This window comes from Arthrobacter sp. NPDC058127, from assembly GCF_042884555.1.
Classification (GTDB): Bacteria; Actinomycetota; Actinomycetes; order Actinomycetales; family Micrococcaceae; genus Arthrobacter.
The window spans coordinates 57,672-107,958 of record NZ_JBHVTT010000019.1 but is presented as its reverse complement, the minus strand read 5'-3'; the positions used below and the strand labels follow the sequence as shown (position 1 = coordinate 107,958).

The following is a 50,287-nucleotide window of genomic DNA, read 5'->3' as shown; positions in this document are numbered from 1 at the left end:
TCCGGGCGCTCGGCTACCTCCGGGTCCAGGTTGTTCATCAACATGCGCAACGGCGCTTCGGTCTGCCAGCTCTTGGCCGTCAGCTCGGTGCCGCGCGCGGCCTTGACCGGACGAGCTCCGGTAGTGAAATCGGCGGGTGCCATGATGACTCCTTCGTCTCTGGAGGTTGCTAGGTGGAAGTTCCTTCTGTATCCAGTAGAGCCCCTCCGCAAGGGTCTTGGAATGGCTTTATGGAGGGTGCTGTCCGGAATACCAGACTCAACTGGCTAGCATTTGATGTCGTTATGAGGGCCCAAAACGACAACTACTGCGGGGCCCACGCCGCCAGGGTTCCCTTGCCGAGCGAAGCGAGGTTAGGGAGGCGGTGGGGACTAGTTGGGTGGGGAGGGTTAGGAGGGACGCCCGTGGATGCGGATCGAGAGTTCGTCCGCTGTTTTCTGGATGCGGGCGGCCAGTGCGGGCCATTCCTCAACCGGCACCCGGTCCTCGAGGAATGTCACGGCGACTGCCGCCGTCGGCCATCCCAAATGGTCGGTGACGGCGGCGGCCACCGAACCGAAGCCGGGCGTGACTTCGCCGTGTTCGGTGGCGTAGCCGCGCTGCCTGACCTGGTCCAAATGCGAGGACAAGGCCGAGTACTTCATGATGGGCGATTCCATCTCGTGCCGGGCAGTAAAGGCGGCAGCATTCGGGTACAGGGCCCTGACCTGCGATTTCGGCAGTGCGGCCAGGATCGCGCGCCCGCTGGCCGTGAGGTGGCTGGGAAGCCGGACCCCGACGTCGGTCACGAGGGACGGGCGGTTCTTGGCCCGCTCCTCCACGATGTAGAGCACATCGCGGCCGTGCAGGACGGCCAAGTGGGCGCTCTCGCCGATCGCATCCACCAGGGCGGCAAGCATGGGGCGGCCGAGCCGCGACAAAGGCTCTTGCCGCGAGTACGCCGAACTGAGTTCAAAGGCGCTGATACCCAGCCCGTAGCGCTGCTCCTCATGAAGGTGGAGGACGAAACCGTTGGCCTCCATGACGCCAAGCAGGTGGTAGACACTGGACCGGGGAAGGCCAAGCGCCGTGGCGATGTTTGACGCGGCCATCGGGCCACGCCGGGAAGCGAGCAACTTCAGGATACGCAGGGTGTTCTCGGCGGCCGGGACTTTGGAAGCGGCCCGGCCTTGGGTGGACGGCTGTATGGTCATGGCTCCTCTTCGAGTGCACGGTAATGCCCGGCCTGCCCCTCCGCCACAAAGACGGCAAGGTGGGTGTCCGGGATCCCGTACTTAAGCGTGCGCCCCATGGAGCGGATCTAAAAGCCAATCAGAACATTAAGGTGTCTGGAATACCAGACATTTGCCCACGAGGCAATCGCTCCGCGGCGCAGCGTCTGAGAACCGAGACAACGATGCGCCGTGAGACCCATCACAGGACGCTCCGAAATGGTCTGCTGGTTAACAGTCCCCCTCCCAATGACGAGAAGGTATTCGCATGCAGCAAGCCCCAACAGCCGTCAGGACGCCGGCCGCCAAAGTCGTCGAAGGCGTCGAAGGCGCGGTAACCACCGTTCTCAGCCGTGGCCTCAATGTCCGCCACATCCGCTTCATGGCCCTCGGTTCGGCCATCGGAACAGGTCTCTTCTACGGTTCTGCGTCTGCGATCCAAAAGGCCGGCCCGTCGGTTCTCTTCGCATATATGATCGGTGGCGCCGCCGTCTTCATGGTGATGCGGGCCCTCGGCGAGATGGCCGTCCGCCACCCCGTCTCCGGCTCGTTCGGCCAGTACGCCAGCCGCTACCTCGGACCGCTGGCAGGATTCATCACCGGGTGGACCTATGTCTTTGAAATGGCCATCGTGGCGATCGCGGACGTGACGGCATTCAGTATCTACATGGGCTTCTGGTTCCCGCAGGTGGACCGATGGATCTGGGTCCTCGCGATCATCCTCCTCCTTGGCGCCATGAACCTCCTGAGCGTCAAGGTCTTCGGGGAACTCGAGTTTTGGTTCTCGCTCATCAAGGTGGTGGCCATCATCGCCATGATTGCGGGCGGCGCTGCGATCATCGTGTTCGGCTTCCACTCCGGCAACGGCGGCGCGGCACCGGGGCTGGGGAACCTCGTTGACCACGGCGGCATGTTCCCGAACGGTTTCGGCGGACTCCTGGCCTCGTTCGCCGTCGTGATGTTCGCCTTCGGCGGGATCGAAACGATCGGCATCACGGCAGGCGAAGCCGCCGACCCCAAGAAGGTCATTCCGCAGGCCGTCAATACCGTCCCGGTGCGCGTACTGCTGTTCTACGTCCTGACCCTCGGTGTGCTCATGAGCCTGTTCCCCTGGAACGAAATCGGGAACAACGGCAGCCCGTTTGTGCAGATCTTCAGCGGCCTCGGCATCCCCGCCGCGCCCCACATCCTCAATGCCGTGGTCATCACCTCGGCACTGTCAGCCATCAATAGCGACATCTTCGGCGCCGGACGCATCCTCTTCGGGCTCTCCCAGCAAGGACATGCCCCGAAGAGTTTCGGCAAGATCTCAAGGCACGGCGTTCCGTGGATGACCGTGGTCCTCATGGGCGGAATCCTGCTGGTGGGCGTGGTGCTCAACGCGGTAATCCCCGAGGACGTGTTCCTGGTGATCGCTTCGATCGCCACTTTCGCGACGGTGTGGGTGTGGGTCATGATCCTCGCCTCGCATGTCGCCATGAAGCGGGAGATCAAGCGCAAGGGACTCCCGGCGTCGGAATTCGCGTCGCCGTGGTGGCCCGCGGCGTCCGTGTTGACCATCGCGTTCATGGCCCTGGTGATCGTCATCCTTGGCGTCTTCGAGGACACCCGCGTGGCCTTGTATGTAGGCGCGGTGTGGCTCGGGCTGCTGGTACTGGCCTACAAGCTGTGGGTTCGCGGGGGCGGCCGGGTGCGCGCCGACCTGGTCGACGAGACGTCCTCTATTCCCGTGGTCGCCCAGTACGCCGAGCGTCCCTGACGAGGACGACGACGGCGGCCCGCCACTAACCATCGACCGTCACCGCAGGCAAGCGCTATCATCAGGAATGGTTCCGTTCACCAACCTCCTGGCGTTCGCGCTGGCCGCACTGGTCCTCATCGCAGTCCCCGGTCCAAGCGTTCTTTTTGTGATCGGGCGTTCCCTCGCCCTCGGCCGCAAAGGCGGGCTCCTCAGCGTGCTCGGGAACGCCCTTGGCATGGTTCCGCAGATCATCGCTGTGGCTCTGGGGCTCGGTGCGGTCCTGGCGCAGTCGATCGTGCTGTTCACCATCATCAAGTTCGCCGGCGCAGCGTATTTGGTCTACCTCGGGGTGCAGGCGATCCGTCACCGTGGCGGGCGTTCGACGGCGGCCGGGCCGGCTCCGTCGCGGTCCATGTGGCGGCTGATCCGCGAGGGCTTTATCGTCGGTGCGAGCAACCCGAAGTCGATCGTGTTCTTCGTGGCCGTGCTGCCCCAATTCGTCGGATATTCGAGCGGCAGCATTCCCCTTCAGCTCGCCGAGCTGGGGGCCGTTTTCCTGGTGATCGCGCTGATATCCGACAGCATCTGGGCCCTTGCCGCGGGAACGGCACGCCATTGGTTTGCCCGCTCCCCGCGCCGGATCTCCACCTTGGGAGCAACGGGCGGGGTCATGATGATCGGGCTGGGCGGAACCCTGGCGCTCACAGGCGCCAAGTCCTAGCGGGCTGGGAGCCCGGGAGCAATCGCCGAATCAGCCGGCCGGAAGCCAATCCACGTGCGAATCCGAGTCGTAGACCCGGCAAACCCGCACGCTGTCCTGGGCAGGACCATCAACAAGTTTGGTGGTGATCTTCATGAGGATGTCGTATGACGCCAAACCGGAGGCCGCGGTTGACTCCACCGGGTTCCCGGAGAAGGCAATCGAGACAACCGTGAATGGCCGCGGAACCACTGTTCCGGTCACTATTCCGGAGTTGGCAGCGTCGCTTTGAAGCCGGGCGGTGCAGCTGTCCTTGATGCGTTGGATCCCGGCCGTGTCAAGGCCCGGTGCCACAGGGGCCGGAGCAGGGGCCGCAGGGGCAGGAGCAGGAGCGGCGGGAGCCGGTGCCGGTGCGACCGGGTTATCGGGCTTGGCACTGCTCGCCGGGGCGGAGACCGGGGCCTGGCTTGAAGGCGCAGCGCTGGGTGATGTTGCCCCGGCCGAGGCGTGAGCGGCTGTCGCTGACGCCGTGGCTTTCGGCGTCGCGGTCGGCATCTTGGTTTTACCAGGCGCAGAGGCCGCCGCGCTGATGGTAGTCGACGGCGCGGCGCCGGCAATTGAGTTTGATGATGTCTGCGTGGCGTTGAGGGTGATCGCACCTGCCAGCCCGACCGCCACCACGCCCGCAACCACGATTCCTGCTTTTGCAGCTCGCCTCATTGTTCCCCCTCCCAGACCTGACGGAACATTTGCTTTGAGCGTAGGGACTGTTCAACCGGGCTGGCGCGCGTGGCCCCTACCCGTCTTTTGCCCTGACTACTCGGGCGACCACTTGCTTGCCTTGGGACGTGATCCGAGTAGTGCGCCAAGTGACGTGAGTGGCCCATGTGGCATAACGGGTGCAAGTCACTCATGTGTCTCGTGTGGCCCGCGACTACCCTTGGCACCAGCAACTGCAAGGAAGTGGTTCTGATGTTTGATCCCACATCGAGGTACATCGTTCAGATGCGGGTGCGCCGGGTCTTCGCGCCGGCCAGAACACTACGCCGGATATTTTCCCGGGCAGCCAAGCAGGCCAAAACGACTACGTCCCCGTTCAAGGTGGGCGACTACTTGGCTGGAGACGATCCCTTCAACGGGTCCCAGGAAGGCGTGGTGGCCGTCATCAAAGGCTCAACGATTGGCTTGCGAACCGTCGTGCCAACGGGTGGCACGGTGGTCTACTACGACTACCGCCAGTTGAGGAGGCCGTGGTGAACATGGCTGCAGCAGACATTCCAGCCAACCGGTTCATGACAATCGCCGAGGTTGCCCAGGCACTGCGGGTGTCCAGGATGACCGTCTACCGCCTCGTGAACTCGCACGCAATCCACGCCGTGCGGTTCGGGCGGTCCTACCGTGTTCCGGAATCGGCCGTGGAATCCTACATCGAGCATTCCGCCGTGGACGAGGCCGGGCCTACGGTAAACGAGGAGCAGTAAGGGTATTCGGTCCAACGGATTCGCGCTCCACCGGAGGGCATTCAAGCTTTACCACCGGGCTGCCCGCCGCTTCGTCGACGCCGAGGAGCAGGCGCACGCCCGCGGCGCCGAGCTCGTAGTGCGGCAGCGCAACCGTGGATAGTGGTGGCCGCATGTGTGCGGCAATGACTTCCTGGTTGTCGAACCCGACGACGGCCATGTCTTCGGGAATGGACAACCCTCGCTGCTTCAGCCCGTCGTAGAGACCCATGGCCATACGGTCGTTGTAGCAGAAGACTGCCGTGACGTCCCGCTTGAGCAGTTCCTCGACTGCTCCGTAGCCGCCTTCCTGGTCAGGATACGCGTCGAACACGAGGTGTGGATCGAAAGCGATTCCTGCAGACTCGAGCGCTTCCCGGTAGCCCTGGAGGCGTCCGTCCTTCGCAGGGGCAGGAATCGTCGCGTTGATGAAGGCGATCCGTCGGTGCCCCTTGCGCACGAGGATTTCCGTGGCTTCCCGTCCGCCATGGACTTCATCCGGGACCACCGCCAAGGCGTCGGAGTCCGGGGAGAAGCAGTTCACCAGCACGAAGTCGGTCTCTTGCAACGCAGCGGGGATCTCGGTTGGGCGGTGGAACCAGGTGGAGTAAAGGATGCCGCGAACCTTGTGCTCGAGCATCATCGAGATGGCGTCTTTTTCCACGGGCTCGTCGCCCTCGGTATTGGCGACCAACAGAACGAATCCGTGCTTCCAAGCTTCGTCCTGGGCGCCATGGATGATTTGCCCTGCGAAGGGAGTCGTGGCGATCGCGTCAGCGACGAGGCCAATGAACCGTGAACTGCCGCTCACGAGGTTCTTCGCGAGGGCGTTTGGGCGGTATCCCAGTTCACGGATGGTTTCCAAGACGCGTTTGCGGGTCGCGGCGCCGATCCTGGCGTCTTTCTTGTTGTTGATCACGAGGGAAACCGTGGCAACGGAGACTCCAGCCCCTTCCGCTACCTCCCGCATCGTCACCGGATGACTCGTCCTCGGAGTCGTCGGTGGATGCGAGGGGTTCACCTCGGGTTCTTTCAAGCTTTTTTCAGACGTCATTGGCCCTCCTCTCACAGTCTATCCAGTGGCCGCTTTCTCACCCCTTCGTCGCCCCGCTCTCGAGGCCCTGGATCATCGCCTTGTTGAGGACGAGGAACACGAGCAGCAAAGGCGTGATGGTGATGCAGACGGCGGCGAATGTCGCGGTCCAGTCGACCTTGCCCATTGCTCCGATGTAGTTCTGCAGCCCCAGCGGGATCGTCTTGAGCCCTTCGGAAAGCACGAACGTGTTCGCGAAGATGAAGTCATTCCAGATGAAGATGCTGTTCACCAGGACCACCGTCACTACCGTGTTGGTCGAGAGCGGAAGGGTGATCAGCCCGAAGATCCGGTACGGGCCGGCGCCGTCCAACGAGGCTGCCTCATAAGTCTCCCGGGGAATGTATTCAAAGAACGATGAGAAGAGGTAGATCGACATGGGAAGGGCGAACCCCGCCAAGGGAATGATCATCGATTGGTAGGTGTCCAGCAGGTTCACGGACGAATAGTCGATGAACAGCGGCACAAGCGCGATCTGCACCGGCACGATGATGCCGATCAGGAAGAGGCCACGGACGAATTTGCTGAAGCGGAATCCGAGGACCTGCAACGCATAGGCCGCCATCATCCCCAGCAGGACGATCAGGAGGTTGGCACCCATCGTGACGATGAAACTGTTCAGGATGTTCTGGCCGAGGTTGCCTGTCTGGAACGCACGAACGTAGTTGTCGAAGCTTATGGAGCTCGGCAGCGCGAAGGGATCACCGGTGGCGAAGTCGTGCTCGTTGCGCAGGCTCGTGAGGAACAGCCAGGCGAGGGGATAGACCTGCACCACGACGATGAGGACGATCAGCGCCCTCGACAAGCTTCGGAAGACGTTTGGCTTACGCCGCCGACGTTGGGGCGCCGGCGTGCTTGGCGGGGCGGGGATCGGCCGGGTAACGGGGGCTGTTTGCGCGGTCATGCGTCAGCCTTTCGTTTGAGCATGAGCAAGATGAACCCGACGGCGACGAGGCACTCCACCACGATGAACACCGAGATGGTGCTGGCGTAGCCGAAGTCGGTGCTGGTGAACGCGGTTTTGTACATGTACGTCGTCAGGAGCTCCGAGGACTGGCCGGGACCGCCGTTGGTCATGAGGTAAGGGATATCGAATCCGCGCAGGCCGTAGGTCGTGGCCATGATGGTGGTGGTGATCCACACGGGCCGGATGTGCGGGAACCTGATTTTGGTGAACAGCTGCCATCGATTGGCGCCGTCCAGGCGTGCCGCCTCTTCAAGTTCCTGCGGGACGGCGAGCAGCGCCGCATAGATGATGAGCATGTAGAGTCCCGTGAACCGCCAGCCTTCGGGTGCTGAAACCGCCGCGAGGACAGTATTGACGTCGGAAAGCCAGGGACGTTCGAGGGCGCCGAGACCGATCCAGCCGAGGACCTGGTTGAGAAGCCCCACCGGGTCGATCGAATAGATGCGTACGAAGAGGAAGGCGATGGCTACCGTCGAGATCACCGCAGGCAGGAGATACAGGGTTTTGACGAGTTCGCGGCCCCTTCGCAGCGAGGTCAGGAGGCTGGCGACGAACAACGCGCCGCCCAACTGGAGGACGAGGCAGATGGCGAGGTAGCCGAGGGCGTTGAAGAAGGAACGCCAGAAAACGCCGTCACCAGTGAGCATGTGCACGTAGTTCGCGAAGCCCACGAACTCCATGTCACTGATGCCGTTCCAGGAGAAGAAGCTGAGGAACAGCGACTGCAGGATCGGAAACAGCACGGCGACGCCGTAGAGAAGCAGCGGCGGGAGCAGGAAGACCAGGACTGAGAGTCGTGATCGATTGGGAAGCATGGGAGGGCCTTTCGGGTGGGGGGCCTGAGCCCCCCACCGCTGCGTGTTATTTGAAGAACTTAGGAGCGTTCTGTGCGATGGTGCTATCCATCGTGCTGGTGAACTCGGCCGGCTTGACGTTGCCCTGGGCCAAGAGCACGAGCTCTTGCTGCAGCCTGCTGTTGGTGGTCGGATCAAGCTGCGTGTCCCAAGGCATCGCGAGCTTCGATCCGAGATCCTTCGCCTGGTCGATTGCCTTCTTGTACAGCGGCGTGGCGTTGGCAGGAATCGTCGTCTGGACATTCGTGGTCGGCGAGAGGGCGCCCGTGGCCGCATATTCCGAGGGGTACTTGGCAAGTGCGAACTTCAGGAAGTCGCTCACGAGCGGGTCGAAGGTCTTCGAGTTGACCGCCATGCCGATCCCGGAGGTTGCCACGTACTCATTTGCGGCCGTTGCGGAGCTCGGCGTGGCCGGAAGCGTGAAGTAGTCGACGTCGTTACGCACCGTTGGGTTCAGCTTGTCGGTCGCGAGGCTGGACAGTTCCCAGGTGCCGATGTTGTACATGGCGGCCTTGCCGGAGGTGAACAGGTTCTGGGCGTCGGAGTAACCCTGGGACGAGAAGCCGTCCTGGAAGCAACCGGCTCCTCCGAGCTGGCTTATCCAGTTGACTGTCTTCTGGCCGGTGGCGTCGCTGAACTTCGCGTCACCCTTCTTGAGCTTCTGCACGAAGTCGGGTCCGGCGTCGCGGAAGGGCTGGTAGGAGACATAGCGCTCAAGCGGCCACTGGTCCTGGCCGTCAAGGGCGAGGGGCGTGATCCCGGCCTTGCGCAGGGCGGTGCACATCGCGGGGATGTCGTCGAGTGACTTCGGCACTGATACTCCAGCCTGCTGGAAGAGAGCCTTGTTGTACCAAAAGTACTCGAGCTCGAACTGGAACGGGATCATGTAGAGGGATCCGTCGTCGAAGCGTTGGTAATTCAGTGCGTTCGTCCGGTACGTGTCGTAGACACCGAGGTCCTTGAGCAGCTTCTCGGCATCGACCATCTTGCCTTGCTTGGCGAGTTGCTGGGCGAAGGGGGTCGCGTCCGTGTCGAACAGCTCGGGAAGCTTGTTCGCGGCGGCGAGGGTTTCGTACTTCTGGATGTACGAGGGCCGGTCGGGGGTCGTGATCAGGTTGAGGGAAAAGCCGGGATGGTTCTGGGCGTATTCATCAGCGATCTTTTTCATGATGTTGATGACCGCCCCGTCAGCCGGCCGGGACAGAAGCCACGAGATTTGCCGTGGTTTGATGTCTCCAGTTGGGTTGACGTTGGAGGCGCTGCCGGCACCTCCACCGCCGCAGGCGGAGAGGGCGAGGGCTGCGGCCGCTGCTACAGCGGCCGTTCGCATGAGTTTCTTCATGGGGGGACAATCTCCTTTGATTTGAACGGAGGCCTGGCGCTGGGTATTTAGTTGTCTGTGCGCTTACGTATCTCAAGTTCAGTGAGAGTGGTGGTGCCTTCACCGGCGAAAACGCCGATCCGGCCGTCCGGTAGCCCGTAGATCCGGGCGCTTAGGGCGACCTGCCGGTCGACGACGGCGACGCAAAGGTCCCCGTCAACGACAAGTTCGAGGATGTGCTCTCCGGGGACGAGCTCGCAGGGGCGTTCCAGCTCGATCTCGAAGGGGACATCCCCCGAGACGTGCCATTGTGCGTCGCCGGTTATTTCGCGGGGCCATCGGTCAAACACCATGCGTCCGCGCTTCGGTTCCAGGCGGATGATGTAGGACTCATCCCCGTCCGCGCTTGAGCGGAGCAGCAAGCCGCATTCGGTGGTATCGGGTTCTATCTGCAGCACCGCCCGGGCGTAGAACTGCTGCGGGAGGACCTCGTCGGACACAATCGCCGTGTACCCGTCGGGAGAATGCAGCGCCGCAGGAAGATCGCTGCCGAGGCTTACCGGGATGTCGTCCCAGAAGCTGTCGACAAGTTCGTCGGCGAGGGAAAAGGCGAGGGTGCCGTCGTCGTTCTGCCGGGCCTCGAGGACGGACATCGTTCCCGCCCACTGCCAGGCGCCGTCGTCGTGGTTTTCCGCTTTGCTGGCGATCCAGCCGAAGAAGAACCGGCGGCCATCCCGCTCGGCCGTCTTCGAGGCATAGAAGGCGCGGCCGTCAACGGTGTCCCGCGCCGGCACGATCCAGGGCCCGTCGGGACTCTTCGCCATGCGGTAGCGGGTGGTGAACGACTCGGAGAATTCCGAATAGACCAGGTACCACCAGTCGCCCCAAGCGAAAACGTCGGGGCATTCGTGCGTGATGTAGCGGCGCGGATCCCAGAACGGCTCAGTGTGCTCCCAGCTCATCAAGTCCGCGGACACGCATTGGGCGATCACTCCGCGACGGCGGTCCGGACCGTCCGCGTGCCGTGCGGCCAGCAGCATCCGCCACAAACCGCTTGCCTCGTCCTTGAAGACGAACGGATCGCGCCAGTCGCCGGATTCGTAGCCGACCGGGGCGCCGAAGGTCAGTTCCGGATGCTTGACCCACGTCAGCATTCCGTCCGTGCTCGTGGCGTGCATGACGAGTTGCAGCGGGGCCCCGTCGGAGCCGAGGTGCCGGGGATTCTGTCCCGTATAGAACAGGTGGTGAATTCCGGACTCGTCGCACACCACACTGCCGGTGTAGGCATTGAAGTCTGCCTCGACCTCCCTGCCATGATGCAGCGACACTCCATGGTCCTCGAACCGCGTGAGGTCCTTGGTGGTCACGAGGTTCCAGGATGTTCCCGGCTTCGGGTCCTTCCGCACCTCGTGCAGATAGAAAAGCCAAAACTCCCCGTCTTTCTGGAACGGGATCACGTCTCCGACCCATCCATCGGTGGGTTGGAAGAAGACTGAGTAAGTCATCGGCGTTGATGTCCATTTCTGCTAAAGCGTTTGATCACTGCAAGCGTAACCGAGGTCACACTTTTGATCAAGCGTTTAAGCAGATTGTTTTAAGGGCTTATCCCAGGGGTGCAGGATCGGCTCAGCGCTGCGCGAGTCAGCGCGCGACGGCGGTCAGGAAGTTGCGCAGACCGCGCGGTTCCGTCCAAGGGACTTGGCCTGGTAGAGGGCTTTGTCGGCGGCCGCGATCATGGGGGCCACCTCAGCGTTGGCGAGGGTGCTCGGGGCGATCCCATAACTCACCGTGGGGAAGGTGACGCCGTCCGGTGGTTCTGCCGAGGCCAAACGGCGGCTGATTTCGTTGGCAATGATTTCTGAGCTCTCCAGGTCGGCCCCTGGAAGCAGGATGGTGAATTCCTCTCCGCCATACCTCCCGACAAGGTCTGTGTGGCGGACTGAAGCCTGGCACGCGGCGGCGAAGGCCTGGATGGCGGTGTCGCCCGCCGCGTGGCCATGGCTGTCGTTGAGGGCCTTGAAATGGTCAAGGTCGGCGAGGATCAAGGTGGAGATCGACCCCGCAGAGTGCAGCCTGCTGATTTCCTGGGTTGCCAGCTCCATGAAGGCGGTGCGGTTGAGGAGCCCCGTCAGGCCGTCCCGGGTGGCGCGTTCGTTGAGCCCGTTGATGAGCTGCTCGTTGCTCAGCGCAGTCATGCTGAAGGACACGGTGACCAGAAGCACGATAGTGACCACGCTGGTGGTTGCGGAGCTGAGATAGGTGCCGAAATCCGGGCCGTCGGGTCCTTCCAGAACGTAGGCGATCCCCCGGCAGAGGAAGAAGGACGCCAGTACCCCTGCGGCGAGCGCCAAGGAGCGGTGGGCGTGTGAAACGCTGGGCTTCAACCGCCAGAGTTCCACTGTTGCCAGACCCATGCCCAAGGACATCATGGCCAAATACACCAGGCCACCGGACCAAGCGTTGGTGGCTGGATTCTCCAGCGAGGCGGCCACAGCGGTGGCAGCGGGCCCGGTGAGGAGCTGCCATCGCGGCGTCGGAAGCAAGCGCAGGGAACGCGAGCCCGCCCACACGCTGAATGCCCCTGCCACCAGCAAAGCGTTGCCGAGGGGACCCGCCCAGATTTGCTGGGATGTCCCGGTGAGCAGGTACGCCATGTTGCCCGAGAGCAAGAAAACGAGGGCGAGGCACCACCAGCCGCTGTACGCGGAGCGGGTCCGGCGGAACGATCCGAAAAACAGCAGGCAGAGCGTAGACGCGACAATGCCCAGAGCTATCTTCAAGCTGACCGGATCGAGACCCATATTCGCTCCCCTCGTGCGCACCAGCCTACGACATCGAGGGGGTTAGTTAGCGGGCGGACCAGCCCCCGTCCATCGTGTAGCTGGCGCCGGTGACCATGCCGGCGTCGTCGGACGCTATCCACGCTGCCAGCGACGCGACTTCCTCGGGCTCCACGAGGCGCTTCACCGCGGACTCCGTCAGCATGACCTTCGCCAGGACCTCGGATTCAGGGATGCCGTGCAGCAGAGCCTGGTCCGCGATCTGCTTCTGAACGAGGGGCGTACGCACGTACCCCGGATTGATGCAGTTGGACGTGACCCCGCGCTGGCCGCCCTCGAGGGCCGTCACCTTGCTGAGCCCCTCTAGCCCGTGCTTGGCCGAGACATACGCGCTCTTGAACTCCGACGCCCGCAGCCCGTGGACCGAAGAAATGTTGATGATCCGGCCGAATCCGTTGGCGTACATGTGCGGGAGTGCGGCCCGGATGAGCAGGAAAGGGGCCTCGAGCATGAGGGCCAGGATGCGGCGGAAGTCTGCCGGCTCGAACTCCTCGATGGGAGCGACCTTCTGGATGCCGGCATTGTTGATGAGGATGTCGCAATCCAGGCTGAGTCCGGCGAGCGCCTCGGTGTCGAGCAAGTCGACGGCCCAGGCGGTACCGCCCAGCTTGTCGGCGAGCTCCGCGGCTCCGGCGGCATCGACGTCGGCCACTACAACCTTCGCGCCCCGCGCGGCGAGGGCCGTGGCACATGCCGCCCCGATGCCGCCCGCCCCGCCGGTGACCAGGGCCTTGCGGCCCTCCAGGCTCATGCGCGGGCACCCATGGGGAGGCCGTGGCGAACGGCGTCGGCGTTGTCAACGTCTTCCAGCGCCACCCCGCGGGTCTCCTTGAGCGTCAAGACGACGACGGCGGTAATCGCGCAGGAGATCACCAGGTAGATTGCCGTGGGCATCCAGGATCCGGTGTCCTTGAGCCATTGGGTCGCCAGGAGCGGGGCCAGCGAACCGGCGAAGATCGAGGTGACCTGCGAGCCAAGGGAGACGCCCGAGTAGCGCATCCGGGTGGGGAAGAGCTCGGTCATGATGGCCGGCTGCCCTGCGTACATGAAGGCGTGCAGGCAGAGGCCGATGGTCACGGCGGCAACGATCACCACGGGATTCCTGGTGTCGAACATGGGGAAGGCGAAGAACGGCCAGGTGGCACCGCTTATGGCACCGATCAGGTAAACCGGCTTGCGCCCCCAAGTGTCTGCCAGCCGGCCGATCTGCGGGATGACGACGAAGTGGACAACGTGTGCGATCAGCAGGGCGAGCAGCAAGGACGAGGTGTCGTACTTGTCCACGCTCTTGAGGTACACGATGGAGAAGCTCACCACAAGGTAGTACATGATGTTCTCGGCGAGCCTCAGTCCCATGGCCTGCAAGATGCCCTTGGGGTACTTGCGGATGACTTCGCCGACGCCGTAGCTGATGGCTTGTTCCTTCTCCACCTGGGCCTTCGCCTCAAGGAAGATCGGGGCCTCGGTCACGTGGGTGCGGATGTAGTAGCCCACGAAGACGATCACGGCAGAGAGCCAGAAGGCCACACGCCATCCCCAGCCGAGGAAGGCCGCGCTGCTGAGGGTGGTGGACATGATGAACAGGACCAGCGTGGCGAGGAGGTTGCCGACAGGAACGGCGGCCTGCGGCCAGCTTGACCAGAATCCGCGGGACTCCTTGGGGCTGTGTTCCGCCACCAGCAGCACCGCGCCGCCCCATTCGCCGCCCAGCGCGAAGCCCTGGATGAAGCGGAGCGCCACGAGCATGGCCGGCGCCCAGTAACCGAGGTCCGCGAAGCCGGGGAGGCAGCCCATGAGGAAGGTGGACACGCCGACAATCACGATGGTGAGCTGCAGGGTGGGTTTGCGGCCGAGCTTGTCGCCGATCTGGCCGAAGACGATCCCGCCCAGGGGCCGGGCCACGAAGCCCACCGCGTACGTCAGGAACGCCTGGATGATGCCATCAAGGTCGTTGCCCGTGGGAGGGAAGAAGTACTTGCCGAAAACCAGCGTTGCGGCGGTGGCGTAGAGGAAGAATTCGTACCATTCCACCACGGTGCCCACCATCGAGGCGGCAACGATCTTCTTGAGGCCTGCGCCTTTTCCGGTGGCGGCGCCTGCTGCGGAGCGTTGTCCTACGCTCATGTCCATCTCCTTAGTGTCCACACTGACACGTGCTGTGATCCACAACACGAAATGCTCCAATGAGTATTGCCGCACATTACGGGTGCATCAATAGCCAAAATGGCACCAAGTGTGTGCAGAATTGCAGATATGAATCCGAATCCCGACGACCTCCTGGTCCTCCTCGCGGTATCGCGCTCAGGAAAGTTCACGACGGCGGCCCAAGCCTTGGGGCTGAACCACACCACCGTTTCCCGCAGGATCGCCGCGCTTGAGAAAGCGCTCGGCGGCAGGGTCCTCGCGCGGGCGGCAGGTGGCTGGGAAGTCACGGAGCTCGGCGCCGAAGCCGTGGGCGTGGCAGAGCGGATCGAAGCGGCGGTGGGCACGCTGGGACCGGAAGACCACACGCCGGACCCCATTGCCGGTGTCGTGCGCATGACCGCAACTGACGGTTTCAGCGCATACATTGCAGCGCCCGCCGTGGCGCGCTTGCGGCGATCGCATCCGGGCCTCACCGTGGAGATCATCACCGTGACCCGCCGTGCGCTCCAGCAGCGTTCCGGCCTGGATCTGGAGGTGGTGGTGGGCGAACCCCAGGTGCACCGGGCCGAGGCCGTGCGGCTGGGCGAGTACATGCTGGGAATGTATGCCTCGCGCGAGTACTTGGCTTTCCACGGAGTACCGGGCACCGTGGAAGAGCTGACGCGGCATCAGTTGGTCTATTTCGTGGACTCCATGCTGCAAGTGGACGATCTCGACGCCCCTCGCCGGCTGGTCCCGTCCATGCGCGACGGATTGAGCTCCACTAACGTGTTCGTCCACGTGGAGGCCACCCGCGCCGGGGCCGGTATCGGCTTCCTGCCGTGCTTCATGGCGGACCGGCACCCGGACCTGGTGCGGCTGCTGCCCGCCGATTTCGCGGAGCTGCTCCCCTATTGGATGGTCCTACGGCCCGACTCGATGCGCCGCCCCGCCGTTGCCGCCGTCGTGCATGCGCTGCAAGAGGAGACGGCCGCCCACCGCGAGCTGCTGCTGGCACGCCACTAAGGTTCCGACGCTCGCTCACATACAGGCCCTCCCCGGCCCACGCTCGCTCACATACAAGCCCTCCCCGGCAGACGCTCGCTCACATATACGCCCTGGTCAGGCGGCTGGACGCGGGTCGTGCCGGATCTGGGCGCCGACGGCGAATGCCCGGACCATGGCATCGTTCCAGATATGCGCGGGAACCGCCCCGCCGAGGAGCTTCCGGGCCAGTTGAGGGTCGTCGCCGAACGGCTCGTGGCTGCCGGCCATGATCATGTTTCCGTATCGCCGGCCCTTGAGCATCGCGGGGTCGGCGATGATCATGGTGTGCGCGAAAGTGTCTGCGATCGTCGCGGCGTCTTCGCGGGCGTTCTTGAGGTCCGGCGCGTCTCCGGAATTCACCACATAGAGCCCGCCCGGGGCCAGCACTTTCGACGCGTGATCGTTGAATTCTCGGGTTGTGAGCGCCCTCGGAGTGAAAGCCCCGGCAAAGACGTCCCGGATGATGAGGTCCCGGGTGTCCGGAGTGAGGCTTTCCGTGACTTCCCTCGCTTCGCCCACCCGGATTCGCAGCAACGGAGCCTTCGGTAGATCGAACCAGCCGCGCACGTATTCGGCCAGCTTGCCGTCCAGTTCCACTACCACTTGGCGCGCGTCCGGGTAGGCGGCATGGACGTACCGGGCCAGAGAACATGCTCCGCCGCCAAGATGCAAGGCACGAAGCTTCGGCCTGGACTCGGGGGGCCATTTTGATTCAACCAGCGCCGCAATCCAGCGCATGTACTCGAAGTCCAGGAACAACGGCTCTGCAACATCGATGTGCGAGCTCATGACGCCGTTGATCTTCAGGAGCCAGCCGTTGGAATTGTCGGGGTCGGCAACGAGTTCGCAGTCGCCGGTGTCGATGTAGTAAACGCCCTCCACGGGACCGTTCGGCTTCGTGCCCGCGGGCACCTCGATGACCCCGGCGGATTGCCCGGCGCCCCTGCCCTTGCCACGCTTCGCCACTACAGCCGCCCTCTTCCGGTCATGCTTCAACCATAATTGACGCCGCTGCCTAGCGGTCAGCCCCCGACGGCGGCACGCACCATCCGGCGGTCAGCCCCCGACGGCGGCACGCACCATCCGGATCTCCGGCAGTTCGTGCCATTCGGGCGGCAAGAGCTGGCGCGTACCATCGGCCCGGAAGCCGTTCTTGCGGTAGAAAGCCTGGGCCCGGGGGTTGTCTTCAAGCACCCAAAGAAAGGCGGCAGAGTTGCCGATCACGGCGTCGACCAATGCTTGCCCCACGCCCAAACCGTGCACGCGACGCAAGGTATAGATCACCTGCAGTTGCAGCTCGCAAGGCCGGTCCTCCTCCGGGGCCTCGCGGGCGAAGGCGATGCCCACCAAGGCGCCGTCGGAATCATGGGCGAGCATCGGCTTGTACGAACCAGCCAAAGCTTCCCGCTGCCTCTCGATCCGCGTGTTGATGGTGGCCTCACGGAAGTCGAAGAACTCCTCGGGCAAGAGGTGCCCGTAGCTTTCCCGCCAGGCAGCCAAGTGCATGCGTGTCAGGGGTTCAGCGTCGTCCACCGTTGCCGGGCGGAGGGTAAATTCCATCCGCCCAGCCTAGCGTCACACCACCCGGGCTATCGCGAAGCCGTCCCATCCCTTGGATCCAACTGTTTGGATTGCCGTTGCGTCGAGGCGCGGATCCTTGCCCATCATCTCAAGCGCCCCCACGATGCCAGGAGCGTTCACCTCGTCCATGGAAGGATCCAGGATTGCTCCCTCCCAGATGACGTTGTCCATCACGATCACAGTGCCCGGCCTCCCGAGCCTGATCGCCCAGTCCAGGTAGTTGGAATCGTTCTCCTTGTCGGCATCGATGAAGACAAAGTCGAATGGACCGTCCCGCGTGGGATCTTCGGCCAGCGCCGCAAGGGTCTCCAGCGCCGGGCCGATCCGGATGTCTACTTTGTGGCCGATGCCGGCCATGTCCACGTTCGCCCGGGCGATTTCAGCGTGTTTCGGGAGGTATTCGCACGTGACCAGGCGGCCGTCGTCGGGCAGTCCCTGGGCCATCCAGATCGCGCTGAAGCCAGCCAAGGTACCGATTTCCAGCACGCGCCGCGCCCCGGACAGCTGCACCAGCATCTTGAGCAGCTTGCCGGCGTTGGGCGCCACCTCGATGGGCGGCATCCCGGCGTCGAGGGCGGACTGCACCGCGTGTTTGAGCGCGGCGTTCGGGCGGACGACGGCGGTGGACAGGTATTCCTCGACGGCCACCCAGCCGGGCTGGGCCTTGTGTTCAAACATGGCCCCAGTCTGGCACCGGGCACGGGGCGGAGGGAAGGACCGGCTACTCGCCTTGGACGATCGCCTTTTCGAGCCGCTCGACCTTGCCCGTGAGTTCCCCCGTGTAACCCGGCCGGATATCCGCCTTGATCACCAGGGAAACCCGGTTTCCATACTTGCCCACGGCCTCCGTGGCGCGCTTGACGACGTCGAACACCTCATCCCACTCCCCCTCGATCGTGGTGAACATCGAGTCCGTCTGGTTGGGGAGCCCGGACTCGCGGACGATCTTCACGGCCTCGGCAACGGCGTCGTGCACCGAGCCATCAACGGATACGGCGCCAGCAGCGGGCTGGCCGGACGGGGCAACTGAGAAGGCAAGCAACATGAATCCAGTCTTTCATGGGCAAGAATGTCACAAAAGTGATTGGAGGCCCTCCGTTGCTACTGTGAGCAGCATGGACCGGCCCTTGGAACGCAAGCCACTTAGAGCTGACGCTGCGCGTAATGTCGACAAAATCATCACGGCAGCGCGCCAGTGCTTCCGCGAACTGGGCCCTGAGGTACCCCTGCAGACGATCGCCGCCACTGCAGGTGTTGGCCCCGCTACCTTGTTCCGCAACTTCGCCGACAAGGAACAACTCGTCTTGGCCGCCCTGTCGCGGCAACTCAGGCTTCATGTGGACCCGGTCGTGGAAAATGCCCTCGCTGGCATGGATGCCGCCGTCGGGCTCATCAACGTGATCGACGCTGTAGTGCAGGTCGCCAGCGAAGACGCGAACCTGCTGGGCGCTGTCGCCGGCCGCCGCGGACTCCTGGTGGGCATCACGGGCAGCTTGATCGATTCCATGGCTGAACTACTCACCCGCGGTCAGGGCCAGGGTTCGTTGCGTCGGGACATTTCCATTGAGGACATGGTGCGCCTCGTTGCCATGCTGATCGGCGCTGTGGACACCATGGAGCCGGGTTCCCGCGCCTGGGAACGGCCGGTTGCCTTGCTGGAGGATGCCATCCGCACCGAACGCCCGTCCCGTCCGCTGCCACAGCAGACCCCCATCCCCGGGATGACTTTTCAGTAACCAGCGCACGACGGCGTTGCGCGCCGCGGCGACGGGTCGAACCGCGCGCCGCGGTTCAGCGCCAGCCGAGCAGCCGCAGGCCGGCGGCTGCCGCTGATCCGACGATCACCACCACAAGGAACGGGGCACGGAGCCACAGCGCGATCGCCCCCGCAGCCAGCGCACCGAGCCGGGCATCGAAGGCGAGGGACTGTCCGGATGCCACCGCGTTGACGACGGTCAGGGACGCCAGCAGGCCGATGGTCATGGTGCCGGCCACGCGCATCATCCGGGGACTCCGCAGTAGCTTCGCCGGCACAAAATAGCCCGAAAGTTTCGTGAGGTACGCCAGTCCGCAGGCGATGAGGATCCAGGGCCAGAGGTTCATTCGGCGTTCCTTTCGCGGCTAGTAGCGTCAGCGCTTGAATGACCGTGCGGGTAGGGATCGACGTCGGGCTCCATGCCTTCGTCGCTGCGTCCGTGGCTGAACCAGCCGATGGCGCCAGCCACGACGGCGGCCACGAGGATGGGCACGCCGGGCGGCACGAAAGGGACGGCAACGATGGTCGCCAGGGCAGCTGCTGCCGCAATCGCCCAGGGCTCACGGCCCTTGAGCCGCGGCCACAGCAGGCCCAGGAACGCCGCCACGGCGGCGCCGTCGAGCCCCCACTGTTTGGGGTCGCCCAAGGCATCGCCGGCCAAGGCGCCGACAGCCGTGAAGATGTTCCACAGCACGAAAATGCCGAGTCCGGCGGTCCAGAAGCCACGGCGCTGTTCGTCGGAATCGCTTTGTCCCGAGGCAGTGGCCGTGGATTCGTCGATGGTGATGTGGGCTTGCGGGTACTTGAGCCACCCGACGGGGCGCAGCAGCGCGTTCATCTGCATCCCGTAGATGCCATTGCGCAAGCCCAGCAGCGCGGCCGCCGTCATGGCCGCAATGCCGGAACCGCCGCCGGCCACAACGCCGATGAAGGCGAACTGTGAGCCGCCACTGAACATGAGCAGGCTGAACGCCATGGTCTGCCAGAAACTGAACCCGGAGGCCGAGGCCAATGCCCCGAACGAGATGCCGTAGAGGCCCGTTGCGATGCTGATGGAGACGCCCACCTTCACCGCCGGGGATTCGAGGAGTTTCATACGCCCCGTTTCGCTCCAGCCAAGCTCCATGCCCACAGGATCAAGGGAAGCTGCAAGGGCAGGCGCACGGTGTGAATCCGCCGCGAGGATGCGTTTCCGGCGGGAGAGTATGCACGGCGGAGCGCGTCCACGTGGCCAGCCAGGAATGCGGTGAACATCAGCGTGGTGCCGCGGGCCGCGGCCTTGCGCGTGCCGGGAACGAGGAGCCCGACGGCGGCAACCACCTCAAGGAGTCCGCTCACCGCGATCCATTCCTCCCGGGACATGACCGCCAAGGCGCCGTTCCGAGGCGCGCTTGGCTTGGCCTTGTCCTGGCCGACTTCGAGTTCGGCGTACCCGACCGCATCGTCATCGCGGCAGAGATAGTCCGGGACAACCGGAGCGAAGAAGGTCGGTTGCTGGAAGTGCTTCCTGGCGCTCACGAGCAACAGTGCACTCATGGCCGCCGCGGAGATTGTCTGGGTTGTCCGGGCGGACCACGAAAAAGGCATGTATTCATGCAACCACAGCCCTGCCCGGCGCGGTAACCGGAGGGGTAGCCGGGCAGGGCGCACGCAATTCTTCATTGTTCAGAATGCTGTACTTAGTTCAGCATGATGTATGTTCTTCTTGAGACTGTGCCTGGCACCGTCCATCGCCCCCGTCCACTGCCCCAAGAAATTCAACGAGGAGTTCCATGCGCATCGCCCGACTACAGACGCCTTCCGGCCCGAAGCACGCAGTCCTGCGCAGCGGAAGCTGGGACCACATCGAGGACCCCTTTGCCGAGGTCCTTTCCTTCACCGGAGAATCCAGTTCCGCAGACGACGCCGCATTCCTCGCCCCGGTCCGGCCTTCCGTGGTGCTCGGAATCGGGCACAACCTGGGCAACAACAACCACGTGCTGCCTATCCAGGCCTGGCACAAGTCGGTCCACAGCATCGCCGGCCCTGGTGACGACATCGTGGCCGTGCGCAACGCAGGCACTGTGAACGTGGAAGGCGAGTTGGCCGCCGTCATCGGAAAGCGGGCGGAGAACCTCACCGCCGAGAACGCCTTGAGCCACGTCCTGGGCTACACCGTGGTCAACGACGTCACCAATGTGGACCAAAACCAGGTCGACGAAAAGCTTTTCCAGGGCAAGTCCGGCACCAACTACACGCCGCTGGGACCGTGGATCGAAACGGAGATCGAGGATCCGGACAACGTCAGCACCGAAGTAGCAGTCAACGGCCAGGTCAAGGCCCGGTCCGGTTCCTTCAACCTGCCATCCTCCATCGCGGATTGCCTTGTCTACGTCACCGAGTGGCTGACCCTGGAGCCGGGAGACATCATCATGACGGGAGCTCCCAATACCTTCGTTGCTGTCCGGCCTGGCGACCGGGTGGACATCACGCTGGGCGGCATCGGAACCCTCAGCAACACGGTCATCTGACTCGCAGTTGTTGTCGTTTTGGAGCCTCTAAACGACAACAACTGCGTGGCCCACGCCGCCAGGGTTCCCTGGCCGTGGGGCCACACCGGCGAGGGCCCCGGCCTGAGCTTGCGAAGGCTGGGAGCCGGTGGGGACTTGCGAGGCGAGGGTGGCGGTGGGGACTAGTTGGGATGCCCGGGAGCCTAAAGCTGGGCGAGGACCTGCGCCGGTTTGTTGGTGGTGATCTCGTGGATGCCAAGGCCTTGGCACAAGGCAACATCGTTCTCCGAGTCAACGGTCCACACCCGGAAGCGGCGGCCTGATTCCAACCAGCGCTGGACGGTGCGGGCGTGCTTGCGGACGTAGTCGATGCCCGGCCCGGCTAGTCCAACCTCGCAGTCGTCCAGGATCCGTTCGCCCTCTTGCTGGGCTGCCTTCATCACGTTGGCTACGGCTCCCCCGGTGATGGCACCCAGGCCAAGTTCATCGCGGATTTCTTCCACGGTGACGTCGTCCACGAGTTGGCAAATGTGCTCCGCGGGAACGAACTGGAGCAGGTGCTTGACGGAATCCGGGCTGAAACTCATGAAGGAAACCTGGATGTTGTCCAGCATGGACGTCTCCGCGTTCCACCCTTCGCTGCCCAGAAGCTCGAGCACGCGGTCTTCAAGCTTGAGCTGGTACGGGCTAGGGTGCTTGAGCTCAATGGCTAGGCCGATTGCCCTGCCGGCACCGCGCAAGATGTCCAGCAACTCCGGGAGGGTCAGGAGCTGGTCCGACTTTGCGCCGTACTGGTCCGGAATCCGCGCGCCCTTCCAGGAGGAGAAATCCAGCTGCCGCAGCTCCTCGAGCGTCTTCTCGGCGACCGGACCGGTGCCGTCCGAGGTACGGTCCAAGTTTGCGTCATGAAGCAGGACAACGTGCTGGTCCCGGGTCAGGTGGACATCGCACTCGACGCCGTCGGCGCCGTCGGCGATTGCCTTCAGGTATGCGGCACGCGTGTGCTCCGCAAAGGCGGCACTGGCTCCACGGTGGGCGTAGACCATGGGCCGCGTGTTCTGCTCCGTGCTTTGGTCTGGGCGACCGGGCTCGTCATTCGTCATGGGGACACGGTAGCCCACGCCCATGACAGCGACGGGGCTACGCTGGGCACATGCAGGTGAACTCTGAACAAATCCCGGTGACGGACAGCGATAGTGACCCGACGGCGGAAGCGACCCGGCACGCAGGTGCCCGGAACAGCTCCTCGGTTGCGGCCGGCGTCGGGCAACGAAACGGTGACGCCGAAAAGGCCGCTGCCCTGCGTCGGATGAAGTCGGTGGCGCTGGCGCTCCTGATTGTCATGGCGGTGGTTTTCACCGCCGCTTTCGCCCTGCAGAAACAGTATCCATGGCTGGAATACGTGCGGGCCGCTGCCGAGGGCGGGATGGTGGGAGCGCTGGCCGACTGGTTCGCCGTCACTGCCTTGTTCAAATACCCCATGGGCCTGAAGATCCCGCACACCGCCATCATTCCGCGGCGCAAGGACCAGATCGGCGCTTCGCTTGGGGAATTCGTGGAGACCAACTTCCTGTCCGAGCAGGTGGTCCAGGAGAAGCTCGCGAGCGTGGACATCGCCCGGAAAGCCGGCACGTGGCTCGCATCCCCCGGCGGCCCGGAGCGTATTGCAAAGGAAGGTTCAGCACTGATCCGCGGAGCGTTCACGGTCCTGAACGACGACGACGTCCAGGCAGTGATCGAGGGCATGGTCCGCAAGCACCTGCTCACTCCGCCGTGGGGGCCGCCTGTGGGCCGGATGGCCGAGCGGATCTTTGCCGAGGGCCACCACCACAAGCTCGTCGATCTGCTGGTTGACCGAGCGGCGGATTGGGTGGAAGCGAACCACTCCACGGTCACCCGGCTCGTGTCCGACCGTTCGCCCCTCTGGGTTCCGTCCTTCGTGGACGACATCGTGGGCGACAGGGTCTACAACGAAATCGCCAAGTTCGTCCGGGCTGTGCAACAGGATCCCGATCATCAAGTGCGCCAATCGATCGATACATACCTCGGTGATCTTGCCCAGGATCTTCAGCACGATCCTGCAATGATTGCCCGGGCCGAGGCAATCAAGACCCAGGTCCTCGGTGATCCCGAGGTCCGCGAACTCGCCTCCCGCACGTGGGGCACAATCAAGGACGCGCTGCTCACCGCCGTCGACGATCCCGGCAGCGAACTGACACAGCGTTTCAAGAGCGCTGTCCGGGACTTCGGTTCGCGGCTTGTCAGCGATGACGAGCTGGCGGGCAAGGTCAATGCCTGGATCGGAGACTCTGCCGGCTACCTCGTCAAAACGTACCGCTCCGACATCGCGGGGGTCATCACGGACACCGTGGCGCGTTGGGATGCCGAGGAAACCTCGCAAAAGATCGAGCTCCAGGTCGGTAAGGACCTGCAGTACATCCGCATCAACGGCACCGTGGTGGGATCGTTGGCCGGGCTCGCGATCTTCACCGTTGCGCACCTGCTGTTCGGCTGACGCAGTCCGGTGGAGGGGAACTTCAGCCGAGGAAACGGATCCGTTGGCCGGGGCGGGCTTGGCCCAACAAGTCCAGGTCCGTGCGACGCACCACCGCGATGACGGGGTAGCCACCCGTCACGGGATGATCCGCCAGGAATACCGTGGGAAGGCCCGACGGCGGCACCTGCAGCGCGCCGAGCACCATGCCTTCGCTGGGCAGTTCCTCGAGCCGGGTCTGGGTGAGCGGGCGGCCCAACAACCGGGCACCGATCCTGTTGGAATCGGGCGACAGGGTCCATTCCTGGCTGATAAGGCGGCGCCAGGAATCCTCGTCGAACCAGTCTGCACGGGGGCCGCGGTCCACTCGGGCTGTGATTGCGCGGCCAGGATCAGGAGCGCGGCGGATAGCTGGGAGGACATGCGCGTTGTTGAGGATCCCAATGCCCGCACCGGCCCCAGATCCGGCCCCATGCCCGGGAACAGAATCCGTTCCCGGAACCGAGCCTTTTCCGGGAACCAGGCCGTTGCCCGCGGAAACACGCCCGATTCCCAGCTGTTCACCCGATGTCAACGGCGCGGGACCCTCACCGGAGAGCATGTCCGTGCTGCTTGAACCGAGGAGCTTGGGCGCATCGACGCCGCCCTGCACCGCCAGGTAGTACCGGAGTCCGAACAGCGGAGCACCGAAGTCGAGCACCGCGCCCGGAGCCACCCGTACGGCTTGGTTGAGCGGAATCTCGGCACCATTGAGTGTCACGATGCCCTCGGCGCCCGCCACCGCGACGGTCGACGCCGTGACGAATCGCAGGCGAAGCCCGCCCAGCAATATCTCCAGCCCGGCCACCCCCGCGGGGTTGCCCACGAGCAAATTGGCAAGGCGAAGTGATTGCCGGTCCAGGGCGCCGGAAGGACTGAGCCCCAAGGAAGCCCAGCCCTGCCTGCCAAGATCCTCCACCAAGGTGAGTGCGCCGGGGTTCACCACTACAATCCCCATCAGGCCTCCACGAACCGGACCAGGTCACCCGGCCGGATCAGCGCGGGCTCGGCTTTTGACGCGTCCCAAAGTGCCGCCGTCGTGGTTCCGATCAATTGCCAACCGCCTGGTGAGGATCGCGGGTAGACGCCGCTGAACTCGCCTGCGAGGCCAACTGAACCAGCCGGCACGGCCGTGCGCGGGGTGTTCCGACGCGGAACGCGGAGCCGTTCATGGGTCGTGACCAGATACACGAAGCCGGGCGCAAAGCCGGAAAACGCGGCAGTCCACTCCGAGCTCGTGTGAAGCTTGACCAATTCGGTCTCGCTCATGCCGAGGAACTGTGCCGTTTCGGCAAGGTCGGGGCCACCGTAGGAGACCTCGATAATCACTTCGCGGCCCGAACTGGCAACGTCGAATGCCGGCTCCGCGGACTCCAGCCAGTCGCGGACCTCGGAGGGACTGATCGTCTCGGGATCGAAGGTGACAAGGACGGTTCGGGCGGCGGGCACGACGTCGATGATCCCGTCGGGCACTGAAACACCCGCCGAAGCGCCGGCCCCGGTCAGCCCGCGGTAGTACGCGACGACGGCGGTAAGTTCGGGCAGTTCAACCAAGAATGCGCTGTCGCCGCACGGCAAAAGGATCCGGGTGCCCGCGTCGCGCGGAGCCGGGCCGCCCGCGCCGGGAAAACCCGCGCCGCCCGAACCACGAACCTCAGGCGAAGGATTCAATCTCCACACCAGCTTCCTCAAGGCCAGCGCGCACCGCCGCAGCCAGCTCGACAGCACCCGGGGTGTCGCCATGGATGCACAAGGAGTCGGGCTTCACCCGCACCACCGTGCCGTCCACAGCCAGTACCTCGCCCCGCACGGCAAAGCGCACGGCCCGCTCGACTACCGCGGCGGCGTCGTGCACCACCGCACCCTCCTGCGAGCGCGGAACCAACGTGCCGTCCGGCATGTAGCCGCGGTCCACGAAAGCCTCCCGGAATACCGGGTGTCCGGATTCTTCGGCGAGGCGCAGCAGCGCCGAGCCCGGCAGGCCAAGGACAGGTAGCCCGGGATCGTAGGCGTGAATGGCTGCCACCACGGCTTCGGCCTGCTCCACGTCGTGGACGATCCTGTTGTACAGGGCACCGTGGGGTTTGACGTAGTCCACGGAGGCGCCCACCGCATGGGCCATGCCATCCAGGGCACCGAGCTGGTAGAGGACGTCGCCGAAGAGCTCATCGAAGGACATGTCCATCGATCGGCGCCCGAAGCCGTGCAGGTCCCGGTAGCCCACGTGGGCGCCCACCCGGACGTCGAGCTCGAAGGCGGCACGGCAGCTGTCCAGCATGGTCACCGGATCCCCGGCGTGGAAACCGCATGCGACGTTTGCGCTGCTGACAATCCGGAACATTGAAGCGTCGTTCCCCATGGTCCAGGAGCCGAACGACTCCCCCGAATCAGCGTTGAGATCCACTATTTCCGCCTTCCAGCGCGTTCTGGTGGGCGGCTGGGAGCAGCTCGCCCGGGATGGTGTCCGGCATAGGACCGAATGCTTCTCTTGCCGAGGCCGCTACGGCACGCCCCATAACTCGGTTTCCGACTCCGCCCACCACGGCCCCCACGCCGAAAGGCAGGGCACGGCCGAGGAACGCGGCGCCTTGGCGCTTGACGAGCCGCTTGAGGAAGGCTCGCTGGATGGCGTCGCGAATGACCCCGAATCCTCCGCCGGGCAGCTTTTTGGTGAGGGTCTTGCCCCAGGCCTGCGTGATTCCTTTGCCTTTGCCAAGCGATTGTCCACTCAGCGCACCCAGCAGGGCGGTGCCTTCCTCGCCGAGCATGATGGCCATGACCATGGTTCGCGCACGGTCCGGATCGGTGAGGCGGATGCCGTGGAGTTCGGCCAGGGAAGCGGCGTAAAGTGCGGTTCCCTCCAGGAACCCGATGGTGGCAAGCGCGGATAGGCCCAGCGACGCTGCGGTGCCGATGCCGGGCACGACGGCGGTTGCCCCGACGGCGGCACCCCCGCCTGTGACTGCGGCGAGGTAGTCCCGCTCCAGTTTGGCGGCCAGCTGCGCCGCCGTGGCCTGGGGATGTTTGCGCTGCAGGCGGCGCAGGTTTGCCAAGACAAGGGGACGTTGGACCTCGACGGCCCGAAGCAGCACATTGTGGACACCGGGCTTGGCTTTGCCGCTGGCGTCGAACATGGCATTGTGGGCGGTTTCCTGCGCAATCTTTACTGCCGGGTTGGGTCGCTTCGCCATTCTTCACCTCTGCATTCGGCCGTTGGATTCGTGCGGTAGTTCCTTGGCCTAGCCTAGGCCACACACCCCCTCCCCGGCGTAGACTTGAGTGCGTTCACGGGAACAGTCCAACGAAGGACAGGAAGTATCCGGAATGGAAAAAGCAGCAGAGTCCAACGACGTCCGGCACCACAGTGACGCCCCTGCCGAAGGGGAAACGGAGGGCTGGGTGTCCCACGATACGGGCCTTCATAGCCAGGAACCTGCCGAAGGGCCGGATACCGACGACGCCCCCGCATAGTAGCGTTCAGCCTGCGAAATCGGGGGCCCGAAAGTGGCTTCGCACGGGGTGCTCGTCCCTCCGGGGGACACTCAACCGGGGCAATTGTTGGCGCGCGTCCTCGACGAACTGCGCGCTTTGGAGAAGCACGACGCCGCGAGCTTCCGCACCGTCCGACGCAGGGTTTCCGCGGAAATCGCCACGATGGACGCCGCCGTCGTCTTCAGTCTCGCCGAAGGGCTTGTACAGGCTGGCTTTGACTGGGAGGGCTGGGAGTTCATCAATGCCCATCGGGCGGCTTTCGCTGAACTCACGCCAGCCCGGCTTGAACACTTGGGAGAAGGCATCGCTACTTGGGGCCAGGCCGATGCCTTCGCCACCGTCTTGGTGGGATCCGCGTGGCGCGAAGGGCTCATCTCGGACGCCGATGTCGACCGCTGGGCTCGGAACCCGGACCATTGGTGGCGGCGCATAGCGCTTGTCTCCACTACCGTGCTCAACACGAGATCACGATGGGGAACCGGCGATACGCAACGGACGCTCGCCGTCGTCGGCATCTTGATCAATGATCGCGACGACAGCGTGGTCAAGGCAGTCAGCTGGGCGTTGCGGTCCTTGGTGCCGTGGGATCCGCGCGCGGTCCGGACCTTCCTTGAAACGCATGAGACTGAGCTTGCCGCCCGAGTGAAGCGCGAGGTGCGGACCAAGTTGGAGACCGGGCTGAAATCGCGCCGACGCAGCGTTCATGGCACCGAACTTTCGAAATGACGCCTCCACTGTTCCGTGACCGATTCGGAGTGGCGCCATGCACGTAGCCTTTATCTGTCTGCCCGCAGCGGGCCATGTGAACCCGACGTTGCCCGTGGTCGCAGAGCTGGTTCGCCGGGGCCACCGGGTCACGTATGCGACGTCGGCGAAGTACTCGAAGGCCGTTGAGTCTGCCGGTGCCGTGTTCTTTCCCAGTGGCGAGGACCTGGCGGCCTTCCTGCCCCCACGCGAGCATCCCGCTCGGGGCGCCCCGTCTGAGGGGGCCCCGGCGGAGGGCGCCCCGTCACCGATGGCGGGGATGTTCGCCGGAATGGCGTCCGGAATGATGGCCGGATTGCTTGAGCGGATTCTCAAAGGCGCAAGGGAGGAATTCCCGGCGTTGCTGGCCCGGCTGGCCGAAGACCCGCCGGACGGGCTGGCCTACGACGCCATGACGCTCTCGGGGAAGATGGCTGCCGCGAAACTGGCCTTGCCGGACATTGCGTTGCTTCCGAGCTACGCCACCAATGAACATTTCTCGATGCGGGATCTCATGCCCGGCCCGCCGCCGCCAGGCATGGTCGAGGCCTGGAAAGAGGCCAGCCAGCGGATCAATGATTTCGCCGCCGAGCAGGGCGTGGGCCATCTGCAATTCATGGGAGGCCCACCCGCGTCGCTGAACATCTCCTTCATCCCGAGGGAATTCCAGCCCTCCGGCGAGACATTCGACGCCAGGTTCCACTTCGTGGGCCCCTGCCTTGGCTCCCGGGGCAACGAGGAGGCCTGGCAGCCCGGCGTGAAGGACAGGCCGCTGTTGTTCATCTCCCTTGGCACCACCCCGTTGAATGACCGGCCGGATTTCTTCAGGATGTGCCTCGAAGGATTTGCGGGCACCCACTGGCAGGTTGCCATGGCAATCGGAGAGCGCGTCGAGGAGTCCGAGCTGGGGGACATCCCGGAGAACTTTGACGTACGGCCCTTCTTTCCGCAGCTCGAAGTCCTAGCCCACGCCGACGCTTTCCTCTCCCACGCCGGGATGAACTCGACCATGGAGGCGCTCTATTTCGGGGTGCCTTTGGTTGCCTTCCCGCTGCAGCCCGAACAGGGCGCCAATGCACGCCGCGTAGAGGATCTGGGACTCGGGCGGCGGCTCCCGTTGGAGGGGCTCTCCCCCGAGCTGATCCGGGAAACCGTCCTTGAAGTCAGCGGCGACCAGGCGATCCGGGGCAACCTCGAGGCGATGAGCGCCCGGGTGCGATCAGCGGGCGGGGCTCCCGCAGCCGCCGACGCCATCGAGGAGTTTCTGGCTCGCCGATCGAGTGCTGTGTAGGCGGGCGAGCTTGCTCCTGGATCGATCAGGTGCGCAGTTTATGGCCACGTCGTGGTTCGTGCCATCCTTGGGGCATGGCACGAACCTGGTTATCGGTGACGGTGGAACTGCTCGGTGGTCGTGGGGAGGAGCTGTGGCCGTGGCCCGGGCGCGTCTTCGCGGTCGGACCGTCGCATACCTTCATGGATCTCGCCAATGCCATCAATGATGCCTTCGCCCGGTGGGACCGCTCGCACCTGTCACTGTTTACCCTGGCCGATGGCCGGGTTATTACTGATGAAGAGACGGGAGCTGAGATGGCCGGATCGATCCGCGGCCCGATCATCGCGCCGATGGACATTGCTGCTCTCAAGGTCGTCCGGACGCTGGAGCCGGGGGCTGAGTTTCAGTTTACGTTTGACCTCGGTGACGCTTGGATACACCGGTGCGTGGTCGGGGAGGTGAAGGTGGACCCGCTGGAAGTGTTGGGTGTCCGCCCTGGGGTCCCCTTGCCGTACTGGGGTTGGGGCAGTATCCCGGACCAGTACGGGCGCCGGTGGGCTAGTGACGATGGGGAAAGTCGGGCGCCGGGGAAACCGAGCCAGCCGCACCCTATGTTGCTGCATGCCTGGCCCTTACAGGTGCAGGCGCCCCGGCTCGACCTGCCCGAACTGCGGGGAGCCATCGCCGCGGCAAATGCGTCTCGTTTCCTCGCAGTGGTGATGGGACACGATATCGATGACGTTCTGCAGCAGGTGGGGGCCGGGATACCAATGGCCCTGGAGCAGCGACGCCGGGAGGCCGAGCCGGTGGCACTGTCGGTTATCAACCGGCTGAGGTGGCGCGACGGCGCTGGTGACCAGCTATTGGCCGAGGACCTGCTGGCGTATCTGCGCGGTGTGCCGCCGACAGGCAGGGCCGTGCCTGTCGACCTCGACATGCTCAGTGTCGTGTTGGAAGGAGATCCCGGACTGTCAACCGGCGGTTACCTCGACCTGTCTACCGGGCAGGTGTACGACGACGCCGCCACCGACCCGATGATCGTCGGGGAGGACGCCGCCGTCGATGTAGAGGAAGAACCGGAGCGTTGGCTTCGAATCGACCGCAGCGATTCCCGGAACGGCTGGCAGGACATGGCGGCCTTCGCGGAACGGCAGCACGATAACGCCCTCCGGGAGCGGCTTGAGCACGCGATCGAGGGCAAAGGCGCCTTCGCCCGGTTCCGCGACCTCGTCCACGGCGAGAACCTCAGCGAAGACTGGTACGCCTTCTCCACCGACCGCCAGATGGGCCGCTCCCGCGAGTTCCTCGCTGACAATGGCATCCGCGTGGGCTGACGCGCCGCACGACTGGAAGGACACCGTACATGGCCGCTGGATCCAAGGAAGACCCCTGGAAGCTCACCACCCCGCCCGGCTCTTCCGACTACACGATGTACCGGGACGAAGCGGGTGACCCTCCCGCGATCGTTTGCCAAGTGGGTTCCACAACCCTCAAATACCATTTGAGCGCCATCGAGGATCTGCATGCGTGGCTACTCCAGCAGGGCGATTGGGTGCCGCTCGGCGCCGCCGACGAGAACAAACCGGCCGCCGAAGGCACCGTTGAGGCCTGGGGGCGCGACGACGGCAATCCGGTGGGCGGTTGGTACGGCCTGCGCAAGGGATACCGCGGCCGTTTCGGCATGTACATGCCGCCGCTCCTGGAAGCCCTTGGCCTCGCGGAACTCACCCACGAGAAACGAAACAACAGTATGCGGGGCATAATGCCTAAGTAGCGAGCAGCTCAGGCGGGGTTCGACGACGGCGCGCGGCCGCCGTCGTCGTGCATGTCCCCGCCCGATGCAGCACCCAGCCGCCCCGCCGCGTCCTGCTGGATCCGCGCGGCTTTCGACGAATAGTCCGCGATGACCCGGAGTTCTTCGTCGCTGTAGCCCTCCAACAGGGTCGCAAGCCCGCCCATGAAGTCGATGAAATGGGGCATCGCGGCGCTAACTTGGTCCCCCACGAGCTCGATCAGGACCTTCCGTTTGTCCCCTTCGTGCCGGACCCTGCGGGCCACGCCCTTGCTCTCGAGCCGTTGCATCAATCCCGTGACCGAGGCCGGAGCGAGCCCGGAGTGTTCGCCGAATTCCCCCGCCGTCATGGGTCCGAAGCGCAGCAGGATATCGATCGCTTTGCCCTCCGTCGCAGACAGTCCGCGCAGCTCGGACAGCTTGGTGTGGAACATGACGGCCGCCGTCGAAAGCTCCCGTCCCGAGGCAAAGACCGCCTCAAGCAAGTCTTGGCGCCGCGCACTGACGCCCGGTTGGTTCTCCATCCTCCGAGGCTAGCAAATTATTTCGCCTCACCGAAAGGATTGACGGCCTCCAGTGCGAGTCATATATTTCTTTCAACCGAACGAAATAAATTGCAAAGGACCCCGCCATGTTGAAATGCCTTGTCATCGGATCCGGGATCGCCGGACTCGCCACGGCCATCTCATTGCAAAAAGCCGGCCATCACGCCACCGTCTTCGAGGCCTACAGCGTGCCTTCGGACGGCGTCGGCGGCTTCCTCACCGTGGCCGTCAATGGCTTCGATGCCTTGGAAACCCTCGAGCTCAAAGAAGCAGCTGCCAGTCTGGGCTTCAGCACCCCGCAAATGTCCATGTATCTGGGCAGCACCGGAAAACACCTCATCGACTTTGACTACGGCGGATCCCTCCCAGACGGCACCACCGCCCGCACGATGACGCGTTCCGAGTTGTATGGCATGTTCCGCGAGGCGGCCAGCCACCGCGGGATCTGCATCGAGTACGGAAAGCGGCTCGCGACGGTGAAGGAAGCGCCCGACGGCGTCACGGCCGTTTTCGCGGACGGCACCTCCGCGCGTGGAGACCTGGTGGTGGGCGCCGACGGCCTCCACTCGGCCTTGCGCCCGCTGATCGACCCCTCATCCCCGGCTCCCCGCAATATCCCCCTGCTCAACACCGGCGGGATTGTCGACTCTGGGTTGGTCCCTGCCGGGCTGCTGGACGTCGAACCGGGACGCATGAAGATGGTCTTCGGCAAGCGCTGCTTCTATTGCTACATGCAGGATCCGAGGGGAAGGATCTGGTGGTTTGCCAACCCTCTGCAGCGGTCATCGGAGGATCCGGCCGCCCTGGACCATAGCGCCCGCAAGTCCTGGCTGACGCAGCTCGTGGCCGGGGACCGCACGCCCATGGCCAAGATCATCACCGCCACTGACGGCATCATCCGGCCGTACACGACCTCCGATTTTCCGAGCATCCCCAGTTGGCATCGAGGGAACCTGGTGCTGGTGGGAGACGCTGCCCACGCAGCATCGCCGTCGTCCGGGCAAGGCGCCTCCATGGCGATCGAAGACGCCGTCGCGCTCGGGCGATCGCTTCGGGGCATCTCGCCCGCGGACATCCCCGGCGCCCTGTCCCGCTACGAGAAGGAACGCCGGAGCCGGGCGGAATCGGTGGTCGAATGGGGCCGCCGGAACGCCGCCCCGAAGATCCGCGGCCAATTCAAGCGAGTCTTCGAAGACCTTGTGCTGAAGGCCGTCTTCCGCTCACTAGCACGGAAGACGGCCGACAACTTCGACTGGGTCTATCGCCACCACATCGACTGGGATGCAGCGGAAACGGCCCGGGCGCGCTGAACTTCGCTCAAGCAAAGCGTCCCCTGCGCCATCCGGGAATCAGCCGTTGGGATAGGCCTGTGCGATCAGTTTCCCGCGGAGCACGGCGATCTGGGCGTACATGTCGTGCACCAGATAGAGATCACGACGTCGGGTCCACGGCTGTCCCGACTGCGGATCATAGGTGCCGGGCATGTCAATGCCTTGGGGAGCGAAAGCGTCCATCCCGCGGTCTTGGGTGGTCTGGACACAGCGCTTAATGTGGTCCCGGAATCCAACAATGCCGGCGATCCCCGAAGGCTGAGAGGCGCGCAGCTCCTTGACCTGGGCTGCAACACCGTCCGTGCTCAGATACACAACGGTGCCGTCCGCCGAAATGATCGGTTCAATCGAGGTCACCCCGCTCATGTGGTACTTGGACTCGAGGAACCTGGCGATTTCCCACTGGGCAAAGACGGGAACGTTGCGCCTCGCCCGCACCTTCGCAACCGTGTCGGCGAGTGCTTCGTTGACCGGGCCAGGCTCGTAGAGCACGCGGCTGGGATCCCCGCCTCCTGCCGGCCGTCGGTTGCCGAAACCATAGGCGATGATGAAATCAATGCTCTCGACCGGCTTGGTTGGCGGATGCCAGTTGAATCCGATGTCTTCAATGTGGGGCTCCACGACGGCGGCGGTGGCATGGTCGTCCAGTTCACCTTCCAAAGCGTCCAACATAGTGCGTGTCAGCTTGGCATCCTTTCCCTTCCCGGAAGAGTCCGCGAGGGCCGGAGTAGTGGTGAGCAGCGGTGCCGCCGCGGTCAGCAAGGCAGCGGAGGCGAATGTTCGTCGATCCATGGGAAGGGTCCTTTTCCAGAGAGGTCTCCGGAGACCGTATCGGCGTCCCATGAATCAAAAATGAACCGTTCCCGAATAACTTCGAATCCGCAGCTCCCCAACTGCCGTTTTGATGGTTCAAAACGGCAGTTGGGCCCACGCCGGCAGGGTTCCCTGGCCGAACTTGTGAGGCGAGGGGGCCGGTGGGGAGCAATCGATGGGCCAGTTAGATCCGCGCGCTTCCGATCACGGGGAGTCCCGCCGTCGGGAAGAGGCTCGGGAAGACCGACGGCGCGGGGACCGGCACTTCGTCGAGCGGCACGGTGACCGTCTCGACGCCGACGACGAGCCGCTCGCCGCGAACGCTGACCTCCAAAGGTGCCGTCCCGGCGTCGGGCGCTGAAGCGGGAGCGCCTGAATCCGCAACCAGCGCAAGGCTGATGGACCCCGGGCGCAACTCGACGGACAACAGCCGCCCGCGGATCTTGAGGCGGAAGGACAGGCTGTCCCACTCGGCCGGCAACCGCGGATCGAAGTGCGGGACCTGGCCCTGGTCCCGCATGCCCGCGAAACCGCACACCAAGGAACTCCAGATGCCGCCGGTGGACGCGATGTGCACGCCGTCGACCGTGTTGTTGTGCGTGTTGTCCAGGTCGATGAACAAGGCCTCGGTGAAGTGCTTGAGCGCGACGTCGGAGTACCCCACCTCGGCCGCCATGATGCCCTGCACACAGGCGGACAATGTGGAGTCGCCAGTGGTGATGGGATCGTAGAAGTCGAACGCGCGTTGCTTTTCCTCGGCCGTGAAGTCCTGCCACTGCAGGAACATCGCCAGCACAGTGTCCGCCTGTTTGAGGACCTGGTGCCGGTAGATCACCAGCGGGTGGAAGTTCAGCAGCAGCGGGTACTTGGACTTGGGCGTGTTCCAGTCCCACGGCTCCAGGGTCATGAAGTCGTTGTCCTGGCTGTAGATCTCCATGTCCGGATCGTAGGGAAGGGACATGCGCGCGGCGGCCTGTTGCCACACCATCCGCTCGGTTTCCGGGACGTCCGGGTGTTCCAGTGCTGCAGCCGCTCGGAGGTTGAAGCGGGCCATGACGTTGGTGTAGAGGTTGTCGTTGACCACGGCCGTGTATTCATCCGGGCCCGTGACGCCGTGGATGTGAAACAAGCCGTCCTTGCCGAAGAAGCCCAGCGAAGCCCACATGCGGGCCGTCTCGATCAACAGATCGGCTCCCACCTCCGCACGGAAGCCGGCGTCGCCGCTGGCCCACTGGTAGCGGTTTGCGGCGAAGGAGATGGCGGCGGCGATGTGGAACTGCGCGGTGCCGGCGGCGTAGTACGCGCTGGCCTCGAGTCCGTTGATGGTGCGCCACGGGAACAGCGCACCGTCAACGCTCAGTTCCTTGGCCCGGATGCGGGCGTCGGGAAGCATGGCATGGCGCGATTCCAGCACCTGGCGGGCGGCAGCCGGGTTGGTGTAGGTCAGGTACGGCAGCAGGTACACCTCCTGGTCCCAGAAGTAGTGGCCCTCATAGCCGGAGCCACTGACGCCCTTGGCCGGGATGCCCGCGACGCCGGCACGCGCGGTGGCTTGGGCAAGCTGGAACAGGCTCCATCGCACGGCCTGCTGCTGTTCGGGCTGGCCACCAATGGTGATATCCGCGGTGGACCAGTAATCACGATAGTGGGCAGCACCTTCGGCCAGGAGCGCGTCGAACGGCACGAGTCCCAATTCGGCGTCGGACGCGAGGATCTCGCCGGGGTCCTCTGCGCTTGCATCGGCGCTGTTCACGACGTAGCTGACGCTCTTCTCCAAGCGGAAGGTCTCGCCCTCATTCACGGCCATGACGTAGCGAACCGTGGACTCGTCCTCCCCCACTACGGTTTCGAAGGGCTGGCCTTCGGCGGAAATCCAGTGATCCACGGCCATGCCGATGCGCTGGTGGGATTCGGCGGTTTCCCAAGCCATGCGCAGGGATCCATCGGAGCCTTGGAGGTGGAGCGGACGCAGCACCCGGCCGGCGTGGCGGCCGGAGCGGCGTGGGTCGTGGGCCGAGTGGTCCTCCACAGGCTGGTCCTGCCGATTGATCACCAAGGACGTGACGTCGGCCGACACCTGGCGGTCCGCGACGAGGCTCAGCTCGATGCCGAGGGAACCCCTGGAATCGATGCCGACGACGCGGCGCTCCACCGTTGTGACGATGGCGCCAGAACGGCACTCCCAAGTGACCGCGCATTCGTACACACCTGTGGCGAAGTCGATGCTGCGGCGGTAATTCTGCACTGCGGACTCGGCGAGGCTCAGCTGCTCGCCGTCGATGACGACGTTGAAGTTGTTGGCATCGGGAACATAGACGATCCTCTGTCCCGTGCGGGCGAAGCCATACGCATTCTCGGCGTGCTTGATGTCCCACGTTTCGTGGAAACCGTTGATGAACGTGCCGGGAAGTTCGCTGTCCGCCCCCGCCCAGTGGGCGCCGCGGATGCCCAGGTGGCCGTTGCCGAGGCTGAAGAGGGTTTCGAGCGTACCGGCGTCACCGGGAACGTGGATGCTCTCCACGAGCTTCCACGGTTCGCAGGGGAAGCGCAGCCGGTCGGAGCTGATGAGTGCCATGGACTGTTGGGTTCCTTCTGTTTCTCGTGAAACGGCTTGGTTAGAGGAGATCGTCGAGGTCGTCGACCACGAACGTTGCGCCGGCGTCGAGCAGGGTCTGGTGGCCGGCGCCCCGGTCAACCCCGATCACCGCGCGGAAGTTCCCGGCGCTGCCGGCCTGCACGCCGGACACTGCGTCCTCGACGACGACGCAGCCCTCGGCGGGGACGTCCAGCAGCTCGGCGGCGTAGCGGAACGTGGCCGGATCCGGCTTGCCGGGGAGCCCGACGGCGGCCGCCACCTGGCCGTCGACCACCACCGGGAAGTAGCCATCCAGTCCGGCCGCCTTCAAGACGGCGGGCGCGTTGCGGGAGGAGGACACGACGGCGAGCTTGAGTCCCAGCTCCAATGCGGCATGGATGAAGCGGACAGAGCCTGCGTAGGGCTCGACGCCGCGCGAATCCACGATCTCGTTGAAGATCCGGTTCTTGCGGTTGCCCAGGCCCTGCACGCTCGTGTTGGCGGGATCGTCGTCGGTCGGCCCCTCCGGCAACGTGATTCCACGGGAGGTGAGGAAATCCCGCACACCGTCGAAGCGCGGCTTGCCGTCGATGTGGTCGAAGTAGTCGCTCTCCTGGTATCCGTCCGGATGGCCGGTTTCGGCCAGGTAGCCGTCGAAGAGCTCCTGCCAAGCCTGCTCATGCACGACGGCGGTGGGCGTCAGCACGCCGTCGAGGTCGAAAAGGAGCGCGGCGGCGCCCGTCCAGGCAGACTTCTGGGTTGCGGGGGTGTTAGTCATGGTGTTGGGGGTCCGTTCAGCGCTGGCGGCGCGTGGTTTTGCGTTCAATGAGTTTCGTGTCAAGGAAATGGTTGGTGGGTTCATTGGGGGCGTCTGCATTCTGGAGCCGGTCAACCAGGAGGTTGGCCGCGAAGGCACCCTGGTCGGCAACTGGCTGCGCCACCGTGCTAAGGCCCAGGAACCAGCTCATAGGGTGGTCGTCGATTCCAATCACGGAGACATTCTTTGGTGCGGACAGCCCATGCTCTCGCAAGGCCATCAGGGCCCCGAACGCAGCCTCATCACAGTGCGCGAAGACTGCGGTGGGAAGGCTTCTGTGGGCAATGAGTTCGTTCATGGCTACACGGCCGCCGTCGATCGTGGAATCCGAGTTGATGACCAAGTCCGGATGAACGGTCAGGTGATGGTCTTTCAATGCCCGGCTGAATCCCTTGAGCCTGTCGCTGGCCGTCAACACCGAGTTCTCGTGGGTTTCGCGCCCGGAAAGCACCGCCAGATCCCAATGGCCCAGCCCCAACAAGTGGGAGGTGGCCTGCCAAGCTGCGAGTTCGTCATCGATCCCTACGTTGTCCCACGGTACGGAAGTCATCCCCACGCTCGCAACTGCGAGGCCGGACGCGGCCAGGAGGGCAACCTCGGATTCGCTCAAATCGACGTTGAGGAGCAGTACGCCGTCCACGCGTTGGGACAAGCCAAGGAGGTCGCCGAAGATCCTCCGCTTGACGCTCGACTTGCCGCGCAGGCTGATCAGGACGGTGTCGAAACCGCTGTCTCCGAACACTTCCTCGGCCGCTTCGACGGCCTGGGCGAAGAACCAGGCAGTGGCGGTGGGGGCGATGATGGCGATGGAACCCGTACTTCCGCCGGCCAGCCGGGCTGCCGCGGAGGATGCCTTGTAGCCGAGCTTGGCGGCGGCGTCGGCCACTTTGGCTTGTGCTTTTTCGGACACGTTCGGCAGGTTCCGCAGGGCGCGTGAAACGGTGCAGATGGACAAGCCCGAGAGGACGGCAACGTCCTGGATTGTCACGCGGTGAGCCTTAACCATTCAACACGGCCTCAACCCTTTCATCTTCTGGATTTAGCGGCACATCCTTGCACCGCCGAAGACGAGTGTAAGCGCTTACAATTTTGGCAATCAAGAGTTGTTTTCCGGCACCCCCGAATGTGACGAGGGCCTCACCTCAACGGAGGACGTAAAACCGCAGAAACGCGCTCACATCCGCCATTTCCCGGGCCTCGACCCGGTGCCCCATGCCCGGGTAGGTCCTCGCAGTGAGAGCCATATTCTTGTTGAGCCATTCCTCGGTGTGCTCAATGGCATCCTTGAAGATCACCGGATCGGCTTTGTCCCTCCCCCAGAAGAACGGCGGCGGAGCGTCGAAGGACTCGCTGAGCGCCAGAAGGTCGTTTTCCAGCACGAATCCGGAGAGGCCCACAGTCGCTTTGAAGCCTTCCGGGCGGAGCCGCAGAAGCGTGCTGGCCATCGCCATGCCCTGTGAATAGCCCAGGAGGCTCACGCTGCTGTGGTTGCGTTTGACCGAGTCAATCCAGGCGAACACCTTGTTGGTGGCGGTGATGACGTCCGCAAAGTCGTTGGCGAGGAAGTAGTCCAGGAGGAACCAGCCGTAGTGGTCGCCGATCGGCATAGGTCCACGGAGCGCGGCGCAGGTGAATTCTTTGGGGAGCTGGGGAAAGAGATTCACCATTCGCTGCTCATCCGTGCCGTATCCGTGCATCATCACGAGGAGCGGCGTCCCTGCACGCTCATTCTCCGGCTTGGACCAGACGACAGTTTCCATGGGAAGAGCCTATGCGCCCCGGGCGTAGACTCTGTTGCGCCGGCGGCCGTACGCCGACCCATGAAAAAGGAGACTGATATGGCGGGCAACTTCATTGCGAGTTCAAGCATCATGATCCATGCAAGCGCCGATCGGGTGTGGTCGGTTATCACCGATCCCCAGTCCATCAAGGAGTTCATGTTCGGGACCGAGGTTGTCACCGATTGGACGGTTGGCGGACCCATCGCTTGGCGCGGGGTCTGGAAAGGCAAAGACTATGAGGACAAAGGTGTCATCCTCGAGTTCGAGCCCGGGAAGCGGCTGGTAAACACGCATTTCAGTCCGCTGTCAGGCCAAGCCGACGCCCCGGAAAACTATCACACCCTGACGTGGACATTGGAGCCTGAGGACGGGAAGACCAGGCTGACTTTGGCCCAGGACAACAACGCCAGCCCGGATGAAGCCGCGCATTCGAAGGGCATGTGGGACAGCCTCGTGGAAAGTGTCAAAAATATCTCGGAGCGCAGCTAGCGGAGTCGCTCAAGCCTCGAAGTGCGAGACCGGCGTTTCGTTCGTCAAGGACCGGAGAAGGGATTCCGCAACATCCCTCAGTTTCTGGTTCCTGCCGTTCGAGGCCTTGGTCAGAATCCCGAAGGCCTCCTCTTGGCTGCACCTGTTCTGGCCCATGATCACGCCAGTTGCCAGATCGATGGCGGTCCGGGAACGCATTGCCTGCTCGAGGTCCTCTGCACGTTGTTGCCTGGCGCCGATCCGAACCGCGAGCCGCAAAGCCTTTTCTGCTTGGCTCGCGAATTGCTCGCAGCTATGGATGGAGGCCTCGTCGAAGGCATCGCGTTGCGGGGCGAAAAGGTTGATCGCCGCCGTCGCACCCTCTTCCAGGGCCAAGGGGACGCAGAGCACGGCGAGGTGTCCACGTTCCGCGATGGTGGTGCAGTATTCAGGCCATCGTGCGTCCGCGGAAGTGTCCGAAACGAGCACGGAGTTCCCGGTTCTCATCGCTTCCAGGCACGGTCCATCTCCGTAGGCTTGCTGTACTTCGTCAATGAGGCGCGCTTCGTGGCTGCTTCCGGCGACCGTCATCGATCGGCGTCTTCTGCTCAACGTAACCCCGCACAGGACGTCTTGGCCGCGCGCAGCGGATACCGACGAGGCCGTGAAAACCGCAAGGTCTTCGAGGAAGCCGCTGACGTCTTCACTGTCGATGACCAAATCCTGGAGTTGGCCCACCACCGAGGGGTTCAGGCCCATTTCGTCCATGGCTCAGTCTATGAGCAGCAGGGCGCAAATGGAGCGAAAAGAGCCTCCCAATACAACGTCCACCACTTGGACAAACGCTCCGCCGGTCTTGCGTACCGGGAATACAGAGTGCACAATTCTTCTACAGTCCGTGCAGAACTCCGGACAAGGCCGAGCCTTCGGCCCGTTTTCGCTCAAGCAGCCGGGCGCCCTGTCACTCAACGTGAAGGTGCTGCCTGATGAGCAAATGCCTGTTACCGGCGCGGAGCTAGTCGATGCCCGCCCCCTCCGAATCCGCGATCCCTCGCGAACCACATCAGCCCGGGACCGCTCCCCTTTGGTGTGCCGGTTGTGGAACAAACAAGCACCTGGTTATCGAATCCATCCAGGCCCGGGCTCCAAGGATTTCCCAACAGCTTGCCGTGTTCTACACGTGCACTTCCTGCGGGTTTTCCTATAGCCACGCAGCCACCGTCCAGCAGGCGGGGGCCATCCTGAATCGTCGGGGGATTCAGGATGGCCTCCTGGAGTTCGGAAGCCACTATTTCCATTGCGGCGAACCCCTCCGTGATGTGAAAACAGCACTGCGAAGTGCACCGCACATGGGCATGCCCCGATCGCGCAGTTCTCCCCCGGAAGTCCGCCTCCACACCAAGATTTTGAGATGCAGTTGTGGCTTCGAGTTGGAAATACCTGCTTAGCCAACGACTTGCAGCATTACCCGAAGGAAGCACCATGAAGCTCGAAAGTACGCAGCAGCGGCGACCCGAAGGCGACTCGCGGCAAGGGCCCGATGAGCTGGGTCGGCAGAGGAACAAGCATCGGCAGGGAACGGATTCCATTTCCCAGTCCCGGGTACCTGACCCGCCGGATCCTGACAACCTCCCCATCGACTACCCCGGCCTGCCGGAGATCGAGTGGCCTTAGGACACCTTTTGTTCCGACGCTAGGTCCGCCGGCCCCACCCCCAACCAAACCCAAACCAAGCCCATATCTTTGTTTATGTTGTTTTCTGTTGACAGACCAACACGAACAAAGATAGAGTCAAGCAATTCCACATCATGTGATCACAGTCACTGATGTACCAAAAGCTTGTACGCAATGGAGGGTATGTGTTCGCCGAGGAGCGCCAACAGCTGATCTCCGAGCTCGTCGCCGAGCGTGGACGGGTCAGCGTAACGGACCTTGCAGATCGATTCAGCATCACTACGGAGACGGTCCGCCGTGACCTCGCCGCCCTCGAATCCGCCGGCAACCTTCGCCGCGTCCACGGTGGGGCAGTCCCCTCGGACCGCCTCAGCACCCGCGAGGAAAGCGTGGTTGAGCGGGCCATCCAGCGCCAACCGGAGAAGGTCCGCATCGCCGAGGCCGCCCTTGCCCTCATCCCGGAGAATGGAGCCGGCAGCATCCTGATCGATGCCGGCTCTACCACCGAGGCTCTCGCCCGCTTGCTCGACCAGCGCACCGCCCAGCGCATGGCGTCTTCCAACGGGAACACCCCGCGTGAAGAACTGGTGGTTATCACCCACGCCATCCCCATCGCCGGACGGCTCTCCGGCAACCCGCAGATCGCCCTCCAGATCCTGGGCGGCCGTGTCCGCGGTCTCACCCAGGCCGCCGTCGGCCAGTCCACGGTCGAGGCCGCTTCCCGGCTCCGTCCGGACATCGCCTTCGTCGGCGCAAACGGTATCCACGCCACGTTCGGGCTCAGCACCCCTGACCCCGAAGAAGCCGCCGTCAAGGCCGCCTTCGTCAAGTCCGCACGGCGCGTCGTCGTCCTCGCGGATTCCTCCAAGCTGGACGCGGAAACCCTGGTCCAGTTCGCTGCCCTAAAAGATGTGGACACCGTGATTACTGACCACGAACCCTCTGAAGAGCTCTCCGCCGCTTTGGCCGAGGCCGGCGTCGATGTGGTGATCGCATGATTGTCACCCTGACCGCCAACCCGAGCCTCGACCGCACGGTGGAGCTCCCGGCACCCTTGGCCCGCGGCGAGGTTCAGCGCGCCATCGCCGTCCACCAGCACTCCGGCGGCAAGGGCGTCAATGTCTCCCGGGCGCTTGTCGCCTCGGGCCTGGACACCGTTGCTGTCCTGCCGGGCGGGGATTCCGATCCCGTCCTCGCTGGACTGCTCGACGACGGCGTCCCCTACGCAGCGCTTCCCATCAGCGCGCCGCTGCGCAGCAACGTGACGCTCACCGAACCGGACGGCGTCACCACCAAGATCAACGAACCCGGCCCGGAGTTGAGCCTGGACGAGCAGGAAGCCCTGATCGGGCTGCTGCTGGACCGCTCCCGTGGCGCGAGCTGGGTGGTACTCGCCGGATCGCTCCCACCAGGAGTACCGGCGGATTTCTACGCCACGGTCGCCCGTAGGCTCCGTTCACGGAACGACGATCCTGCAAACGGCGGTCCGCCGCTAATAGCGATTGACTCCTCCGGCGCCCCGCTGGTTGCCGCCATCAGTGGCGATTCACTCGGCAACATCAGCGGCAAGCCCGATCTCCTGAAGCCCAACGCGGAAGAACTGGCCGAACTGGCTGCCGCAGCCGGCCTCACAGACGTCCATACGGCTGACGAACTGGAAGCGGACCCCGGCCTTGCCGTCAGGGCCGCCGCCGCCGTCGTCGGCAGCGGTGTGGGTGCAGTACTCGCAACACTCGGTTCCAAGGGCGCCGTCCTGGTAACCGCCGACGGCGCGTGGCTCGCCACGCATCCGCCGATCCAAGCCGTCAGCACAGTCGGTGCCGGCGATTCATCCCTTGCTGGCTATCTGCTGGCCGCCACCAACGGCGGAACCTCGCAGGACTGCCTCCGTCAGGCTGTGGCCCATGGTGCCGCCGCTGCTTCGCTGCCGGGCTCCACTGTCCCGGCGGTCCACCAAACAACTCCCGACGCCGTAACCATCACGGCCCTTCAGAAGGACTAACAGTGACCCAGCTCATCACCCCCCAACTGGTCTCCCTTGACCAGAACCTCGGCGATTCTCCCGCCGATGTCATCCGCTTCCTGGCAGGCAAAGTTGCCGCAGCCGGACGCGCCTCCGAGGTTGAAGGGCTCTTCGCGGACGCCTTCGCCCGCGAGCAGAAGACTGCCACGGGCGTACCCGGCGGCATCGCCATCCCGCACTGCCGCTCGATCGCAGTGACCGAGCCCGCCTTGGCGATGGCCCGGCTCTCGAACAAGGTGGACTTCGGTGCCAAGGATGGCCCCGCGGACATCATCTTCTTCATCGCTGCCCCGGAAGGAGCGGACCAGGAGCACCTGAAGTTGCTCTCCAAGCTGGCCCGTTCCCTCATCAAGAAGGACTTCACGGCGGCCCTGCGTGCGGCTGCCACCGAGCAGGACATCGTCGACTTGGTTGACGGCGCACTGGCAGACAAGCCGGCTGCGCATGCGGCAGGGTCGGTGGCACCCGAAGCCGAGGCCGCCCCGGCTTCGGCCCGTGCTTCTTCTGCCACGGCCCCGAAGCGCATCGTCGCCGTCACGGCGTGCCCCACCGGCATCGCCCACACCTACATGGCAGCCGATTCCCTCGTGGCTGCGGGCAAGGAAGCGGGCGTCGACCTGCAGGTTGAAACCCAGGGCTCGGGCGGATTTACCGCGTTGGACCCGGCTGTGATTGCCGCAGCTGACGCCGTGATCTTCGCGGTAGACGTCGATGTCCGCGGCAAGGAGCGATTCGCTGGCAAGCCCGTCATCAACGCGCCCGTGAAGCGCGGCATTGACGAACCGGCCAAGATGGTGCAAGAAGCCCTCGCCGCCGCTACCGACCCACATGCTCACCGCGTCCCGCATTTCGGCGCCGAAGAGAGCGCCGAAAAGGCGTCCGAAGCTGCCAGCGAGCACCTCGGCACCAAGGTCAAGAAGGTCCTCCTGACCGGCGTCAGCTACATGATCCCGTTTGTCGCCGGTGGCGGCCTGCTCATTGCCTTGGGCTTCTTGCTGGCGGGCTACGACATTGCTTTGGGAACCAAGGCCAATGACATCCTGGCCCACAACACCTTGCTCGATCTTCCAAACGGTAACCTCGCCTTGTACTTGGGTACCGTTGCCTTCAAGATCGGTGGATTGTCCCTTGGCTTCCTCGTCCCCGCCTTGGCAGGTTACATTGCGTTCGGCATCGCGGACCGGCCCGGCATTGCCCCGGGCTTCGTGGCCGGTGCTGTTGCCGGCTTCATGGGCGCAGGCTTCCTGGGCGGCCTGGTTGGTGGTTTGCTCGCCGGCCTCACGGCGCACTGGATTGGCACGTTCAGCGTTCCGCGCTGGTTGCGCGGGCTCATGCCGGTCGTGATCATCCCGCTGCTGGCTTCGATCGTCGCTTCCGGCTTGATGTTCCTGGTTCTCGGCGGTCCTATCGCATGGCTGACCCTGCAGCTCAACACGTGGTTGACCGGCATGACCGGCGCGTCCGCCGTCGTCCTCGGCATCATCCTCGGCCTCATGATGTGCTTCGACCTCGGCGGCCCCGTCAACAAGGTTGCCTACTCCTTCGCCGTGGCCGGCCTGGGTGCCGGTAGCCTGGCCAACCCTGCCCCGCTCCAGATCATGGCTGCCGTCATGGCCGCCGGGATGGTGCCGCCGCTCGCTATGGCATTGGCAACCGTGCTCAACAAGAAGGGCTTCAGCCTCGCCGAGCGCGAGAACGGCAAGGCAGCCTGGTTGCTGGGCGCGTCCTTCATCTCCGAAGGCGCCATCCCATTCGCTGCCGCTGACCCGTTCCGCGTCATCCCCGCGAGCATGGTGGGTGGAGCCGTGACCGGGGCGCTGTGCATGGCCTTCGGGGTCACCTCCCAGGCACCCCATGGTGGCATCTTCGTCTTCTTCGCTATCGGAAACCTGGCAATGTTCATCATCTCGATCGCAGTCGGCGTGGTCATCACCGCCCTGGTCCTGCTCGCACTCAAGCGTTGGGCAGTCCGGAAGCCTGTAGAGGCCGAGCAGGCTCCTGTTCCGGTCGCAGCCTGAACAACCCGCCAATAAGCGAAGTAGAGGACTAATCCATGCAGACCTTTTCAGGTGTAGGCGTTGCCCCGGGGCGTGTTCTGGGGCCGGTGCGGCAGATGCCGAAGCCGGTGCAAGAGCCCCGTGAGAACGTCAATATTCCTGCGGACGTTACCGCCGAATCGCAGGGCCAGCGCATCAAGGATGCCGCCAAGGCCGTGCAGGCGGAACTCCGTGCCCGAGCCGCGACGGCGTCCGGCGAAGGCAAAGAGGTCCTGGAAGCAACAGCCCTGATGGCCGCCGATCCCATGCTGGTGAAATCGGCCATCAGGCTCCTCTCCCCCGAAGCCCCGGGCGGCGCACGCACCGCCGAGCGGGCCATCTGGGAGGCAGCTGCCACGGTTGCAGACTCGTTGAAGGCCCTCGGCGGCTACATGGCAGAGCGCGTGGCCGACGTCCTGGACGTCCGCGCCCGCATCGTCTCTGAACTGCGCGGACTGCCCGCGCCGGGAATCCCGGCGTCGGACGTTCCGTTCATCCTGGCCGCCGAGGACCTAGCCCCGGCAGACACCGCCACCCTGGACCCCGCCAAAGTGATCGCCCTGATCACCTCGAGCGGCGGCCCGCAGTCCCACACCGCCATCCTGGCCCGCGCCCTCGGCCTGCCCGCGATCGTCGCCGCCCCGGGTGTCGACGAGATCGGGGACGGCACCGAGGTCTACCTCGACGGTGCTGCCGGCACCATCACGGTTGACCCCGGCGAGGAACTTCGCCTCGCGGCCAAGGCTTGGGCCACCCAGGCGTCCACCGTTGCCGCCTTCAGCGGGAGCAACGTCATGGCCGACGGGTTCCGGGTTCCGCTGCTCGCCAACGTAGGTACGGGTGCCGACGCCGTCAAGGCCGCCGACGCCGGTGCCGAGGGCGTCGGTTTGCTGCGCACCGAATTCTGTTTCCTGGATCGCGACGACGAACCCACAGTCGAGGAGCAGATCGCCGCCTACGGCGCCGTCTTCGCGGCATTTCCGGGCAAGAAGGTGGTGGTCCGAACCCTCGACGCCGGCGCGGACAAGCCTCTCCCTTTCCTCACCAACGCGGACGAGCCCAACCCTGCGCTGGGCGTCCGCGGCTACCGCACCGACCTGACCTCCCCGGGCGTCCTCGAACGCCAGCTGGCGGCGATCGCCGCGGCAGAGGCTGCCAACCAGGCCGAAGTGTGGGTCATGGCTCCCATGATCTCCACGGCCGAGGAGGCAGCGCATTTCGCAGCCCTCTGCTCCGCCGCTGGTTTGAAGACCCCGGGTGTCATGGTTGAAGTCCCGTCGGCTGCCTTGACCGCAGCCTCCGTGCTGCGCGAAGTCAGCTTCGCCTCGCTCGGGACCAACGACCTCACCCAATACGCGATGGCCGCGGACCGCCAACTCGGCCCTCTCGCCACTCTCAACGACCCCTGGCAGCCGGCCGTGCTTCAGCTCGTGAAGCTGACCGCCGACGGCGCTGCTGCCGCCAGCTCGGGCGGCAACCCCCGACCCGTGGGAGTGTGCGGCGAGGCAGCCGCGGACCCCGCCCTCGCCGTCGTACTCGTTGGACTGGGCGTCGCGACGCTTTCCATGAGTGCACGCGCCCTGGCTGCCGTATCCGCTGTCCTGGCAACCGTCACCGTGGCACAAGCCCAGCAGCTCGCGACGGCGGCTCTGGCCGCCCCGAGTGCATCCGCCGCGCGCCAAGCCGTTCGCGCCCAGCTGCCTATCCTGGACGAGTTGGGTCTCTAGACTTTCCCCAAGCCCACAATCGAAGGAGCAACAATGTCCGAACGTACCGCCACCATCGCCAGCCGCGTCGGCCTGCACGCACGCCCGGCAGCCATCTTCGCCGAAGCCGCCGGCGAGTTGGACATCGAGGTCACCATCGCCCGCGAAGGCGAGCCCGCCGACGACGCGATGGACGCCGCCAGCATCTTGTCCCTGATGAGCCTCGGAGCTTCATTTGGCGACGTCGTTGTACTGCGCGCCGAGGGCGCCGGGGCCGACGAGGCCCTGGACCGCCTCGTGAAGATCCTCGAAACGGACCACGACGCCGAGTAACCCCACTGAGCATGCTCTCCCTTGGCACTGAGGGATGGACAAATTCCTACTATGTCCATCCCTCGCAGCCAGCGGGGAGCATGCTCTTTTGTTTTTAAGGGCAAATTGTTTTTCAGGGCAAATCATTCATGGCAATGACGCCAGATAGGCCGCAACATCCGACTCGCTGGCCCTGAGCTGTTCGAGATCGCCGGCCAGGAATCCCTCCACGAGGCGCGGATCGACGTACGCTGCCCTCGCCACTGTTGGCGTGTTGCCAAGTAGTTCGGCGGTTTGCTTGATGGCCTCGAGGACTCGCTGGCGGGCCGACACTTTCGAAGCGGGGCCAGCGAGCGCCATACCGGCCGCCGCAGTGCCTTTCCAGGTGCGTAAGTCCTTGGCTGTGTAGTCGCCGCCTGTGATGTCACGAAGGTACTCGTTGACCATCACGGCATTCAGCGAGACCCGGCCGTCACCCTCCTGGAAGACCAGCAGGGGTTCCTTGCCGGGCCTACCTGCCAAGGGTCCCAGGAATCGGGCCAGCACAGGGTCCTCGATGATGGAATCCCAGGTTTGACCGCTTTTCCCCGGGAAATGCAGGGAAACCGCATCCCCGTTGACCTTCACGTGCTTGCACCTCAGCGTGGTGAGGCCGTATGAGCCGTTGCGTCGCGTGTAGCCATCGGATCCAACGCGCAAGGCGCCGAGGTCCATGAGCCGCACGGCCGCGGCCAAAGTTTTGGTCTTCTCCGAAGATGACTCCCGCAGATGCCGGGAGACCATACGGCGCACCTGTGGCAGGAGGGTTCCGAGGCGCGCGGCCCGGGCGAACTTTTCAGTATCCTGGCGGGCCCGCCACTCCGGGTGGTAGATGTATTGGCTCCGGCCGGCGTCGTCCACTCCCATTGCCTGGATATGTCCGTTCTCGAACGGACATATCCAGACGTCGGCCCAGGCCGGGGGAATCGCCAGCGCGTCAAGGCGCTTGCGCTCCGCACCCGAGACAAGCGATCCGTCCGGGCGGTGGTAACTGAATCCGCGGCCGGACTTTCGTCGGGAAATGCCCGGGGTGCCGGGTTTGCTGCGGCGGAGCCGTGGCATACCCGTGGCGCCGTTCGCCTACGTTCCCGGGTTTCTAGGCTTCCTGTGGGTCTGCCACGGACGCACTGGCTGACATGGTCTCTGCGCTGACCATCCAGGCGAGCTGCTCCAAACGGGCAATAAACGCGTGGAGGAGATCCGCCGTCGTGGGGTCTTCTTTGTCTACTTCGTCATGGACATCACGCATGGTCTGGACCGTCCGCTCCAGGCGGTCGGTGATCAGCTTCACGGCGTCCTTGGTTTTGGTCAGCCCCGCAGGGAATTGCTCCAGCCTGGTTGAGGCGGCGATGGTGGTGCTCCGGCCATCGGGAAGGGCATGGAGCGCCCGCATCCGTTCGGCGGTTTCGTCGGCGAACTCCCGGGCGGCTGCGACGAGTTCGTCAAGCTGCAGGTGCAAGTCCCGGAAATTGGGGCCGACAATGTTCCAATGGGCCTGTTTTCCCTGGAGCTGGAGTTCAATGAGATCCGTCAGGACCAGCTGAAGATTATCTGCCAGAGTTTGCGATGCTTTCACGTTTTCTCCTCCTAGACGACCATCCGAAGCGGGCGCCGGAAACCGGCGCACGACCTTCCGTTTAGCCTACGACTAAACCCAAAAATCTTTGTAAGCGTACTTAGTACTTGATTTGATAAGGGTGCTTAGTAGTACCATGGAGGAAGTCGGTACCGGTTCGTACCGGATGAAAACCCCGAAAATCCGGGGCGGTATCGCTACAGCAAGACCTTGCAGGGGCCTGGGGGCCTGGCGGGGAACAACGGTTCGCAAGCGAACCAATAACCGAATACATCGCAAGGGACCCGGGCGCTTGCCGGCGGTCCCGCTGAAGTAAGGAATGTGTCATTGTGAACACTCTTCTGATCATTGCAGGCGTTGTGGCAATCGTTCTTCTGCTCGTCGGCGGATTCTCGCAGGCCGTGAGCTGGCTCCTCTGGGTCGGCGTGGTCCTCCTGATCGTCGCGGCCATCGGCTGGCTCCTCAGCTTCATGTCCGGCCGCAGGTCACACGGCGTTTGACCGACAACAGCGCGTAGGACGCCTGGCCCCATCGGCCGGGCCCAACACCGCTCGGCGGAATGAAGTAAATCCATTACCAGCAAAGGAGTACGTCCATGGGTGCAGATGACAAGATCCAGAACGCCGGAGAAAAGCTTGCAGGCAAATCCAAGGAAGCGGCTGGAAAGCTGACGGGTAACGAGAAGCTCGAAGCCGAAGGCAAGATGGATCAAAGCAAGAGCGACCTGAAATCGGCCGGTGAAAAGGTCAAGGACGCTTTCAAGAAGGACTAAATCCGCTCGAAGTGCGGCTTCCGCCTCGCGCGGGAGCCGCACTTCCCGGTTCAAGGAGTTAAGTCGATGCCGACTATCTCTGACCCGATTGTTCCCAATGGCGCGCCCCACCCCAGAGCGGAACGAATCTGGTGTGGCAAGTGCCGCACTGCCGAGTACGTGATCCTCGACTCCATCGAGCCCCTCAAACCGCCGGTGGCAGAGCTCGTGGATGTCACTTACACCTGCGTGGAATGCGATAGGTTCTATGCCCATGCCGCGACATTCCAGGACGTCGCGGCCATCCTGAACCAGCGAGGCGCGGTATCAGGCGTGCTTCAATTCGGCGGGGAATACATCCATTGCGGCGAACCCATGAAGATTTCAGGAACCGGATTCCACAGCGTGTATGCTCCGATGTCCACTGAGGACCCCGCTGTCGACCTTCTCGACGTGTACCTCGCGACAAAGGTGTTGCAGTGCCGCTGCGGGTTCCGGATGGAGCTTCCGTCCTAGCGAGGATCTTGACCGTAGGAGGAACGCATGCCCAACAAGAAGAATCCCAGCCTCAAGGATCCGGAACTCTACGAAACCCTCCGGGAGGATGGCGCCTCGAAGGAAAAGGCGGCCAGAATCTCGAATGCCGCAGCCAAGGAGGGCCGCAAGGAAATCGGCCACCGAGGAGGCAAGTCGGGCGACTACGAGGACTGGACCGTGCCCCAACTGAGGTCCCGGGCCAAAGAGCTGGGGCTCACAGGGTATTCAGGCAAGAAGAAGGCCGAG

The 50,287-nt window shown here is 64.2% G+C and carries 57 protein-coding genes (1 of these 57 running past the window's edge); 25 read left to right on the top strand and 32 right to left on the bottom strand.

Annotated features, from left to right (window positions below; all coding sequences use genetic code 11):
- Both ACFVTG_RS20365 and ACFVTG_RS20360 read right to left on the bottom strand, forming a co-directional pair.
- Positions 1-143: hypothetical protein (locus ACFVTG_RS20365; RefSeq protein ID WP_390282682.1), on the bottom strand; the 143-nt coding region annotated here is incomplete at its 3' end.
- Between the two features lie 246 nt (positions 144-389).
- Positions 390-1,193 carry an IclR family transcriptional regulator gene (locus tag ACFVTG_RS20360; RefSeq protein ID WP_269994168.1) on the bottom strand — a complete coding sequence of 268 codons (804 nt, stop codon included), beginning with the start codon at positions 1,191-1,193 and terminating at the stop codon, positions 390-392.
- Between the two features lie 286 nt (positions 1,194-1,479).
- On the opposite strand from ACFVTG_RS20360, the gene ACFVTG_RS20355 reads away from it, so the two are divergent.
- Positions 1,480-2,970, top strand: a complete 1,491-nt coding sequence (locus ACFVTG_RS20355; protein ID WP_390282680.1) for an amino acid permease — start codon at positions 1,480-1,482, stop codon at positions 2,968-2,970.
- A 67-nt stretch (positions 2,971-3,037) separates the two neighbouring features.
- Positions 3,038-3,673: a LysE family translocator gene (locus ACFVTG_RS20350; RefSeq protein ID WP_390282679.1), complete on the top strand. Its 636-nt coding sequence runs from the start codon at positions 3,038-3,040 to the stop codon at positions 3,671-3,673.
- Positions 3,674-3,703: 30 nt separating this feature from the next.
- On the opposite strand, the gene ACFVTG_RS20345 is transcribed toward ACFVTG_RS20350, so the two are convergent.
- Positions 3,704-4,372: a hypothetical protein gene (locus ACFVTG_RS20345; protein ID WP_390282678.1), complete on the bottom strand. Its 669-nt coding sequence runs from the start codon at positions 4,370-4,372 to the stop codon at positions 3,704-3,706.
- 252 nt (positions 4,373-4,624) lie between these two features.
- On the opposite strand from ACFVTG_RS20345, the gene ACFVTG_RS20340 reads away from it, so the two are divergent.
- Entirely contained in the window at positions 4,625-4,909 is a 285-nt protein-coding gene (locus ACFVTG_RS20340) for a hypothetical protein (RefSeq protein ID WP_390282677.1), read from the top strand.
- Between the two features lie 2 nt (positions 4,910-4,911).
- Positions 4,912-5,133: a helix-turn-helix domain-containing protein gene (locus tag ACFVTG_RS20335; RefSeq protein ID WP_390282676.1), complete on the top strand. Its 222-nt coding sequence runs from the start codon at positions 4,912-4,914 to the stop codon at positions 5,131-5,133.
- Here ACFVTG_RS20335 and ACFVTG_RS20330 read toward each other — a convergent pair.
- From ACFVTG_RS20330 to ACFVTG_RS20295, 8 genes are all read right to left on the bottom strand, one after another.
- The gene (locus ACFVTG_RS20330; protein WP_390282674.1) at positions 5,111-6,205 is read right to left on the bottom strand and encodes a LacI family DNA-binding transcriptional regulator; all 1,095 of its coding nucleotides are present in this window, start codon (positions 6,203-6,205) and stop codon (positions 5,111-5,113) included. The genes ACFVTG_RS20335 and ACFVTG_RS20330 overlap by 23 nt on opposite strands.
- Before the next feature lie 37 nt (positions 6,206-6,242).
- Complete coding sequence (locus ACFVTG_RS20325; RefSeq protein WP_390282672.1) at positions 6,243-7,148, bottom strand: carbohydrate ABC transporter permease; 906 nt, start codon at positions 7,146-7,148, stop codon at positions 6,243-6,245.
- Positions 7,145-8,026, bottom strand: a complete 882-nt coding sequence (locus tag ACFVTG_RS20320; protein WP_284754488.1) for a sugar ABC transporter permease — start codon at positions 8,024-8,026, stop codon at positions 7,145-7,147. Before ACFVTG_RS20320 ends, ACFVTG_RS20325 begins: the two co-directional genes overlap by 4 nt.
- A 46-nt stretch (positions 8,027-8,072) precedes the next feature.
- Positions 8,073-9,407 carry an extracellular solute-binding protein gene (locus ACFVTG_RS20315; protein WP_284754487.1) on the bottom strand — a complete coding sequence of 445 codons (1,335 nt, stop codon included), beginning with the start codon at positions 9,405-9,407 and terminating at the stop codon, positions 8,073-8,075.
- 47 nt (positions 9,408-9,454) lie between these two features.
- Complete coding sequence (locus tag ACFVTG_RS20310; RefSeq protein ID WP_390282669.1) at positions 9,455-10,891, bottom strand: glycoside hydrolase; 1,437 nt, start codon at positions 10,889-10,891, stop codon at positions 9,455-9,457.
- 153 nt (positions 10,892-11,044) lie between these two features.
- Positions 11,045-12,187, bottom strand: coding sequence for a diguanylate cyclase (locus ACFVTG_RS20305; RefSeq protein ID WP_390282667.1), 1,143 nt, complete (start codon positions 12,185-12,187; stop codon positions 11,045-11,047).
- 46 nt (positions 12,188-12,233) lie between these two features.
- Positions 12,234-12,977 carry a 3-hydroxybutyrate dehydrogenase gene (locus ACFVTG_RS20300; RefSeq protein WP_390282665.1) on the bottom strand — a complete coding sequence of 248 codons (744 nt, stop codon included), beginning with the start codon at positions 12,975-12,977 and terminating at the stop codon, positions 12,234-12,236.
- Positions 12,974-14,350 carry an MFS transporter gene (locus ACFVTG_RS20295; protein WP_390282663.1) on the bottom strand — a complete coding sequence of 459 codons (1,377 nt, stop codon included), beginning with the start codon at positions 14,348-14,350 and terminating at the stop codon, positions 12,974-12,976. The genes ACFVTG_RS20300 and ACFVTG_RS20295 overlap by 4 nt, the downstream gene beginning before the upstream one ends.
- Positions 14,351-14,479: 129 nt before the next feature.
- On the opposite strand from ACFVTG_RS20295, the gene ACFVTG_RS20290 reads away from it, so the two are divergent.
- Positions 14,480-15,376: a LysR family transcriptional regulator gene (locus ACFVTG_RS20290; protein WP_390282661.1), complete on the top strand. Its 897-nt coding sequence runs from the start codon at positions 14,480-14,482 to the stop codon at positions 15,374-15,376.
- 96 nt (positions 15,377-15,472) lie between these two features.
- On the opposite strand, the gene ACFVTG_RS20285 is transcribed toward ACFVTG_RS20290, so the two are convergent.
- The 4 genes from ACFVTG_RS20285 to ACFVTG_RS20270 all read right to left on the bottom strand — a co-directional run bounded on the left by ACFVTG_RS20285 (position 15,473) and on the right by ACFVTG_RS20270 (position 18,023).
- Complete coding sequence (locus ACFVTG_RS20285) at positions 15,473-16,363, bottom strand: spermidine synthase (protein ID WP_390282659.1); 891 nt, start codon at positions 16,361-16,363, stop codon at positions 15,473-15,475.
- Between the two features lie 90 nt (positions 16,364-16,453).
- Positions 16,454-16,957, bottom strand: a complete 504-nt coding sequence (locus ACFVTG_RS20280) for a GNAT family N-acetyltransferase (RefSeq protein ID WP_390282657.1) — start codon at positions 16,955-16,957, stop codon at positions 16,454-16,456.
- Positions 16,958-16,972: 15 nt separating this feature from the next.
- Positions 16,973-17,656: an O-methyltransferase gene (locus ACFVTG_RS20275; RefSeq protein WP_390282656.1), complete on the bottom strand. Its 684-nt coding sequence runs from the start codon at positions 17,654-17,656 to the stop codon at positions 16,973-16,975.
- Between the two features lie 43 nt (positions 17,657-17,699).
- The gene (locus ACFVTG_RS20270) at positions 17,700-18,023 is read right to left on the bottom strand and encodes a thiamine-binding protein (protein WP_269994142.1); all 324 of its coding nucleotides are present in this window, start codon (positions 18,021-18,023) and stop codon (positions 17,700-17,702) included.
- A gap of 70 nt (positions 18,024-18,093) precedes the next feature.
- Between ACFVTG_RS20270 and ACFVTG_RS20265 the strand changes: the two genes are divergently transcribed.
- Positions 18,094-18,714, top strand: coding sequence for a TetR/AcrR family transcriptional regulator (locus ACFVTG_RS20265; RefSeq protein ID WP_390282655.1), 621 nt, complete (start codon positions 18,094-18,096; stop codon positions 18,712-18,714).
- 55 nt (positions 18,715-18,769) lie between these two features.
- Here the strand turns inward: ACFVTG_RS20265 and ACFVTG_RS20260 are convergent, their stop codons facing one another.
- From ACFVTG_RS20260 to ACFVTG_RS20250, 3 genes are read right to left on the bottom strand one after another with little or no spacing between them, the layout of a single operon-like run.
- Positions 18,770-19,081 carry an AzlD domain-containing protein gene (locus ACFVTG_RS20260; protein WP_284754472.1) on the bottom strand — a complete coding sequence of 104 codons (312 nt, stop codon included), beginning with the start codon at positions 19,079-19,081 and terminating at the stop codon, positions 18,770-18,772.
- A complete protein-coding gene (locus ACFVTG_RS20255) occupies positions 19,078-19,830 on the bottom strand; it encodes an AzlC family ABC transporter permease (RefSeq protein WP_284754471.1) in 753 nt (250 codons plus the stop codon). The genes ACFVTG_RS20260 and ACFVTG_RS20255 overlap by 4 nt, the downstream gene beginning before the upstream one ends.
- A complete protein-coding gene (locus ACFVTG_RS20250; RefSeq protein WP_284754470.1) occupies positions 19,827-20,321 on the bottom strand; it encodes a hypothetical protein in 495 nt (164 codons plus the stop codon). The genes ACFVTG_RS20255 and ACFVTG_RS20250 overlap by 4 nt, the downstream gene beginning before the upstream one ends.
- Positions 20,322-20,506: 185 nt before the next feature.
- Between ACFVTG_RS20250 and ACFVTG_RS20245 the strand changes: the two genes are divergently transcribed.
- On the top strand, positions 20,507-21,244 hold the full coding sequence (locus tag ACFVTG_RS20245) for a fumarylacetoacetate hydrolase family protein (protein ID WP_390282654.1): 738 nt from the start codon (positions 20,507-20,509) through the stop codon (positions 21,242-21,244).
- 182 nt (positions 21,245-21,426) lie between these two features.
- Here the strand turns inward: ACFVTG_RS20245 and ACFVTG_RS20240 are convergent, their stop codons facing one another.
- A complete protein-coding gene (locus ACFVTG_RS20240; RefSeq protein ID WP_284754468.1) occupies positions 21,427-22,326 on the bottom strand; it encodes a glycerophosphodiester phosphodiesterase family protein in 900 nt (299 codons plus the stop codon).
- 50 nt (positions 22,327-22,376) lie between these two features.
- Between ACFVTG_RS20240 and ACFVTG_RS20235 the strand changes: the two genes are divergently transcribed.
- A complete protein-coding gene (locus ACFVTG_RS20235; RefSeq protein ID WP_390282652.1) occupies positions 22,377-23,738 on the top strand; it encodes a DUF445 domain-containing protein in 1,362 nt (453 codons plus the stop codon).
- A 22-nt stretch (positions 23,739-23,760) separates the two neighbouring features.
- Here the strand turns inward: ACFVTG_RS20235 and ACFVTG_RS20230 are convergent, their stop codons facing one another.
- From ACFVTG_RS20230 to ACFVTG_RS20215, 4 genes are all read right to left on the bottom strand, one after another.
- The gene (locus tag ACFVTG_RS20230) at positions 23,761-24,714 is read right to left on the bottom strand and encodes a biotin-dependent carboxyltransferase family protein (protein ID WP_390282651.1); all 954 of its coding nucleotides are present in this window, start codon (positions 24,712-24,714) and stop codon (positions 23,761-23,763) included.
- Positions 24,714-25,310 carry a 5-oxoprolinase subunit PxpB gene (pxpB, locus tag ACFVTG_RS20225; RefSeq protein WP_390282650.1) on the bottom strand — a complete coding sequence of 199 codons (597 nt, stop codon included), beginning with the start codon at positions 25,308-25,310 and terminating at the stop codon, positions 24,714-24,716. Before pxpB ends, ACFVTG_RS20230 begins: the two co-directional genes overlap by 1 nt.
- Before the next feature lie 100 nt (positions 25,311-25,410).
- Positions 25,411-26,160: a 5-oxoprolinase subunit PxpA gene (locus ACFVTG_RS20220; protein WP_284754464.1), complete on the bottom strand. Its 750-nt coding sequence runs from the start codon at positions 26,158-26,160 to the stop codon at positions 25,411-25,413.
- Positions 26,144-26,947 (bottom strand): hypothetical protein, encoded by an 804-nt coding sequence (locus tag ACFVTG_RS20215; protein ID WP_284754462.1) that lies wholly within the window; start codon positions 26,945-26,947, stop codon positions 26,144-26,146. Before ACFVTG_RS20215 ends, ACFVTG_RS20220 begins: the two co-directional genes overlap by 17 nt.
- 133 nt (positions 26,948-27,080) lie before the next feature.
- Between ACFVTG_RS20215 and ACFVTG_RS20210 the strand changes: the two genes are divergently transcribed.
- The 5 genes from ACFVTG_RS20210 (at position 27,081) to ACFVTG_RS20190 (ending at position 31,039) form a co-directional block, all read left to right on the top strand.
- Positions 27,081-27,227, top strand: a complete 147-nt coding sequence (locus ACFVTG_RS20210; protein WP_234754026.1) for a hypothetical protein — start codon at positions 27,081-27,083, stop codon at positions 27,225-27,227.
- Positions 27,228-27,260: 33 nt separating this feature from the next.
- Positions 27,261-27,974: a DNA alkylation repair protein gene (locus ACFVTG_RS20205; protein WP_284754460.1), complete on the top strand. Its 714-nt coding sequence runs from the start codon at positions 27,261-27,263 to the stop codon at positions 27,972-27,974.
- Positions 27,975-28,011: 37 nt separating this feature from the next.
- Entirely contained in the window at positions 28,012-29,283 is a 1,272-nt protein-coding gene (locus ACFVTG_RS20200; protein ID WP_390282648.1) for a macrolide family glycosyltransferase, read from the top strand.
- A 74-nt stretch (positions 29,284-29,357) separates the two neighbouring features.
- Entirely contained in the window at positions 29,358-30,599 is a 1,242-nt protein-coding gene (locus ACFVTG_RS20195) for a UPF0158 family protein (RefSeq protein ID WP_390282647.1), read from the top strand.
- Positions 30,600-30,628: 29 nt separating this feature from the next.
- Positions 30,629-31,039 (top strand): DUF6855 family protein, encoded by a 411-nt coding sequence (locus ACFVTG_RS20190; protein ID WP_390282646.1) that lies wholly within the window; start codon positions 30,629-30,631, stop codon positions 31,037-31,039.
- An 8-nt stretch (positions 31,040-31,047) separates the two neighbouring features.
- Here ACFVTG_RS20190 and ACFVTG_RS20185 read toward each other — a convergent pair whose 3' ends face one another.
- Positions 31,048-31,581 (bottom strand): MarR family transcriptional regulator, encoded by a 534-nt coding sequence (locus tag ACFVTG_RS20185; protein WP_390282644.1) that lies wholly within the window; start codon positions 31,579-31,581, stop codon positions 31,048-31,050.
- Positions 31,582-31,688: 107 nt separating this feature from the next.
- Here ACFVTG_RS20185 and ACFVTG_RS20180 point away from each other — a divergent pair, with 107 nt between their 5' ends.
- On the top strand, positions 31,689-32,912 hold the full coding sequence (locus tag ACFVTG_RS20180; RefSeq protein ID WP_390282642.1) for an FAD-dependent oxidoreductase: 1,224 nt from the start codon (positions 31,689-31,691) through the stop codon (positions 32,910-32,912).
- Positions 32,913-32,951: 39 nt separating this feature from the next.
- Here ACFVTG_RS20180 and ACFVTG_RS20175 read toward each other — a convergent pair whose 3' ends face one another.
- The 5 genes from ACFVTG_RS20175 to ACFVTG_RS20155 form a co-directional block, all read right to left on the bottom strand.
- Positions 32,952-33,725 (bottom strand): hypothetical protein, encoded by a 774-nt coding sequence (locus ACFVTG_RS20175; RefSeq protein ID WP_390282641.1) that lies wholly within the window; start codon positions 33,723-33,725, stop codon positions 32,952-32,954.
- A 205-nt stretch (positions 33,726-33,930) separates the two neighbouring features.
- Positions 33,931-36,321: a glycoside hydrolase family 65 protein gene (locus ACFVTG_RS20170; RefSeq protein ID WP_390282639.1), complete on the bottom strand. Its 2,391-nt coding sequence runs from the start codon at positions 36,319-36,321 to the stop codon at positions 33,931-33,933.
- A gap of 40 nt (positions 36,322-36,361) precedes the next feature.
- Complete coding sequence (locus tag ACFVTG_RS20165; protein WP_284754451.1) at positions 36,362-37,099, bottom strand: HAD-IA family hydrolase; 738 nt, start codon at positions 37,097-37,099, stop codon at positions 36,362-36,364.
- A gap of 16 nt (positions 37,100-37,115) precedes the next feature.
- Positions 37,116-38,126: a LacI family DNA-binding transcriptional regulator gene (locus tag ACFVTG_RS20160; RefSeq protein ID WP_390282638.1), complete on the bottom strand. Its 1,011-nt coding sequence runs from the start codon at positions 38,124-38,126 to the stop codon at positions 37,116-37,118.
- Between the two features lie 154 nt (positions 38,127-38,280).
- A complete protein-coding gene (locus tag ACFVTG_RS20155; protein WP_390282637.1) occupies positions 38,281-38,898 on the bottom strand; it encodes an alpha/beta hydrolase in 618 nt (205 codons plus the stop codon).
- A 78-nt stretch (positions 38,899-38,976) separates the two neighbouring features.
- Here ACFVTG_RS20155 and ACFVTG_RS20150 point away from each other — a divergent pair, with 78 nt between their 5' ends.
- Positions 38,977-39,408, top strand: a complete 432-nt coding sequence (locus tag ACFVTG_RS20150; protein ID WP_390282635.1) for an SRPBCC domain-containing protein — start codon at positions 38,977-38,979, stop codon at positions 39,406-39,408.
- 9 nt (positions 39,409-39,417) lie between these two features.
- On the opposite strand, the gene ACFVTG_RS20145 is transcribed toward ACFVTG_RS20150, so the two are convergent.
- Positions 39,418-40,155 (bottom strand): GAF and ANTAR domain-containing protein, encoded by a 738-nt coding sequence (locus ACFVTG_RS20145; RefSeq protein ID WP_284754446.1) that lies wholly within the window; start codon positions 40,153-40,155, stop codon positions 39,418-39,420.
- A gap of 714 nt (positions 40,156-40,869) precedes the next feature.
- Between ACFVTG_RS20145 and ACFVTG_RS20140 the strand changes: the two genes are divergently transcribed.
- The 6 genes from ACFVTG_RS20140 (at position 40,870) to ACFVTG_RS20115 (ending at position 47,159) form a co-directional block, all read left to right on the top strand.
- Positions 40,870-41,061 carry a hypothetical protein gene (locus tag ACFVTG_RS20140; RefSeq protein ID WP_390282634.1) on the top strand — a complete coding sequence of 64 codons (192 nt, stop codon included), beginning with the start codon at positions 40,870-40,872 and terminating at the stop codon, positions 41,059-41,061.
- 185 nt (positions 41,062-41,246) lie between these two features.
- Positions 41,247-42,059 carry a DeoR/GlpR family DNA-binding transcription regulator gene (locus ACFVTG_RS20135; RefSeq protein WP_284754506.1) on the top strand — a complete coding sequence of 271 codons (813 nt, stop codon included), beginning with the start codon at positions 41,247-41,249 and terminating at the stop codon, positions 42,057-42,059.
- Positions 42,056-43,063 (top strand): hexose kinase, encoded by a 1,008-nt coding sequence (locus ACFVTG_RS20130; protein ID WP_284754443.1) that lies wholly within the window; start codon positions 42,056-42,058, stop codon positions 43,061-43,063. Before ACFVTG_RS20135 ends, ACFVTG_RS20130 begins: the two co-directional genes overlap by 4 nt.
- 2 nt (positions 43,064-43,065) lie before the next feature.
- Entirely contained in the window at positions 43,066-45,102 is a 2,037-nt protein-coding gene (locus ACFVTG_RS20125) for a fructose-specific PTS transporter subunit EIIC (RefSeq protein ID WP_390282633.1), read from the top strand.
- Positions 45,103-45,137: 35 nt separating this feature from the next.
- Positions 45,138-46,847: a phosphoenolpyruvate--protein phosphotransferase gene (ptsP, locus tag ACFVTG_RS20120; protein ID WP_390282632.1), complete on the top strand. Its 1,710-nt coding sequence runs from the start codon at positions 45,138-45,140 to the stop codon at positions 46,845-46,847.
- A 33-nt stretch (positions 46,848-46,880) separates the two neighbouring features.
- Positions 46,881-47,159 carry an HPr family phosphocarrier protein gene (locus ACFVTG_RS20115; RefSeq protein ID WP_059388405.1) on the top strand — a complete coding sequence of 93 codons (279 nt, stop codon included), beginning with the start codon at positions 46,881-46,883 and terminating at the stop codon, positions 47,157-47,159.
- Between the two features lie 126 nt (positions 47,160-47,285).
- Here ACFVTG_RS20115 and ACFVTG_RS20110 read toward each other — a convergent pair whose 3' ends face one another.
- Together ACFVTG_RS20110 and ACFVTG_RS20105 are read right to left on the bottom strand one after the other, a co-directional pair.
- Positions 47,286-48,239, bottom strand: coding sequence for a DNA topoisomerase IB (locus tag ACFVTG_RS20110; RefSeq protein WP_284754437.1), 954 nt, complete (start codon positions 48,237-48,239; stop codon positions 47,286-47,288).
- Positions 48,240-48,273: 34 nt separating this feature from the next.
- Entirely contained in the window at positions 48,274-48,753 is a 480-nt protein-coding gene (locus ACFVTG_RS20105) for a DNA starvation/stationary phase protection protein (RefSeq protein ID WP_284754436.1), read from the bottom strand.
- Between the two features lie 329 nt (positions 48,754-49,082).
- On the opposite strand from ACFVTG_RS20105, the gene ACFVTG_RS20100 reads away from it, so the two are divergent.
- The 4 genes from ACFVTG_RS20100 to ACFVTG_RS20085 form a co-directional block, all read left to right on the top strand.
- Entirely contained in the window at positions 49,083-49,253 is a 171-nt protein-coding gene (locus ACFVTG_RS20100) for a DUF2207 domain-containing protein (protein WP_139359614.1), read from the top strand.
- Positions 49,254-49,348: 95 nt separating this feature from the next.
- Complete coding sequence (locus ACFVTG_RS20095; RefSeq protein WP_234754057.1) at positions 49,349-49,525, top strand: CsbD family protein; 177 nt, start codon at positions 49,349-49,351, stop codon at positions 49,523-49,525.
- A 66-nt stretch (positions 49,526-49,591) separates the two neighbouring features.
- Positions 49,592-50,020 (top strand): hypothetical protein, encoded by a 429-nt coding sequence (locus ACFVTG_RS20090; protein WP_390282631.1) that lies wholly within the window; start codon positions 49,592-49,594, stop codon positions 50,018-50,020.
- Positions 50,021-50,047: 27 nt separating this feature from the next.
- Positions 50,048-50,287: the 5' portion of a Rho termination factor N-terminal domain-containing protein gene (locus ACFVTG_RS20085; protein WP_284754434.1), read on the top strand. The gene runs 27 nt beyond the window's last position; only the first 240 of its 267 coding nucleotides appear in the window; its start codon is at positions 50,048-50,050; its stop codon lies off the right edge, out of view.

Coding starts and splice junctions, on each gene's coding strand:
- ACFVTG_RS20360 (WP_269994168.1), bottom strand. CDS start 1,193: ATGACCATACAGCCGTCCACCCAAGGCCGGGCCGCTTCCAAAGTCCCG.
- ACFVTG_RS20355 (WP_390282680.1), top strand. CDS start 1,480: ATGCAGCAAGCCCCAACAGCCGTCAGGACGCCGGCCGCCAAAGTCGTC.
- ACFVTG_RS20350 (WP_390282679.1), top strand. CDS start 3,038: ATGGTTCCGTTCACCAACCTCCTGGCGTTCGCGCTGGCCGCACTGGTC.
- ACFVTG_RS20345 (WP_390282678.1), bottom strand. CDS start 4,372: ATGAGGCGAGCTGCAAAAGCAGGAATCGTGGTTGCGGGCGTGGTGGCG.
- ACFVTG_RS20340 (WP_390282677.1), top strand. CDS start 4,625: ATGTTTGATCCCACATCGAGGTACATCGTTCAGATGCGGGTGCGCCGG.
- ACFVTG_RS20335 (WP_390282676.1), top strand. CDS start 4,912: ATGGCTGCAGCAGACATTCCAGCCAACCGGTTCATGACAATCGCCGAG.
- ACFVTG_RS20330 (WP_390282674.1), bottom strand. CDS start 6,205: ATGACGTCTGAAAAAAGCTTGAAAGAACCCGAGGTGAACCCCTCGCAT.
- ACFVTG_RS20325 (WP_390282672.1), bottom strand. CDS start 7,148: ATGACCGCGCAAACAGCCCCCGTTACCCGGCCGATCCCCGCCCCGCCA.
- ACFVTG_RS20320 (WP_284754488.1), bottom strand. CDS start 8,026: ATGCTTCCCAATCGATCACGACTCTCAGTCCTGGTCTTCCTGCTCCCG.
- ACFVTG_RS20315 (WP_284754487.1), bottom strand. CDS start 9,407: ATGAAGAAACTCATGCGAACGGCCGCTGTAGCAGCGGCCGCAGCCCTC.
- ACFVTG_RS20310 (WP_390282669.1), bottom strand. CDS start 10,891: ATGACTTACTCAGTCTTCTTCCAACCCACCGATGGATGGGTCGGAGAC.
- ACFVTG_RS20305 (WP_390282667.1), bottom strand. CDS start 12,187: ATGGGTCTCGATCCGGTCAGCTTGAAGATAGCTCTGGGCATTGTCGCG.
- ACFVTG_RS20300 (WP_390282665.1), bottom strand. CDS start 12,977: ATGAGCCTGGAGGGCCGCAAGGCCCTGGTCACCGGCGGGGCGGGCGGC.
- ACFVTG_RS20295 (WP_390282663.1), bottom strand. CDS start 14,350: ATGAGCGTAGGACAACGCTCCGCAGCAGGCGCCGCCACCGGAAAAGGC.
- ACFVTG_RS20290 (WP_390282661.1), top strand. CDS start 14,480: ATGAATCCGAATCCCGACGACCTCCTGGTCCTCCTCGCGGTATCGCGC.
- ACFVTG_RS20280 (WP_390282657.1), bottom strand. CDS start 16,957: ATGGAATTTACCCTCCGCCCGGCAACGGTGGACGACGCTGAACCCCTG.
- ACFVTG_RS20275 (WP_390282656.1), bottom strand. CDS start 17,656: ATGTTTGAACACAAGGCCCAGCCCGGCTGGGTGGCCGTCGAGGAATAC.
- ACFVTG_RS20270 (WP_269994142.1), bottom strand. CDS start 18,023: ATGTTGCTTGCCTTCTCAGTTGCCCCGTCCGGCCAGCCCGCTGCTGGC.
- ACFVTG_RS20265 (WP_390282655.1), top strand. CDS start 18,094: ATGGACCGGCCCTTGGAACGCAAGCCACTTAGAGCTGACGCTGCGCGT.
- ACFVTG_RS20260 (WP_284754472.1), bottom strand. CDS start 19,081: ATGAACCTCTGGCCCTGGATCCTCATCGCCTGCGGACTGGCGTACCTC.
- ACFVTG_RS20255 (WP_284754471.1), bottom strand. CDS start 19,830: ATGAAACTCCTCGAATCCCCGGCGGTGAAGGTGGGCGTCTCCATCAGC.
- ACFVTG_RS20250 (WP_284754470.1), bottom strand. CDS start 20,321: ATGCCTTTTTCGTGGTCCGCCCGGACAACCCAGACAATCTCCGCGGCG.
- ACFVTG_RS20245 (WP_390282654.1), top strand. CDS start 20,507: ATGCGCATCGCCCGACTACAGACGCCTTCCGGCCCGAAGCACGCAGTC.
- ACFVTG_RS20240 (WP_284754468.1), bottom strand. CDS start 22,326: ATGACGAATGACGAGCCCGGTCGCCCAGACCAAAGCACGGAGCAGAAC.
- ACFVTG_RS20235 (WP_390282652.1), top strand. CDS start 22,377: ATGCAGGTGAACTCTGAACAAATCCCGGTGACGGACAGCGATAGTGAC.
- ACFVTG_RS20230 (WP_390282651.1), bottom strand. CDS start 24,714: ATGGGGATTGTAGTGGTGAACCCCGGCGCACTCACCTTGGTGGAGGAT.
- ACFVTG_RS20215 (WP_284754462.1), bottom strand. CDS start 26,947: ATGGCGAAGCGACCCAACCCGGCAGTAAAGATTGCGCAGGAAACCGCC.
- ACFVTG_RS20210 (WP_234754026.1), top strand. CDS start 27,081: ATGGAAAAAGCAGCAGAGTCCAACGACGTCCGGCACCACAGTGACGCC.
- ACFVTG_RS20200 (WP_390282648.1), top strand. CDS start 28,012: ATGCACGTAGCCTTTATCTGTCTGCCCGCAGCGGGCCATGTGAACCCG.
- ACFVTG_RS20195 (WP_390282647.1), top strand. CDS start 29,358: ATGGCACGAACCTGGTTATCGGTGACGGTGGAACTGCTCGGTGGTCGT.
- ACFVTG_RS20190 (WP_390282646.1), top strand. CDS start 30,629: ATGGCCGCTGGATCCAAGGAAGACCCCTGGAAGCTCACCACCCCGCCC.
- ACFVTG_RS20185 (WP_390282644.1), bottom strand. CDS start 31,581: ATGGAGAACCAACCGGGCGTCAGTGCGCGGCGCCAAGACTTGCTTGAG.
- ACFVTG_RS20180 (WP_390282642.1), top strand. CDS start 31,689: ATGTTGAAATGCCTTGTCATCGGATCCGGGATCGCCGGACTCGCCACG.
- ACFVTG_RS20175 (WP_390282641.1), bottom strand. CDS start 33,725: ATGGATCGACGAACATTCGCCTCCGCTGCCTTGCTGACCGCGGCGGCA.
- ACFVTG_RS20170 (WP_390282639.1), bottom strand. CDS start 36,321: ATGGCACTCATCAGCTCCGACCGGCTGCGCTTCCCCTGCGAACCGTGG.
- ACFVTG_RS20165 (WP_284754451.1), bottom strand. CDS start 37,099: ATGACTAACACCCCCGCAACCCAGAAGTCTGCCTGGACGGGCGCCGCC.
- ACFVTG_RS20155 (WP_390282637.1), bottom strand. CDS start 38,898: ATGGAAACTGTCGTCTGGTCCAAGCCGGAGAATGAGCGTGCAGGGACG.
- ACFVTG_RS20150 (WP_390282635.1), top strand. CDS start 38,977: ATGGCGGGCAACTTCATTGCGAGTTCAAGCATCATGATCCATGCAAGC.
- ACFVTG_RS20145 (WP_284754446.1), bottom strand. CDS start 40,155: ATGGACGAAATGGGCCTGAACCCCTCGGTGGTGGGCCAACTCCAGGAT.
- ACFVTG_RS20140 (WP_390282634.1), top strand. CDS start 40,870: ATGAAGCTCGAAAGTACGCAGCAGCGGCGACCCGAAGGCGACTCGCGG.
- ACFVTG_RS20130 (WP_284754443.1), top strand. CDS start 42,056: ATGATTGTCACCCTGACCGCCAACCCGAGCCTCGACCGCACGGTGGAG.
- ptsP (WP_390282632.1), top strand. CDS start 45,138: ATGCAGACCTTTTCAGGTGTAGGCGTTGCCCCGGGGCGTGTTCTGGGG.
- ACFVTG_RS20115 (WP_059388405.1), top strand. CDS start 46,881: ATGTCCGAACGTACCGCCACCATCGCCAGCCGCGTCGGCCTGCACGCA.
- ACFVTG_RS20110 (WP_284754437.1), bottom strand. CDS start 48,239: ATGCCACGGCTCCGCCGCAGCAAACCCGGCACCCCGGGCATTTCCCGA.
- ACFVTG_RS20095 (WP_234754057.1), top strand. CDS start 49,349: ATGGGTGCAGATGACAAGATCCAGAACGCCGGAGAAAAGCTTGCAGGC.
- ACFVTG_RS20090 (WP_390282631.1), top strand. CDS start 49,592: ATGCCGACTATCTCTGACCCGATTGTTCCCAATGGCGCGCCCCACCCC.